This window comes from Herbaspirillum sp. (assembly GCF_035644555.1).
Lineage (GTDB): Bacteria > Pseudomonadota > Gammaproteobacteria > Burkholderiales > Burkholderiaceae_D > Herbaspirillum.
Genome location: NZ_DASQOH010000074.1, coordinates 1 through 47,833, shown reverse-complemented (window position 1 = coordinate 47,833; position 47,833 = coordinate 1). Strand labels below are relative to the sequence as shown.

40 protein-coding genes, 2 tRNA genes and 1 pseudogene are annotated in these 47,833 nt (G+C 65.6%); 29 read left to right on the top strand and 14 right to left on the bottom strand.

Annotated elements, in window-relative coordinates; genetic code table 11:
• Nucleotides 1–8 precede the first annotated feature (8 nt).
• Entirely contained in the window at nucleotides 9–953 is a 945-nt protein-coding gene (locus tag VE092_RS21055) for a LysR family transcriptional regulator (protein WP_324879895.1), read from the bottom strand.
• A 112-nt stretch (nucleotides 954–1,065) separates the two neighbouring features.
• Here VE092_RS21055 and VE092_RS21050 point away from each other — a divergent pair, with 112 nt between their 5' ends.
• Entirely contained in the window at nucleotides 1,066–1,860 is a 795-nt protein-coding gene (locus tag VE092_RS21050) for an alpha/beta hydrolase (protein ID WP_324879894.1), read from the top strand.
• Between the two features lie 320 nt (nucleotides 1,861–2,180).
• Here VE092_RS21050 and VE092_RS21045 read toward each other — a convergent pair.
• Nucleotides 2,181–2,348 (bottom strand): annotated as a pseudogene (locus VE092_RS21045) (NAD(P)H nitroreductase); the annotation flags it as partial.
• Nucleotides 2,349–2,477: 129 nt separating this feature from the next.
• Between VE092_RS21045 and VE092_RS21040 the strand changes: the two are divergent.
• The 4 genes from VE092_RS21040 to VE092_RS21025 all read left to right on the top strand — a co-directional run bounded on the left by VE092_RS21040 (nucleotide 2,478) and on the right by VE092_RS21025 (nucleotide 4,951).
• Nucleotides 2,478–2,714, top strand: coding sequence for a hypothetical protein (locus VE092_RS21040; protein ID WP_324879892.1), 237 nt, complete (start codon nucleotides 2,478–2,480; stop codon nucleotides 2,712–2,714).
• A gap of 215 nt (nucleotides 2,715–2,929) precedes the next feature.
• Entirely contained in the window at nucleotides 2,930–3,553 is a 624-nt protein-coding gene (locus VE092_RS21035) for a DUF5666 domain-containing protein (RefSeq protein ID WP_241811754.1), read from the top strand.
• A gap of 10 nt (nucleotides 3,554–3,563) precedes the next feature.
• Nucleotides 3,564–4,178 carry a cytochrome b/b6 domain-containing protein gene (locus VE092_RS21030; RefSeq protein ID WP_324879891.1) on the top strand — a complete coding sequence of 205 codons (615 nt, stop codon included), beginning with the start codon at nucleotides 3,564–3,566 and terminating at the stop codon, nucleotides 4,176–4,178.
• On the top strand, nucleotides 4,175–4,951 hold the full coding sequence (locus VE092_RS21025; RefSeq protein ID WP_324879890.1) for a molybdopterin-dependent oxidoreductase: 777 nt from the start codon (nucleotides 4,175–4,177) through the stop codon (nucleotides 4,949–4,951). Before VE092_RS21030 ends, VE092_RS21025 begins: the two co-directional genes overlap by 4 nt.
• Before the next feature lie 207 nt (nucleotides 4,952–5,158).
• Here VE092_RS21025 and VE092_RS21020 read toward each other — a convergent pair whose 3' ends face one another.
• The 5 genes from VE092_RS21020 to VE092_RS21000 form a co-directional block, all read right to left on the bottom strand.
• A complete protein-coding gene (locus VE092_RS21020; RefSeq protein WP_324879889.1) occupies nucleotides 5,159–6,652 on the bottom strand; it encodes a TolC family protein in 1,494 nt (497 codons plus the stop codon).
• Between the two features lie 58 nt (nucleotides 6,653–6,710).
• Nucleotides 6,711–8,054 carry an HlyD family type I secretion periplasmic adaptor subunit gene (locus VE092_RS21015; RefSeq protein WP_324879888.1) on the bottom strand — a complete coding sequence of 448 codons (1,344 nt, stop codon included), beginning with the start codon at nucleotides 8,052–8,054 and terminating at the stop codon, nucleotides 6,711–6,713.
• A complete protein-coding gene (locus VE092_RS21010; protein ID WP_324879887.1) occupies nucleotides 8,051–10,249 on the bottom strand; it encodes a type I secretion system permease/ATPase in 2,199 nt (732 codons plus the stop codon). Before VE092_RS21010 ends, VE092_RS21015 begins: the two co-directional genes overlap by 4 nt.
• A gap of 150 nt (nucleotides 10,250–10,399) precedes the next feature.
• The gene (locus tag VE092_RS21005) at nucleotides 10,400–13,774 is read right to left on the bottom strand and encodes a calcium-binding protein (RefSeq protein WP_324879886.1); all 3,375 of its coding nucleotides are present in this window, start codon (nucleotides 13,772–13,774) and stop codon (nucleotides 10,400–10,402) included.
• A 686-nt stretch (nucleotides 13,775–14,460) separates the two neighbouring features.
• The gene (locus VE092_RS21000; protein ID WP_324879885.1) at nucleotides 14,461–15,582 is read right to left on the bottom strand and encodes a porin; all 1,122 of its coding nucleotides are present in this window, start codon (nucleotides 15,580–15,582) and stop codon (nucleotides 14,461–14,463) included.
• 308 nt (nucleotides 15,583–15,890) lie between these two features.
• On the opposite strand from VE092_RS21000, the gene VE092_RS20995 reads away from it, so the two are divergent.
• The 5 genes from VE092_RS20995 (at nucleotide 15,891) to VE092_RS20975 (ending at nucleotide 20,412) form a co-directional block, all read left to right on the top strand.
• Nucleotides 15,891–17,024, top strand: a complete 1,134-nt coding sequence (locus tag VE092_RS20995) for an ABC transporter permease (protein WP_324879884.1) — start codon at nucleotides 15,891–15,893, stop codon at nucleotides 17,022–17,024.
• Entirely contained in the window at nucleotides 17,018–17,854 is an 837-nt protein-coding gene (locus tag VE092_RS20990; RefSeq protein ID WP_324879883.1) for an ABC transporter ATP-binding protein, read from the top strand. Before VE092_RS20995 ends, VE092_RS20990 begins: the two co-directional genes overlap by 7 nt.
• Entirely contained in the window at nucleotides 17,854–18,771 is a 918-nt protein-coding gene (locus VE092_RS20985; protein WP_324879882.1) for an MlaD family protein, read from the top strand. Before VE092_RS20990 ends, VE092_RS20985 begins: the two co-directional genes overlap by 1 nt.
• On the top strand, nucleotides 18,768–19,373 hold the full coding sequence (locus VE092_RS20980; protein ID WP_324879881.1) for an ABC-type transport auxiliary lipoprotein family protein: 606 nt from the start codon (nucleotides 18,768–18,770) through the stop codon (nucleotides 19,371–19,373). The genes VE092_RS20985 and VE092_RS20980 overlap by 4 nt, the downstream gene beginning before the upstream one ends.
• 121 nt (nucleotides 19,374–19,494) lie before the next feature.
• Entirely contained in the window at nucleotides 19,495–20,412 is a 918-nt protein-coding gene (locus tag VE092_RS20975; protein ID WP_234293870.1) for a LysR family transcriptional regulator, read from the top strand.
• Between the two features lie 25 nt (nucleotides 20,413–20,437).
• Here VE092_RS20975 and VE092_RS20970 read toward each other — a convergent pair whose 3' ends face one another.
• The 3 genes from VE092_RS20970 to VE092_RS20960 all read right to left on the bottom strand — a co-directional run bounded on the left by VE092_RS20970 (nucleotide 20,438) and on the right by VE092_RS20960 (nucleotide 22,488).
• Nucleotides 20,438–21,178 (bottom strand): LrgB family protein, encoded by a 741-nt coding sequence (locus VE092_RS20970; RefSeq protein ID WP_324879880.1) that lies wholly within the window; start codon nucleotides 21,176–21,178, stop codon nucleotides 20,438–20,440.
• On the bottom strand, nucleotides 21,178–21,564 hold the full coding sequence (locus tag VE092_RS20965; protein ID WP_324879879.1) for a CidA/LrgA family protein: 387 nt from the start codon (nucleotides 21,562–21,564) through the stop codon (nucleotides 21,178–21,180). Before VE092_RS20965 ends, VE092_RS20970 begins: the two co-directional genes overlap by 1 nt.
• A gap of 132 nt (nucleotides 21,565–21,696) precedes the next feature.
• Nucleotides 21,697–22,488 (bottom strand): sulfite exporter TauE/SafE family protein, encoded by a 792-nt coding sequence (locus tag VE092_RS20960; protein WP_324879878.1) that lies wholly within the window; start codon nucleotides 22,486–22,488, stop codon nucleotides 21,697–21,699.
• 429 nt (nucleotides 22,489–22,917) lie between these two features.
• Here VE092_RS20960 and tauA point away from each other — a divergent pair, with 429 nt between their 5' ends.
• From tauA to VE092_RS20940, 4 genes are all read left to right on the top strand, one after another.
• A complete protein-coding gene (gene tauA, locus VE092_RS20955) occupies nucleotides 22,918–23,946 on the top strand; it encodes a taurine ABC transporter substrate-binding protein (protein WP_324879877.1) in 1,029 nt (342 codons plus the stop codon).
• Nucleotides 23,947–23,994: 48 nt separating this feature from the next.
• Nucleotides 23,995–24,780, top strand: a complete 786-nt coding sequence (locus VE092_RS20950; RefSeq protein WP_324879876.1) for a taurine ABC transporter ATP-binding protein — start codon at nucleotides 23,995–23,997, stop codon at nucleotides 24,778–24,780.
• Entirely contained in the window at nucleotides 24,780–25,691 is a 912-nt protein-coding gene (locus VE092_RS20945) for an ABC transporter permease subunit (RefSeq protein WP_324879875.1), read from the top strand. Before VE092_RS20950 ends, VE092_RS20945 begins: the two co-directional genes overlap by 1 nt.
• A 68-nt stretch (nucleotides 25,692–25,759) precedes the next feature.
• Complete coding sequence (locus VE092_RS20940; protein WP_324879874.1) at nucleotides 25,760–27,271, top strand: PLP-dependent aminotransferase family protein; 1,512 nt, start codon at nucleotides 25,760–25,762, stop codon at nucleotides 27,269–27,271.
• A gap of 68 nt (nucleotides 27,272–27,339) precedes the next feature.
• Here VE092_RS20940 and VE092_RS20935 read toward each other — a convergent pair whose 3' ends face one another.
• Both VE092_RS20935 and VE092_RS20930 read right to left on the bottom strand, forming a co-directional pair.
• Nucleotides 27,340–28,710: an NAD(P)/FAD-dependent oxidoreductase gene (locus VE092_RS20935; RefSeq protein ID WP_414653516.1), complete on the bottom strand. Its 1,371-nt coding sequence runs from the start codon at nucleotides 28,708–28,710 to the stop codon at nucleotides 27,340–27,342.
• 109 nt (nucleotides 28,711–28,819) lie between these two features.
• The gene (locus VE092_RS20930; RefSeq protein ID WP_180669810.1) at nucleotides 28,820–29,233 is read right to left on the bottom strand and encodes a nuclear transport factor 2 family protein; all 414 of its coding nucleotides are present in this window, start codon (nucleotides 29,231–29,233) and stop codon (nucleotides 28,820–28,822) included.
• A gap of 235 nt (nucleotides 29,234–29,468) precedes the next feature.
• On the opposite strand from VE092_RS20930, the gene VE092_RS20925 reads away from it, so the two are divergent.
• The 13 genes from VE092_RS20925 (at nucleotide 29,469) to VE092_RS20865 (ending at nucleotide 42,173) form a co-directional block, all read left to right on the top strand.
• A complete protein-coding gene (locus VE092_RS20925) occupies nucleotides 29,469–30,035 on the top strand; it encodes a kinase inhibitor (protein ID WP_324879872.1) in 567 nt (188 codons plus the stop codon).
• Between the two features lie 30 nt (nucleotides 30,036–30,065).
• The gene (locus tag VE092_RS20920; protein WP_324879871.1) at nucleotides 30,066–30,887 is read left to right on the top strand and encodes a helix-turn-helix transcriptional regulator; all 822 of its coding nucleotides are present in this window, start codon (nucleotides 30,066–30,068) and stop codon (nucleotides 30,885–30,887) included.
• A gap of 136 nt (nucleotides 30,888–31,023) precedes the next feature.
• Nucleotides 31,024–31,356, top strand: a complete 333-nt coding sequence (locus VE092_RS20915) for a hypothetical protein (RefSeq protein WP_324879870.1) — start codon at nucleotides 31,024–31,026, stop codon at nucleotides 31,354–31,356.
• Between the two features lie 216 nt (nucleotides 31,357–31,572).
• Nucleotides 31,573–31,977, top strand: coding sequence for a hypothetical protein (locus VE092_RS20910; RefSeq protein WP_324879869.1), 405 nt, complete (start codon nucleotides 31,573–31,575; stop codon nucleotides 31,975–31,977).
• Nucleotides 31,978–32,215: 238 nt separating this feature from the next.
• On the top strand, nucleotides 32,216–32,707 hold the full coding sequence (locus VE092_RS20905) for an MgtC/SapB family protein (protein WP_324879868.1): 492 nt from the start codon (nucleotides 32,216–32,218) through the stop codon (nucleotides 32,705–32,707).
• A 12-nt stretch (nucleotides 32,708–32,719) separates the two neighbouring features.
• Nucleotides 32,720–33,037, top strand: a complete 318-nt coding sequence (locus VE092_RS20900; protein WP_102661970.1) for a YnfA family protein — start codon at nucleotides 32,720–32,722, stop codon at nucleotides 33,035–33,037.
• 375 nt (nucleotides 33,038–33,412) lie between these two features.
• The gene (locus tag VE092_RS20895; protein WP_324879867.1) at nucleotides 33,413–34,720 is read left to right on the top strand and encodes an MFS transporter; all 1,308 of its coding nucleotides are present in this window, start codon (nucleotides 33,413–33,415) and stop codon (nucleotides 34,718–34,720) included.
• Between the two features lie 11 nt (nucleotides 34,721–34,731).
• Complete coding sequence (nirB, locus tag VE092_RS20890) at nucleotides 34,732–37,305, top strand: nitrite reductase large subunit NirB (RefSeq protein ID WP_324879866.1); 2,574 nt, start codon at nucleotides 34,732–34,734, stop codon at nucleotides 37,303–37,305.
• Between the two features lie 158 nt (nucleotides 37,306–37,463).
• Nucleotides 37,464–37,826: a nitrite reductase small subunit NirD gene (nirD, locus tag VE092_RS20885; RefSeq protein WP_077235202.1), complete on the top strand. Its 363-nt coding sequence runs from the start codon at nucleotides 37,464–37,466 to the stop codon at nucleotides 37,824–37,826.
• A gap of 1 nt (nucleotide 37,827) precedes the next feature.
• Nucleotides 37,828–39,069 carry an NAD(P)/FAD-dependent oxidoreductase gene (locus VE092_RS20880; RefSeq protein WP_324879865.1) on the top strand — a complete coding sequence of 414 codons (1,242 nt, stop codon included), beginning with the start codon at nucleotides 37,828–37,830 and terminating at the stop codon, nucleotides 39,067–39,069.
• Between the two features lie 16 nt (nucleotides 39,070–39,085).
• Entirely contained in the window at nucleotides 39,086–41,881 is a 2,796-nt protein-coding gene (locus VE092_RS20875; RefSeq protein ID WP_324879864.1) for a molybdopterin-dependent oxidoreductase, read from the top strand.
• Nucleotides 41,882–41,932: 51 nt separating this feature from the next.
• A tRNA-Pro gene (locus tag VE092_RS20870) sits at nucleotides 41,933–42,009 on the top strand.
• Between the two features lie 87 nt (nucleotides 42,010–42,096).
• Nucleotides 42,097–42,173 (top strand) — tRNA-Arg (locus VE092_RS20865).
• A 127-nt stretch (nucleotides 42,174–42,300) separates the two neighbouring features.
• On the opposite strand, the gene VE092_RS20860 is transcribed toward VE092_RS20865, so the two are convergent.
• Together VE092_RS20860 and VE092_RS20855 are read right to left on the bottom strand one after the other, a co-directional pair.
• Nucleotides 42,301–44,466 carry a TonB-dependent siderophore receptor gene (locus VE092_RS20860; protein WP_324879863.1) on the bottom strand — a complete coding sequence of 722 codons (2,166 nt, stop codon included), beginning with the start codon at nucleotides 44,464–44,466 and terminating at the stop codon, nucleotides 42,301–42,303.
• 359 nt (nucleotides 44,467–44,825) lie between these two features.
• Nucleotides 44,826–45,284, bottom strand: a complete 459-nt coding sequence (locus tag VE092_RS20855) for a GNAT family N-acetyltransferase (RefSeq protein WP_324879862.1) — start codon at nucleotides 45,282–45,284, stop codon at nucleotides 44,826–44,828.
• Nucleotides 45,285–45,712: 428 nt separating this feature from the next.
• Here VE092_RS20855 and VE092_RS20850 point away from each other — a divergent pair, with 428 nt between their 5' ends.
• Together VE092_RS20850 and VE092_RS20845 are read left to right on the top strand one after the other, a co-directional pair.
• Nucleotides 45,713–47,278, top strand: a complete 1,566-nt coding sequence (locus VE092_RS20850) for a DUF3300 domain-containing protein (protein WP_324879861.1) — start codon at nucleotides 45,713–45,715, stop codon at nucleotides 47,276–47,278.
• A gap of 130 nt (nucleotides 47,279–47,408) precedes the next feature.
• Nucleotides 47,409–47,833, top strand: a 425-nt coding sequence (locus VE092_RS20845) for a GTP-binding protein (RefSeq protein ID WP_324879860.1), incomplete at its 3' end; no start/stop codon positions are given.

The window sequence follows — 47,833 nt, the reverse complement described above, 5'->3', positions numbered from 1 at the left end:
GGTTCACATTAATTCTGCGATGCGTTGCCGGGGGGCGTCGCGGTGTCCTGGATCTCCCACGGCGGATGATCACCGAACTCCTCGGCAAGATAATCGACAAAGCGGCGGACCTTGAGCGGAATTCCTCGCGCGCTCGGATAGACGGCCTGGATGGTCAATGCGGTGGTTCGGTAATCCGGCAGCAATGCAAGCAGGCGCCCCTGCCTGATGTGCTCACCGAAAACGAAGGCCGGCCCGTAGCCCACTCCCGCGCCCGCCAGCACGCAAGCCAGGAGCATCTGCATATTGTTAGCCGTCACGCGGCAGGGACCGTCGAGGCGATGTGCTTGTCCCGCTGCATCGATGAATGTCCAGTCGCCGGCGGAGACTGCGTCGCTGAAGGCCAGCCGCGGCAGGCGCGACAAGGCCTGAGGCGTGGCGGGCAGGCCATGCTGCGCGATGAAGCCGGGGGAGGCACAGGCGATCATGCGGCAGGGTGCCAGGCGGCGTGTGACCAGTGCGGGATCGTCGAGCTTTCCGATGCGGATCGCCACGTCTACACCTGCCTCGATCAGATCGACATAGCGGTCGCCGAGTACGACCTCGACGTTGACCTCCGAGTGATCCGCAAGATAGCGCGCCACGACCGGGCCCAGATGCATCGCGCCGAAGGTCAGCGGCACCGCCACGCGAAGCATGCCGCTTGCGCTCCCTTGCGCAACAGTCACTTCGCGGTTCGCCTCATCGAATGCCGCGAGGATCTGGCGGCAACGTTCGTAATACCTCCGACCCACATCGGTGAGGCTCAGGCGACGCGTCGTGCGTTGAAACAGACGGGCGCCAAGCTCCTTCTCGATCTGGCTGACGTGCTTGCCCGCCATCGCCGGCGACAGCGCGAAGCGCCGCGCCGCCCCGGCAAAACTGCCTTCCTCTACCGCTGCCACGAAGACATTCAGGCTCATCAGTTTATCCATGCCGCTCCCTTATTCGATCATGCTGGTATCGACTACCGCTAACAAATTGGCGATTATAACTTTTGGCAATCTAATCTATCGTGGAGTCTCCCCATCACCAAGGAGCAGAGAAATGCATATCGAAACCAACGGAACACGCATCCATGTGGCCCAGCAGGGCAGCGGCGAACTGGCGCTGGTGTTTCTGCACTACTACGGCGGCTCGTCGCGCACCTGGGATGCGGTGGCCGCGCAAATGGCGCACCGCTACCGCATCGTCGCCACTGACCATCGCGGCTGGGGCCGCTCTGATGCGCCTGCTGACGGCTACCGGATTGCCGACCTGGCCGCCGATGCCGAGGGCGTCATTGCCGCACTGGGACTGCAGCGCTATGTGCTGGTCGGCCACTCCATGGGCGGCAAGGTGGCACAGCTGGTGGCCTCACGCCGGCCGCACGGACTCGAGGGGCTGATTCTGGTGGCACCGTCCCCGCCCTCGCCCATGCTGCTTTCCGCTGAACAGCGCGCCATGTTGGTAGGTGCCTACCAGACGCGCGAATCGGTGGAGTTCGTGATCGATCATGTGCTGACGGCACAACCGCTGACGGCGGCCCGCCGCTCCCAGGTCATCGAGGACAGCCTGCGGGCTGCGCCTCAGGCCAAGCACGCCTGGCCCAACGTAGCGATGGCAGAGAACATCGCCACGGAGGTGGCTACCATCGAGGTGCCCACGCTCGTTATTTCTGGCGAGCACGATCAGGTCGACCGGGTCGCGACGCTGCAGGCAGAGCTTTTGCCGCGCATTCCCCAGGCCAAGCTGCACATCCTGCCCGGCGTAGGCCATCTGTCGCCGCTGGAAGATCCGGAGGCGGTGGCGCAGCAGATCGAGGGCTTCGTTGACGCGCTGGCGAAGACGAAGCGGCAGTAAGCGACGGGCGCAGACTAAACGTCGCAATCAACGCACCAACATGCAACCCGCCGCAGGTGTCGCGCTGATGCACCGAAGAGTCTTTTCAAATCAAAGCACTGTGGATTTTTCACCAGATGTTTTAGGGCGCGAGGGGAGACACATAACGGCTCCCGCCTTCGGGCGAGGCATGATGGCCGCGAAGCCGTTGCCGCTCCTGCTGTCCGCTTCGGGCCAATAATTCGCGAGATAGCCAGATGGCGCGGCCGATGAAAGGCATCGCGCATCACGTCCCCCTATCGGCGGTAGAGGGTCATCTTGTGAAAATAGCTCTACTACGCTCATAGGAAAGTAAAGACCTGCTCTCGCGGCAAGCGCGACTTCGGCAGCTTGGCGTTGAAGTCGCTATCGGTGTGATAGCCGAGACTGAGTAGCACCAGGCTGGACAGGCCCTTTTCATTCAAACTGAGTTCCGCGTCCAACGCGGCCGAGTCAAAACCTTCCATTGGGGCGACTCTACTGAAATCCTTTTATCGACTCCAGCGGCTCGTCGAGATTCGTTGTGCCCCCCTTATTGGCCGCCATCGACCAGAAGCAAATCCATTCTCAACTACTGCGCATTTTTAACCGGAGATCCCGTGGAAAAGGAAGAACCGATGAGCAACCAGGATACCACCACCGCCGCCATGCAATACATCATGACGATGCTGCTTCAACGATTGGACGCGACCGGCGCCGTCAAGCTCGACGAGCTGATCGCGGGAGTGCAGAGCGATCTTCAGGCGAGCAGCGATCCGACTCCCGCCGTGCAGGAGACCTTCAAGGAAACACTGAACATCCTTCGGTTTGCCAGGAACTGTGGCATCGGCCAGTGAAATGCCAAGCTGGGCATTGTCGATCCATCAGAAAGGGAAGTTTTCGATAAGGCCTCAGACCTGGCGCAATCCCAAGGGCGGTTGAGCGCGTCTCAGGATGAGACTATTCGGATCGCTCCAAAGCTGACATTTTTGTCATTCAAATGTCATGCAAATGACTCCTTTGCGTGACTAGCATGAGTCTTTTTCCAACCCACTCAACTGGTCAGGATCTCATGAGCGCATCCCTTCGCAACCTCGTCCATGGCATCGCTGTATCCGCCATCTTCGCCACCTCAGCCTCCTTTGCACAAGCGCCCGCACCCGCTGCCATGGCCGGTATCCGCGGCGCCATCGTTTCCGTTGCCGCCGACAAGCTGGTCGTCAAGAGCAACCGCGGCGGCGAGCAGACCATAGCCCTCGACAAGGACACCCGCGTCGCCGCCATCTCGCTGGCCAACATCAACGACATCAAGCCGGGCAGCTACATCGGCGCGGCCGGCATCCCGCAGCCGGACGGCTCGCAGAAGGCGCTGGAAGTGCACGTCTTCCCGCCGGCCATGGCCGGCACCGGCGACGGCCACCGTCCGTTCGACCTGGCGCCCAACAGCACCATGACCAACGGCACCGTGGGTGACGTGGTGGCCAGCAACGGCCGCACGCTGACCTTGAAATACAAGGGTGGAGAGAAGAAGATCGTGGTGCCGGACGACGTGCCCATCGTCAACATCGAAGCCGGTGAACGCTCCATGCTGGTGGCCGGTGCCAAGGTGGTGGTGCGCGCCCGCAAGAACCCTGATGGCAGCCTGACCGCCGCTTCGGTCAGCGTCGGCCGCAACGGCATCACGCCGCCGATGTAAGAGGCACACAATGTCCGCCAGGCTTGCTCTTCATCCAATGGCGGTGCGCATCGCCCACTGGCTCAACGCCTTCGCCATCGGCTGCATGCTGACCAGCGGCTGGGGCATCTACAACGCTTCGCCGATCTTCGGCTTCCGGTTTCCGGCCTGGATGACCCTGGGTGGATGGCTGGGCGGTTCGATCGCCTGGCATTTTGCCGCGATGTGGCTGCTGGTGCTCAATGGCCTGTTCTATCTGGGTTATGGCGCGGCCAGCGGTCATTTCCGTCGGCGCCTGCTGCCGCTGCGCGCGCGCGATGTGGTGGCCGATGCCACCAGTGCCTTGCGTTTTCGCCTGCCGCATCATCCGGGTGCCTATAACGCTGTACAGAAATTGCTGTACTGGGGAGTCATGCTGCTGGGCGTCGTCGTGGTCTTGTCCGGCCTCGCCATCTGGAAGCCGGTGCAGCTGGAGCCGCTGTGCAATTTCTTCGGCGGCTTCGACTTCGCACGCAAGGTCCACTTCATCGCGATGGCGGGTATTGCCGCGTTCGTGGTCGTGCATCTGGCATTGGTCGCCATCGTACCCAAGACCCTGTTGCCCATGCTGGTCGGGCGCGGGCATACGCAAGGAAACGTGCAATGAGCCGGCCGGACGAAAAACCTCCCCGCCCAATCGAGAAGATCCGACTGGCCGACCACCGCACGTCGCTGGTGAAGGTGGAGCGTCGGCTGTTGCTGCGCTCGGCGCTGTCGCTGGGCGCACTGTCAATGCTGGCCGGTTGCGACCTGCAGGACAACGATAGTGTCGACAAGGCGCTGTGGGCCATGTCGCGCTGGAACGACCGGGTCCAGGCGCTGCTGTTCCGTGGCGACAAGCTGGCGCCGACCTATGCGGCGAGCCAGATCACCAACCCTTTCCCTTTCAACGCCTTCTACGACCAGGCCAGTGCGCCCGACATCGATCCCGCTGACTGGCGCCTGGAAGTAAGCGGCATGGTCGCCGACAAACGGCCGTGGACGCTGGAGCGCCTGCGCGCCTTGCCGCAAGCCGCGCAGATCACGCGCCATATCTGCATCGAAGGCTGGAGCGCCATCGGCCAGTGGTCGGGCGCGCCGCTCAAGCTTTTCCTACAGGCCATCGGTGCCGACCTGTCGGCCAGATACGTGGGCTTCAAGTGCGCCGACCGTTACTACACCAGCCTTGACATGCCCACCGCCCTGCATCCGCAGACCATCCTCGCGCTGGACTTCGGCAAGGAGCCGCTGCCGACCGAGTATGGCTTCCCGCTCAAGGTGCGGGTGCCGACCAAGCTCGGTTTCAAGAACCCCAAGCACGTCGCCGCGATCTTCGTGACCAACCAGAACCCCGGCGGCTATTGGGAAGATCAGGGCTACAACTGGTTCAGCGGCATCTGATCCTGATCACACATAACCGGCGTTGTGTTTCAGACCCGCCTCGATGAGGGCAATTCTTTGATTGACCTGCGCCGTGGAGGATGCCGTCAAATGAGCGAGCTCGGGTCTTTGACGCGCTGTAGAGGCCATTGAAGATGGCAGGTTCAGGGCGGCGCGTGAGCTGCACTTGCCGCCCTGCCCATGCTCTTCTTGTTGACCTGGGTTGACTCAAGGCCGGGCGTCGGCCGCGGCCACACTGCGTGACATCCGCCCGGCATTGGCCAGCAGGCGCAGGCGCGCCGAGCGCCATTCGGACTGCGCGCGGATGCGTTCCTGGCCAGCCTCGGACAGGGCCGCCTGGGCGTTGAGCATTTCCACGATGTCGGCGATGCCGCTATCGTATTTGCGACTGATCGCGTCCACCGAGGATTGCGCGGCCTCCAGCAGGCGGCGCGAAGTGGCCAGATTGCGCAGCGCGGCGCCGGCTTCCACGTGAGCGCTGGCGACTTCCCCCAGTACCTGGGTCTGGATCTCCCGCAGTTCGGCCTCCCGCAACTCGACCTGGGCTTGCGCACCGCGAACCTTGTAGGTACGCGAAAAACCGTCGAACAGCGGGATGTTCAGGCTGATGCCGACCGTGGTGTCGCGCGCGCCACGGCCGGCGCCGGGCTGGTCGGGGCGTCCATTGAGAGCGCGGCCGGCATTGAGATCGACGGTGGGCAGGCCTTCGGCGCGGGTGGCCCGCACCTTTTCCAGCGAAGCCTCCAGCTGGGCCTGGGCCGCGAGGATGGCCGGATGCTGCTGGCGCACCTGTTGCAGCCAATCTTGCAGATCCTGTTCCAGCTCAGAGGGATCATCATCGTCAGGCGGCGCCAATGTCAGGCCTTGCGGGACGTCGTCGGCGGCGATGCCCATGGCCGCCTGTAGCGCCACCAGCGCCTTTTGATACAGGCCGCTGGCGCGCGCGTGTTCCAGTTCGGCCCTGGCCACGAAGGTACGCGCCTGCAGGGTTTCCGGGCGCGAACCGACGCCGCGCTGCTCGCGCTTGACGGCGGTGGCCAGCACCGTGCGCGCCAGCGCCTCGCTCTGCGCCCGGGCCTGCCGGCTGGCCAGGCTGCTCTGGGCATCGAAATACAGGCTGATGACATTGGCCATGGCTTTTTGCAGGGCGGCGTCGTGGCTGGCACCAGCGGCCTCCAGCAAGGCATCGGCGGCGCGGTGATTGGCCCCGCGCGCCCCGGCATCCAGCAGACGCCAGCTCAGGGTCGCATACTGTGTGCGGCTCAAGCGTCCACTCTCCAGCGTCGGGCTGCTCTTGCTGTGGACCTGGCCGATACCGGCATTGATGGCGGGCAGGTAGGCGGCGCGCGCTTCGCCCAGCTGGGCGGCCTGCAGCTTGATCGCGGCCCAGGCGGCCTGCACCTGCGGATGACGGCACAACGCCAGATCGATGGCATCGGCCAGCGACAACGCCTGGCGCGGCAAGCCGGAGCTGACGCTGCAGGTCAGGGGCGCCCGCTCGCCGGGTAGCAGCTTGCCGCGCTCCAGCACCGGTGGCCGCGCCAGCAGCGGATCAGCCAGCGGCGTGGCCAGTTCCTCCAGCGCGGCGGCGTGTGTGGATGGCACAGGCACACCGCCGGAGAGCGCCAGGCTGAACAGGAGGATGGCGCCTCCCGTAAGACGATGGGATCGGTTTTGCTGCATGGGATTCAACTGTTTCATGGGCTTGCTTTCACGGAATGGCGGGTGATCGGGGTGGCGGGTGCGGCACAGGCCTGCCTCAGCGCTCGTGCAGGGCCTCGCGCTGATGGCGTAGCAGCGGCGAGAGCAGGTATTCGATGACGCGCCGGCTGCCGGTCCTGATCTCCACGTTGCTGGCAAGACCGGGCGCCAGCGCCACGCGCTGGCCGTCGATGACGATGCTGCGTTGGTCCAGCACGATGCGCACCGAATAGACCAGCCCGCGCTTGTCGTCCTGGATGGCGTCGCGCGAGACCTGCCTGACCCTGGCGCGCAGGGTGCCGTACTTGGTGTAGTCGTAGGCATCCAGCTTGACTTCGGCGTCCTGGCCGATCTGGACGAAGCCCACATCCTTGTTTTCCAGGAAGGCTTCGATCTCGACCTCCTTGTCTTCGGGCACGATCTGCATCAATGGCTGCGCCGCCGGCACCACGCCACCCACGGTGTGCACGCTCAATTGCTGCACCGTCCCGGTCACCGGCGCGGTGAGCCTGAGCAGGCGGCTGTGTTCCTCGGCGCGGCGCTGGTCCTGCTGCGCGGCTTCGATGATCTTCTCAGCCTCGACCCGGCTGTCATGGGCTTCCTTCTGGGTCTGCGCGATCAGCGCGGCGCGCTGGTTGCGGGCATCCGCGAGCTGTCCCTGCAGGTCGATACGGGCTTGCTCGCGCTCCAGCCAGGCATGCTGAGAAACGGTGCGGTCGGTCATCAGCGCCTGGTAGTCGCGGGCGCGCTGGGTGGCCAGCCGCAGCGCCGAGCCGTAGCGCCAGATCTCGTCGTCCAGGCGCGCCAAGCGGGCGCGCACGTCCTGGTACTGCCCCTGCAACTGGCTGCGTACCGAAGCCCACTGCGCCGCCGAGACCCCTTCGACCTTCCCCAGTTCGGGGCTGCGCTGCTGTTGCACGGCCTCCATCAGCGCCGCCGCCCGCGCGGCCTGCAGCCTGGCCTGGGCCACCGCGTCGGCGGCCTTGTCGCGTTCGGCATCGCTGTTGCTGGAATCGAGTGCGATCAGCAGGTCACCCGCCTCCACCCGCTGTCCTTCGCTGACGAACAAGCCCTTCACGCTGGCCAGGTCGACCGAGGCGATGGTCTTGGTCCGCGCGGTCGGGATGAGTTTGCCGTTGGCGCTGACGATGATGTCGATCTTGCCCAGCACCGACCAGGCCACGGCGAACACCACGATGCCCACCAGCAGGCGCGCGGTCCACAGCAGGGTGCGCGAGACCGGTGCTTCCTGCAGGGCCAGGGCGGCCGGCAGGAATTCAGCTTCCTGGTGGGTGTAGAAATCGCTGCGCAGCGCATGGCGCAGGCGCCAGAAGTGCAGGAACACGCGCAGGTAACGTCGCCCCAGGTCGCCCCAGGCTTGATGACGATGATGCAGACTCATGCCGGATCCTCCTCGGCGTGCGCGGCGCTGGCGGCAACAGGGGCATGGTGCTGCAGCCGGTACAGATGGGCGTAGATGCCGTCGGGCAGGGCCAGCAGTTCGTCATGGCGACCGCTTTCGGCGATACGTCCCTGCTCCATCACCAGGATGCGGTCGGCATCGCGCACCGCCGAGAGCCGGTGCGCGATGATCAGCACGGTGCGGCCAGCGCAGATCTGGCGCATGTTGTCCTGGATGATCTTTTCCGATTCGTAGTCCAGGGCACTGGTGGCTTCGTCGAAGATCAGGATGCCGGGGTTGGTGATCAGGGCGCGGGCGATGGCGATGCGCTGCCGCTGTCCGCCGGACAGACCGCTGCCCTGCTCGCCGACCACGGTGTCGTAGCCTTCGGGCAGCGCGCAGATGAATTCGTGGGCGCCGGCCAGTTGGGCGGCGGCGATGATGTCTTCGATGGGCGAGGCCGGATCAGCCAGGGCGATGTTCTCCCGTATCGAGCGGGAAAACAGTGTGCTCTCCTGCAGCACCACGCCAATCTGCCGGCGCAGCGAAGCGGTATCGATGACGGCGATGTCCTGGCCATCCACGCTGATGCGCCCGCTGTCGCAGAGGTACAGGCGCTGCACCAACCGCGCCAGGGTGCTCTTGCCGGAACCGGAGCGCCCCACCACGCCGATGACTTCGCCCGGTTTTACCTCCAGCGAGAGGGTGTGGATCACCGGCGGCATTTCCGGGCGGTAGCGGAAGGACACCTGGTCGAAGCTGATGGCGCCGCTGACCTGCGGCAGGCCGGTGCGTACACCGCTCACTTCGGCACGTGTATCCAGCACGTCGGCCAACCGGCTCATGGATACCCCGACCTGCTGAAAATCGTTCCACAGCTGGGCCAGGCGCAGAATCGGCGCGGCCACCTGGCCGGCCAGCATGTTGAAGGCCACCAGCTCGCCCACCGTCATCTCGTTGCCGACCACCTGCAGCGCGCCCAGCCACATGATGCCCACGGTCACCAGCTTGCTCACCAGGGTGACGCCGCCGCTGGCCAGCAGGCCGATGTGGGTGCTGCCCAGGCTGGCAGCCACATAGGCGGCCAGTTGCCGGTCCCAGCGTTGCTGCCAGCGTGGTTCCAGCGCCATGGCCTTGACGGTGTCCATGCCGGTCAGGGTCTCGACCAGGAAGGACTGGTTCTCGGCATTCCGGTTGAACTTGTCGTTGAGGCGGGCGCGCAGGATGGGCGTAAAAACCAGCGATAGCGCCAGATACAGCGGGATCGAGCCCAGCACCACCAGGCTCAGGGTCAGGCTGTACCACAGCATCACGCCCAGGAAGATGAAAGAGAACAGCAGATCCAGCACCAGCGTCATGGCATTGCCGGTGAGGAAGCTGCGGATGTTTTCCAGCTCGCGGATGCGGGCGATGGAATCCCCGGCGCGACGCACCTGAAAGTAGCCGATGGGCAGACTCAGCAGATGGGCGAACAGACGCGATCCCAGCTCGACATCGATCTTGCTGCTGGTGTGAGCCATCAGCGCGGTGCGGATGCCGGTCAGCGCGGCCTCGAACAGGGTGGCTGCCACCAGGGCCACGGCGATCACATTGAGCGTCATCATGGCGTGGTTGACCAGGACCTTGTCCATCACCACCTGGAAGAACAAGGGGGTGACCAGGCCCAGCACCTGCAGCACCAGCGAAATCACCAGCACCTCGGCCAGGATCTTGCGGTACTTGATCACCGAGGGAATGAACCAGGAGAAATCGAAGCGCGCCGACTCCCCCGCATAGCTGGCCCTGCTGGTGACCAGGATCACCCGGCCCGACCACAAGGTATCGAAGTCGCGTCGCGTCATCACCTGCGGCGCCTGGCCGGGCTGCTGGATCAGCAGTCGCAGCGTGTCGCGCTCACGGGGCGGCGCCGGTTCCACCTTGGCCAGCAGGAAGAAACGCCCGTGGCGATCGATGCCGATGGCCGGCAGCGGCGTACGCTCCAGCCGCGCCGGCTCCTGGCGGATGCAACGCGCGCGCATGCCCAGGGCACGCGCGCCCAGCAACAGCGTCTCCACGGAAAAGGGCTCACGCCCGAACTGATGCTGCAACTGCAGGGCATCGGCCGCGATGCCATGCAAACGCGCCATCATCATCAAACACTGCAAACCACTATCACTACCAACTGCTCGATCGAGATCCTTGTCGGCCTGATTCATAAATTCCCGGATTCTTGAATGGATATTCCTGCGCATGCGCTTGGCAAGCGGCATGCACTGCCCTGCCCCGCCTGCTTTCGGAGGACGTGCCAGGTCGCCGCCGGACCCAGGCGGGACCGGCGGCGGGGCTTGCCTGCTGGGGTGCCGGACTCAGTGCGTGATGGTCAAGAGCACCTTGTCCTGACTGGTCTGCCCGTTGACCCATGAGGTCTGGGTGGCTGCGGGCGGGGCGAAGCTGGCCATGGCCTGCACCAGCCTGTCGACGTCGCTGTCGTAGAGGGTGTTGCCATCGGCGGTCCTGATACGCTCGATGCGGTTGTCGGTACCGCTGGCACCGCCCACGTACCAGTCCTTGACCGTCACGCGGTCGCTGCTGCCCATGACGTCGATGCGCAGGTCATTGCCGGTCTTGCTGAACCAGAGGTTGTTCTGGTTGATGTCGGTCAGCTGCAGCACGTCCAGATTGCCGCGACTACGGTCGCTGTCGACGATGACATCCTGGCCATCGCCGCGGCTGAACACATAGGTATCGTTGCCGGCCTCGCCGATCAGGGTATCGTTGCCCCTGCCGCCCCGAAGGAGATTGTTGCCGCGATTGCCGGTGATGACATTATCCAGTTCGTTGCCAATGCCCTGCATGTTGAGGTCGCCCAGCTTGATCGGGTCCAGGGTGTAGATGATGTTGGCACCGACCACATCGGCGGCTTTGCGCAACTCCGCCAGCGTCAGGAAGCGCGCCGTGTCGCTGGCCTGCCCACGGCCGGAATCGGCGATGTAGAACCCGGCCACCGCGCCGGTAGTGGCGTCGCAGGACACGCCGGTGACCGTGACCTTGTGGTTGACGTTGCCGCCTTCTATGTATTCCGGCACATCCCACAGCCTGCCGGCATTGACCGAGAGCATCACGCCCCGCCCGTCCTTGACCAGGTCGGCCAGTCGCTGGACGTCATAGCCATCGCCGATCTCGGCGCGCAGGCCGAAGCTGTTGAGCATGGCCAGTTGCGAGAACTGATTGCTGGACCCACGCGTACCTTCGTCGCTGGAGGTGGTGTTGCACCAGCCATTGGCGATGGCCCTCCTGACCACCTCGCCCTCGGTCACCGACAGCCCGGCCATGGCGCAGACATTGGCCACGCTGGTCTCGCTGCAGGTCCCCTTGTAGCCGGGCACTGCATCGCCCTGGGCATAGTCAAGCAGATAGTAGTGGGGCGAGCCGTAGGTCAGCATCGGGGTGCCGTTGATGGTCTCGCGCTCGGGCTTGCCGGGGTCCAGCAGCACCAGGTTTTCCAGGTTCGCGCCCAGCGTGGTGCTGATGCGCGAGATCACGGTATCGATGCCTTCGCCGGCCTGTTCGACGATCTTGTCGCCACTGTCATCGACCATGTAGGTATCGTTGCCGCGACCGCCGATCATGATGTCGACGCCCTTGCCGCCATCGAGCACGTTGTCGCCGCTGTTGCCGGTGAGCAGGTTATCGCCGGCATTGCCGATGGCATCGAAATTACCGCCTTCGGTCAGGCGCAGGTCTTCCACCCCGTCCATGATCCGGTAGGAGCAGGAGGCGATGACGGTGTCGTGCCCTTCGTCGATGCCTTCGACCACGGTGTCCCGGGCATTGTCGACGACATAGGTATCGTCGCCCTTGCCGCCTTCCATGCTGTCAACGCCGCTGCCGCCATCGAGCAGATCATTGCCGATGCCGCCGTAGAGGCTGTCGTTACCGGCGCCGCCGTACAGGAGGTCATCGCCGCCCCCGGCATCATCGTTGGCCGGACCGAAGCTGGGACGGAAGTCACCGTACAACACGTCATCGCCGTCCCCGCCCATGAGCAGGTCATTGCCGGCCTCGCCGAACAGGGTGTCGTTACCGTCTTCACCGTACAGCTTGTCGTCGCCACTTTCCCCGCGCAGGCGGTCGTTACCGGTGCCGCCCCACATCTGGTCGTTGCCGAAGCCGCCGTTCATGGTGTCGTTGCCGGCTCCGCCGTCCATCACGTCGTCGTCGGTCTGGCCCGGCGCCAGCGTCTGCTGCTTGCCGAAGAGCTGGTAGCCATACATCAGGTCATCACCATCTCCCCCGGACAGCACGTCGTTGCCCAGGCCGCCATAGAGATCGTCCTTGCCGCTGCCGCCCACCAGCACGTCGTTGCCGGCACCGCCGTCGAGGTGGTCGTCGCCCTCTTCTCCGTAGAGCTTGTCGTTGCCCTCCTTGCCGATCAGGGTATCGTTGCCGGTGCCGCCCCACATGGTGTCATCACTCGCGCCACCCTGGATGATGTCGTCGCCACCTCCGCCGACGAAGCGGGTGAAGCGCGGCCGCATGCGGCGGATGGCATCGTCCATCAGCGACCCCCAGTCGTCGAGACGGTCGTTGCCGTCGGTGCCGATGAGCAGGTCCGGCTGGCTGGACGTCATCTTGAGTTCATCCGGCTTGAAGCTGAGGGAACGGTTGCCATCCAGCCTGAAAACATTGTCTTGATCGCGCAGGCTGCGGAAGTCGGGCGCAGCCACCTCAGGCAAGGACGGTGGCGCCGCCGCCACCGCTCCCCCCTTGGGCAAGCCACTCACATCGCCCAGCGCCGGCATGCCGGACGTCAGCTCGATACGGCTGGCCGGCGGCGTGGGGGTTGCCGCGAGCGCGGGCAGCGGTGTACCGACTTCTACCGGCCTGGGTGCCTCAACCTGCAGCGTCGGCGCAACGGCCGGGGAAGCGATGACCGTGGGGGTGACAACCGGCGGCACCACGACGGTCGGCGCCACCATCGCGGGTGCGCTCACCGCCGGTACAGGCTTGACGACCGGTGCCGCCACGGGACCGGAAGACGGTGTCGCCTTGTGCAGCGGCGACGGCACCAGGCTGGACACCGGGACCGGTACGCAATCGGAGAACTCGATGATCACGCCCGGCGGAAAGGCCTGGGACAGCGGCACCACGTCGCGCGTGACGATCCATGGCTTGCCGGGGACGCTGCCCGGCGTCGGCACCACGCCTTGCGTCAGCGGGCAGGGGCTGGCCGGCGTCGACGCGCGCACCACCGGCGGCATCGGAGAACAGGCAATGGCCGGCAGCGGCGGGCAGGCGATGGCGGCATGCGCGGGGGCGGCCAATGGTAACGCCGGCGCAGCGAAAGACCAGGTCGCCACGGCCGGCACACTCGACGCAATGGCGCCGTTCTCGCTGCGGGGGAGCGCCGCGCTCCACCGCCCGGGATGGAGCGGCTCGGCCCCAGCGGCAGGCCCGGTGTGGGCGTCGCCCGGTTCGAACCCGTTATTGGGTGCGACTGCGACGTCGCGCCGCATTCCAGGCTGGCTGCGGGCGGCGGCAGCGTTGCTGCCATCGGCGGCGGCCGCGCGCAGGCCGAGGAAGGCGCCAGTGGGCATGACGCTGTCCCAGGACGAAGCGGCCGCGCCGCGGAAGGTCGAGGTGCTGGTGACGGCGCCGATGGCGGGCTTGCGGGTGCGGGGCAAGGCCGGTGGGGCCGAGGCCAGCGTACTCATGCGATTGCTGGTGATGGTGATGGGCATGTTGTTTTCCCTGAGCTGTCTGACATGATGTGGAGAAGGGACGAACGAGCTTCTCCGCGGCCCTGACGCGGCGAAGTCATGAACCCCGTGGCACCGTGCGGCGAGCATGGGCTCGGCCGCCTGGCGCCATGGTTCATGCTGTGATCGTGCAGATCTGTTGGCTGCCTGCTGGTATCGATCGCACTCGTCCAGAATTTTTTTCAAAATTCTTCATATTCTGTCCCGCGCTCATTCAATCGAAGCTTGCTAAAGTCGACAATCGCACCAAGGTGAAGCCGGGGCAGCCGGGCGTCGATGACGGCAAAGGATCGATTACGATCTAAATGAAGATTCGTTCACTCAAGGGGATGCAATGGCTTGTGTATAGTGGCTCGCAGCATGCCAATTTATTTTGCAGACGCTGCAAAATGAATCTTTGCGCAAATTCAGGAAGAGAAAAAAACTTCACTTACCTACACCAAAGACCGACGTTCCACGTTCGCCTAACAGCGCCCGGACGCAGACATTCTTGGCATGGCAGAGGCTATTCGGGGCAAGGAGAGGATAGCGATGGGAGTACGCGCCGGCGTCAGCCAAGGCAGCGCGACGGCCTGCCCTGAACGGCAGGCGCAATACAGGGAACAGCCCCCGGCACGCAGGGGCTGTCTTGAAGGAAGGAGGGAGGGTTGAGGCGCGAGGCGGCGACCTCAGAACTTGTGCCGCACGCCCACCCGCAGCACGTTCTGGCTGCTGTCGTCGGACGGCGCCGAGGAATAGGCGGCGCTGATCACGCCGGGGTTGATCACATCGCTGGCGGACTGGCGGCTGGCCATGGCATAGACATCGGTGCGCTTGGAGAGGAAGTAATCCACGCCCAGGTTGAGCTGGGTGGTGTGGCCCCGGGTGGCGCCGGCACCGGCGCGTGCCAGGTCGGCACGATCGTGGATGACGCTGGCCAGCAGATGCAGCCTGGCGTCCAGCGCATAGTTCACGCCGACATCGAACACATTGGCGCGGGTGGCGCTGGTGATGGCGACCAGCCCGGTGGCGCTCAGCGCCTGTTGGGTCGGACGGCGCACCTGCGACCAGGCCGCGAACAGCTTGGCCGGGCCGGCCTGATAACTGGCGCCCAGGGTAAAGGTCTTGAGATCGGTGTCCCCCGCACTGGCCGGCACGGCATCGGCCGCCAGCCGGCTCTGATAGTAGGCCGCGCCGATGCCGGCATTGCCATGGCGATAGTTGGCACCGACCCCGAAGGCCTGGCCGGCCGAGGTCTTGCCGGCGACTTCGCCGAAACCATACAAGAGGCTGCCGCTGAAGCCCGCGAACTCGGCGCTATCGAAGCGCACGGCATTGCTGGTCCGGGCGCCGGTCAGGCGATCGAGACTGTTGAAATGCCCGGCCCGTACGCCGCCGCCGCCGAAGATCTGGAAGGAGCTGTATTGCTGGCCGATCTCTTCCAGGTAATCGGTCTGGCGGCCCACGGTCAGGGTGCCGTAGCGACCGGAGAGGCCAACCACCGACTTGCGGTCGAACAGGGTGCCGGGCGTAGCCATGGCGCCGTCGTCGGCGCTGAAGCCGTTCTCCAGCTGGAAGATGGCCGACAGGCCGCCGCCCAGGTCTTCCTTGCCGCGAAAGCCGATGCGCGAAGCCATGGCGTCACCCGAATCGAGACTGACGCGGCTGGCGTTGGTCGGGCCGACCTTGCTGGTATAGACCATGCTCATGTCGATGACACCGTAGACGGTGACGCTGGAGGTGTCTGCGTGGGCCGCCAGGGTGGTCTGGGCCAGAGCGCAGGCGGTCAAGGTGAGTGCGAGTTTTTTCATGATGTGGAGGCGGCTCGGGCCGCATGGTGCAGAAAACGTCATCGGAGGCATGACGCTTCTCCGGGTGAACCGGCGCGCATTGCTGCGCCGTGGCAGGAAGTGCGCATGGTAGAAGCGCCACCGGCAGGCGACAATTACCTCTTGGGATAGTCCCTCACCACGTGCGCCACCGGTTCTTCACGCCGCCGGTGCGCTGGCAAAAAGCCCCACGCTCATGCAATACTGGGCGCCGTGTCATGAGCGATTTGGCACCACCTGGACAAATGTAGGTAAACTGCCGCATCCCCATTCATCCCTCAGCGCCCGACTTGAATACCGCTGCCACCTTCCGCCTGGAACCGACCAGCCCGCCCGTACTGCATGTGGAAGGCGACTGGACGCTACCCAACTACCGGCCGCTGCTGCGCCAGATCACGCAGCAGCGGCCGCCCATGGGCGAGGACGTGGTCCTGAAGTTTTCGGCACTGACCGCCTTCGATACCGTGGGCGCCAAGCTGCTGGTCGATCTGCTGGGCGTACCGGCGGCCCTGCGCCAGACGGTTGAGGGCAGCGAGCTGTCACCGGCCTGGCGCGGCCTGCTGGCCGCCGTGGCCGACGCCAAGGCAATCGCCATTCCCAAGCCGGCGCCGCCACCCCAGGCCTGGATCACCGACGTCCTGGAACGTGCCGGCGTGGCCACCCTCAGCCTGCGTGCCTGCTCGCTAGGCCTGCTGGGCTTTGCCGGGCTGTGCCTGCAGACGCTGGTGGCGTCCTTCTGGCGCCCTTCGCGCTGGCGCTTCACCGCCGTAGTGGCACAGGTCGAACAGACCGGACTGGATGCCGTGCCCATCGTCTCGCTGCTGACCTTCATGGTGGGCGCGGTGGTGGCCTTCCTGGGCGCCACGGTGCTGGCCGACTTCGGCGCCAGCATCTACACCGTGGACCTGGTGGCGTTTTCCTTCCTGCGCGAATTCGCGGTGCTGTTGACGGCCATCCTGATGGCCGGGCGTACCGCCAGCTCCTTTACCGCGCAGATCGGTTCCATGAAGGCCAACGAGGAAATCGATGCCATCCGCGCCCTCGGCCTGGACCCGGTCAACCTGCTGGTCCTGCCGCGCATCATCGCGCTGCTGGTATCGATGCCCATCCTGACCTTCATCGCCATGATGTCGGGCCTCCTGGGGGGCGCCATGGTGTGCGCCCTGTCGCTGGACATCAGTCCCACCATGTTCCTGTCGCTGCTGCAGCAGGACGTGGGCATCCGCCATTTCGTGCTGGGCATGGTCAAGGCGCCGCTGTTTGCCTTCGTCATCGCCATCATCGGCTGCAATGAAGGCTTCAAGGTCAGCGGCAGCGCGCAGTCGGTGGGGCAGCACACCACCTCCAGCGTGGTGCAGTCGATCTTCGTGGTGATCCTGCTGGATGCGCTGGCGGCCCTGTTCTTCATGGAGATGGGATGGTGAGCGCGCCCCATGATCCCGGTCACGCCGGCACGGAAGACATCATCGACGTGCGCGGCCTGCGCAACCAGTTCGGTCCCCAGGTGGTGCACGAGCAACTGGACCTGCAGGTACGGCGCGGCGAAATCCTCGGCGTAGTGGGCGGCTCGGGCACCGGCAAGTCGGTGCTCCTGCGCAGCATCGTGGGCCTGCAACGGCCGGCCGCCGGGCAGGTGAAGGTGTTCGGACAGGACCTGTCGGCGCTCTCCACCCAGGCGCGCTCGCGCTACGAGCGGCGCTTTGGCGTGCTGTTCCAGCAGGGTGCGCTGTTCTCCTCGCTGACGGTGCTGGAAAACATCGCCCTGCCCCTGACCGAATACGGCGGCCTGGATGCCGACGAGGCCCGCGGCGTGTCAGCCATGAAGCTGGCCCTGGCCGGCCTGCCCATTGCCGCCGGCGACAAGTTCCCGGCCGAGCTCTCGGGCGGCATGATCAAGCGCGCCGCGCTGGCGCGGGCCCTGGCGCTGGACCCGGACATCCTGTTCCTGGACGAACCCACCGCCGGCCTCGACCCGATCAGCGCCGCCGCCTTCGACCGCCTGATCCTGACCCTGCGCGACGCCCTCGGGCTGACCGTATTCCTGGTCACGCACGATCTCGACACCCTCTATGCCATCTGCGACCGCGTGGCCGTGCTGTCAGCACGACGGGTACTGGTGGCCGACCGCATCGAAGCGGTGGCAGCCTTCGACGATCCGTGGATACGCCAATATTTCCAGGGCCCGCGTGGACGGGCCGCCAGTGTGGCTGCGCTGCGATCGGCCGCCACCGCAACCCAGCAAGGACAAGCCTGATGGAAACCCGCGCACATCACGTCCTCATCGGACTCTTCACCATTCTGGTCGCGCTGGCGGCGCTGCTGTTCTGCCTGTGGCTGACCAAGGTCGGCCAGGACCGCGACGTGGATTACTACACGGTGATCTTCAACGAAGCCGTCAGCGGTCTGTCCCGGGGCAGCCCGGTGCAGTACAGTGGCATCAAGGTGGGCGATGTGGTCGGCCTGAGTCTGGACCCGGCCGATCCGCGCAAGGTGCGCGCGCGCATCCGCGTGACCGGCAAGGCGCCGATCAAGGAAGACACCGGCGCCAAGCTGGCCCTGGCCGGCATCACCGGCACCGCCCTGATCCAGCTGACCAACGGCTCGCCGCAAAGCCCGCGTCTGGAGTCCAAGGATGGCAGCGATCCGGTCATCATCGCCTCCCCTTCGCCGCTGACGGCGCTGCTGTCCAATGGCGAAGACCTGCTCTCCAACGTCAATGAAGTGCTGATCAATGCCAAGCAGTTCCTGGCCCCGGAAAACGCACAGCGCCTGAACCAGACCCTGGCCCACCTGGAACAGCTGACCGGCACCCTGGCCGCGCAGCGCGGCAATGTCGGCCAGGCCATGCAGGACCTGGCCGCAGCGGCGCGCCAGGCCAATCTCGCCATGCAGTCGGCCAACCAGTTGCTGTCCACCCGCGGCAACGACGCCATGGGCAAGCTGCAGCAGGCCATGACGTCACTGGCGGCCAGCAGCCAGCAGATCGAACGCCTGATCCAGCAGAACCAGGCGGCGCTGAACAATGGCGCCCAGGGCGTGGCCGAGATCGGCCCGGCCATCACCGAACTGCGCGGCACCCTGGCCTCGGTCCGGGCCATCAGCCGCAAGCTGGAAAACAATCCCGGCGCCTATCTGCTGGGTCAAGACAATCTCCAGGAATTCCAACCATGACGACCCTGCTCCTGCGTACCGCCCTGGTGGCCGCCAGCCTGGCATTGACGGCCTGCTCCATCCTGCCCAAGGCCGACCCGCTGGCGGTGTACCGCCTGCCGACGCCGGCCGTGGCCACGCCTGCAAGTACCGGCGGCAGCCCCTACCGGGCGCTGCGCGTGACCACGCCGACAGCCAATCGCAGTCTCGACAGCGAACGCATCCTGGTGCTACCCGAAGGCGACATGATCAAGTCCTACGCCGGCGTACGCTGGAGCGATCCAGCGCCGCAACTGCTGCGTGACCGCCTGCTGGATGCCTTCCAGGCCGATGGCCGCTTCCCGCGCGTCTCCGGCGACAATGCCAACATCGCCGCCGAGGTCGAACTCGATGGGGTACTGGGCGCCTTCCAGACCGAATATCGCAACGGTGCGCCGCAGGTAGTGATCGTCTACGACGCCCGCCTGGTCGATACCGCCACCCGCCAGCAACTGGCTGCGCGCCGCTTCAGTGTTGTGCAGCCGGTGGCCGGCAGCAAGGTGCCGGAAGTGGTCACGGCCTTCGGCACGGCCAGCGAGCGGCTGGCGACCGAGGTGGTGGGCTGGGTGGCCGGGGTGCGCTAGCGCGCCAGCGCCAGATGCCGAGCATGGTCGGGGCCATGCTGACCATTATCCAAACGTAGCATGTTCATGCCAGCGCGCCTGTGGCACGCTGGATAGTATTTTTTTGCAGATCGGAGAGCGCTTGGACAAGTTGCAAGCCATGGAAACCTTCGTCGCCGTGGTCGAGAGCGGCAGCTTCGTTAGCGCCGTGGATGTCACCGGCCTGTCCAAGCCGGCAGTCTCGCGCCAGGTGTCGGAGCTGGAGCAGTTCCTGGGTATCCGCCTGCTCCACCGCACCACGCGGCGGCTGTCGCTGACCGATGAAGGGCGCGTCTATTTCGCCCGCTGCAAGGAATTGCTGGAATCGATCCAGGACGTGGAAAGCGAGGTCGGGCTCAATTCCGACCAGGCCTGCGGCCGCCTGCGCATCGGCGCGCCCCAGGATTTCGGGGTGGAGCAGCTGGCGCCGCTATGGGGCCGCTTCGCCGAAGACAATCCGCTGATCACGCTCAACATCACCCTCTCGGACCGCACCATCGACCTGATCGAGGAAGGTTTCGACATGGTCATCCGCATCAGCACCCTGGGCGACAGCCGCATGGTGGCGCGCCCACTGGCACCGGTGCGCATGATTGCCTGCGCCTCGCCGGAATTCCTGCGCCGCCACGGCACGCCGGAGACCCCGGCAGAGCTGCGCGAATACCCCTTCATTTCCTACAGCTACCGCGCCAATGGCGACGAATGGAGCTTCAAGCATGTGCATGGCGACACCTGCCATGTGCGCGTGCGTTCCACTGTCTATGTCAACAATGGCGTGACCTGCCGCGAGATGGCCATCGCCGGCCAGGGCATCGCGATCCAGCCGGACTTCATCGTCAATGCCGCCATCGCCTCGGGGCAACTGGTGGAACTGTTCGAGGGCTGGAGCACCGGCGAGCAGCTGGTGGTGCATACGCTCTACCCGACCCGCACCCACCTGCCACCCAAGGTCCAGCGCATGCGCGACTTTCTGGTGGAACAGTTCAAGGTACCGCCCTGGTGCCCCAAGCCGGCCAAGTAAGCCGGCAGGGCAATCGGCGCCGGCCTCAAGCGCCGATCCAGCGCAGGAATACCGGCATCGCCAGCGGCACCACGATCGCCGTGAAGACCCCATTGAGCCCCATGCCCAGGCCAGCGAAAGCGCCCATCTCGGCGCTCACCTGCAGCGCCCGCGCCGTACCGATGCCGTGCGAGGCCACGCCCAGCGCGAAGCCGCGTACCGGATGGCTGTCGATGCGGAGGAAGTTCAGCACATAGCGCGCCAGCACCGCCCCCAGGATGCCGGTGCAGATCACCAGCACGGCAGTCAGCGAAGGCAGGCCGCCGAAGCGTTCCGAAATCGCCATGGCAATCGGCGTGGTGGCTGACTTGGGCGCCAGCGACGCCATGATCTGCGGCGAAGCGCCCATGGCATAGGCAATGCCCACCGCCGACACCACCGCCGTGATGGACCCCGCCGCCAGGCCCAGCAGCAGTGGCACGGCGGCATGACGCAGCTTGTTCCATTGCTTGTACAGCGGCATAGCCAGCGCCACCGTGGCCGGGCCGAGCATGAAGTGCACGAACTGCGCGCCTTCGAAGTAGGTCTTGTAGGGGGTGCCGGTCACGGTCAGGATGCTCACCACGATGGCGATGGCGATCAGCACCGGATTGGCCAGCGGATTGAAACCAAGCCGGCGATACACCCACAGCGCCACGAGATAGGCCACCAGCGTGGTGGTCAGCCCCAGCAGCGGCGAGGCGGCGAGATAGACCCAGATCTCGGTCAGGCGTGCCAGGCCGTGCATCAGTGCGACTCCCGGCTGGCGTCGGAGGCTGGCGGCGCGGACTTGCCCAGCCACTTCATCGCCGCCTGCGTCACCAGCGCGCCCACCGCAATGGCCAGCACCGTGCTGGCCACCAGCGCCACCACGATGGCCGGCAGTTCGCCCCTGAGCTGACCGGCGGCAGCGATCACGCCGACCCCGGCCGGCACGAACAGCAGCGACAGATGCTGCAGGATGCCCCAGGAAGTCGGCTCCATCAGCTCGGCCAGACGTGGCGAGGACAGGAAGGCGATCAGCAACAGCAGCATGCCGATCACGGGACCGGGAATGGGCAGGCCCAGCAATTGGGCGGCGCCTTCTCCCAGGCACTGGAAGACCAGGAGGAGTGCGAGCGAGGTCAGGTTCATGGCGGGCTCTTTGGCAGGGACAGGCTTGCGTGATCGGGGAAGGACGACATCATCGGCAAGCCGTGATTGTGCCATCACCCGGGCTACCTGAGGCAAGCCCCCTGCTGCCCTGCTCCCTGCCTTGCACCCGGCTCAGCCCGCCAGCGCCACCAGCCCCGCACAGAACAGCAGCGCCGACACGATGCGCTGGAACCATGACGGTGACAGCAGGCCATAGAGCCGTTCCCCCACCAGCACACCGGCCGCGAAGGCCGGCACCAGCCAGGCCGTCAGCGCCAGTTGCGGCAGACCCACCTGCCCGTCCCAGGCCAGGATCATGGCCGCGCCGAAGAACAGCACCATGAAGTAGGCCAGCAGGTTGGCGCGCAGGTGTGCGGCCTGCTCATGTGCCTGCTCGTGTGCCTGCCCGTGATCGGTCGCTTGCGGTATCGCTCCTGCCTCAGCGCGCCGGATGCCATTGAAGTAGTACACCGCCGCCACCCCGCCGATCCCGCACAGCGCCGTCATCAGTCCCGACACCGCACCGGCCGCCAGCGTCGGCGTGGCGCCGCCCCCATGGCGCCAGCGCCAGCCCAGCACGTGCAAGGCGGTCACCGCCAGCACGCACAGGCCGATGAGGCGATGCATGTCGGGCAGGCTGCCGCTGGCGATCAGGCGCACCCCCGCCGCCGTACAGGCCAGTGCAATGGCCGCCAGCGGCAACACCGTAGGCCAGTGGGCCTGACGGACCCAGCCGCGCCAGCCCTGCAGCGACGCCGCGCAGTTGACCAGCACGATCAGGGCCGCCGCCTCTGATGACGGCAGCGCCAGGCCGAACAGCGGCGCCATGACCAGCGCGCCGCCAAAACCGGTCACACCCTTGGTGAGACCGGCCAGCAGGCTGACCGCCATGAGGCCGGCGACCAGCGACAGGGAGGCGCTCATGCGGCCACCTCGGGATGGCACACGCAGCAAGAAAAAGGGATAAGTCGGGACATGGCGCAATCATTGCATCGGCACCGGCTGGACCATAAGACCAGCGAGACCTTTCCATGGAGCCAGCCACGACAGCACCGCAGGTGGGCAAGGCGCACAAAAATGGCGCGAAAACGATGCCGCTTTCTGCCCGCCGCACCACGCCCAAGCCGCGCAACCGGCGGTGGCGCGGCTGTGCGCCGGATCGCCACTGCCATAACGCACCCGGACCAGGCGCGGTTGCGCTGGTCCAATCGAAAGGCCGCTGTGGCTCCATCGGCTGGCGCACTTTCTGCGTCAGAGTAGATGCGTTGCCAACACCGAAGCGTGCAACCGCGAGCCAGTACCGGGCCGCGTTCCTTGCTCACATCGCCACATCACGATACCGAGGGGTTTTTCATGAAAGCATTCGCACTGCGTCGTACGCTGACCGGCCTGCTGGCCGGAGCCTGCCTGTTTCCTGCCGCCCTGGCCCTGGCCGCCGACAAGGAAGTCACCATCGCCTACCAGGACATGATGGTCCCCTGGCGCTACGCCCAGCAGCTTGACGAAGCCGCCAAGGAAACCGGCTACAAGGTCAACTACCGCAAGTTCGGCGGTGGCGGCGACGTCATCCGCGCCATGGCCTCGGGCAATGTGCAGATCGGTGAAGCCGGTTCCAGCCCGGTGGCGGCCGGCCTGTCGCAGGGCCTGCCGATCCAGCTGTTCTGGATCCTGGACAACATCAACGACGCCGAGGCCATGGTGGCCCGCAACGGGGCCGGCATCAGCTCGGTGGCGCAGCTCAAGGGCAAGCGCCTGGGCGTGCCCTTCGTCTCCACCAGCCACTTCCATGCGCTCATGGCGATCAAGCAGGCCGGCCTGTCGGCGGCCGACGTGAAGGTGCTCAACATGCGCCCGCCCGAGATCGCAGCGGCCTGGGAGCGCGGCGACATCGATGCCGCCTTCGTCTGGAACCCGGTGCTGGCCAAGATCAGCGCCAGTGGCACGGTGGTGACCAGCTCCGGCAAGATCGCCGCCCAGACCGGCATCGCCACCTTCGACGGCTTCGTGGTCAACCGCGACTGGGCCAAGGAGCATGAGAAGTTCATGCTCAGCTTCACCCGCATGCTGGCCAAGTATGACGCCATGTATCGCGCCAACCCGGGTCAATGGACCGGTGACACCGCGCAGGGCAAGGCGGTGGCGGCCATCTCCGGCGGCGAGCCGGGCGAGGTGGCGGCAGCACTGAAGCTCTACCAGTTCCCGACGCCGGCCGAACAGGCTTCCACCAAGTGGCTCTCGGGCGGCAAGGATGCCGGTGCCGTCAAGTCGCTGCAGGCCACGGCCGAGTTCCTGAAGGAACAGAAGACCCTGCAGGCCATCCTGCCGGATTACTCGGTAGGCGTGACCGACCAGTACGTCAAGGCCATCGCGGCCGGCAAGTAAGGTCGTCGTCCCTTCCCTTTTTCACCCATTCATCCTTGGAGCGCGAGCATGCTTGAAATCGACCAGGTCTCGATCGAATACCCGGCCCGCAAGGGGCCGCCCAGCCTGGCGCTGGACCAGGTCTCGCTGTCCATCCCGGCTGGCGAGTTCGTGGTGGCGCTGGGGGCCTCCGGCTGCGGCAAGACCACCCTGCTCAATACCATTGCCGGTTTCATCCCGCCCACGCGGGGCGAGATCCGGCTGGCCGGCGAGGCGGTGGACGGTCCCGGTTCGGATCGCGGCGTGGTGTTCCAGAAGCACGCGCTGATGCCCTGGATGAATGTGGTGGAAAACGTCGAATTCGGCCTCAAGCTGCGCAAGATGCCGTTGCACGAGCGGCGCCGCATCGCCCTCGAATGCCTCAACAAGGTGGGCCTGCTGTCCTCGACCCACAAGCAGGTCTATGAACTGTCGGGCGGCATGCAGCAGCGCGTGGGGGTGGCGCGCGCCATCGCCTCCTCGCCCTCGGTGATGTTGCTGGACGAACCGTTGGGCGCGCTCGACGCCTTCACCCGCGAAGCCATCCAGGAACTGCTGCTGGACCTCTGGAACGAGTCGCAGGGGGTGTTCTTCTTCATCACTCACGATGTGGAAGAAGCCCTGTTCCTGGCCACCCGGCTGATCGTGATGGCGCCCAGCCCGGGCCGCGTGGTGCATGACCTGAGCATGCCCTTCGCCCGCCGCTACCTGGAAACCCGCGACGCCCGCGGCACCAAGGCCGATCCTGAATTCATCGCCGCCCGCGAACGCGTGCTGGCGCTGGTCCACCAAACCTCGTCGACCGGGATGCACTGATGAACAGCACCACCGCCACCGCCGTCACCAAGCCGGCGCAGGAGACCACCATGCCCCCCACTACCCGCCCTGCGGCCACCGCATCCGCACAGGCCACTGCCCCGCGCCGTCGCAGACGCCCGCGCAACTATGGCGCCCCGGGCCAGGGCAGCACCTGGCTGATCAGCACCATCACCCTGGTGGCCTTGCTGCTGCTGTGGTGGATCGCCACTGGTCTGCACTGGATCAAGCCGCTGTTCCTGCCCACCCCGCAGGCCACCCTGGATGCGCTGATTGGCGCCCTGCACGGCCAGACCCAGGGCGACACGCCGCTGGTGCAACACGTGCTCATCAGCCTGAGCCGGGTGATGGCGGCCTTCCTGCTGGCAGTGGTCACCGCCGTACCGGTGGGGCTGGCCATGGGTACCTCGCGCCTGGTGCGCGGCATCGCCGACCCGATCATCGAGTTCTATCGGCCGCTGCCGCCGCTGGCCTACCTGCCGCTGATCGTGATCTGGCTGGGCATCGACGAAAGCGCCAAGGTCACGCTGATCTACCTGGCCTGCTTCGCCCCGCTGGCGATGGCCTCCAAGGCCGGCGTGCGCTCGGTGGCGATCGAACAGATCAATGCGGCGCGCTCGCTGGGTGCTAGCAACTGGCAGGTGATCCGCATGGTGGTGTTTCCGGCGGCACTGCCGGAAATCCTGACCGGCATGCGCATCGCCGTGGGCTTTGGCTGGACCACCCTGGTGGCGGCCGAGATGGTGGCGGCCACCGCCGGCATCGGGCAGATGGTGCTCAATGCCTCCAACTTCCTGCGCACCGACATCGTGATCATGGGCATCATCGTCATCGGCGTGCTGGCCTACCTGATCGACCTGCTCATGCGCAAGATGGAACAAAAGCTGATTCCGTGGAAGGGCAAGATGTGAAACCCGCACAGCCGGCTGCTGGCACGCTTCCTGCGACAACGCAGGCTTTGGGACAGCGGAGCAAAGGCGTGCGTGACCACCAGGCCCATCAGGTGATGTGGCGACAGATCTTTCCCGAGCCGGAGCGCCAGGGCAGTACCCTGCAGAGCCAGTTGCGGGTGTGCTTCGTCGATGCCGTGCTGGACGGGCGACTGGCGCCCGGCATGCGCCTGCCCTCCAGCCGCGAGCTGGCCGACATGCTGGCCATTTCGCGCAATACCGTGGTGCTGGTCTATGAAAAGCTGGCCGAGGACGGCTACCTGGAAAACCGTCCGCGCAACGGCTACTACGTCAGTGAGCGCTACCTGCACCACCACCGGCCGGCGCAGACCGCGCCCGACCATCCCCGTCGCGAGGCACCGCAGGGGGTGGACTGGCAGGCGCGCATGCAGGCTGAGCCGGCCGGCATCAAATGGCTGGACAAGCCGGAAGACTGGCAGCGCCATCGCTATCCCTTCCTGTATGGCCAGTTCGATCCCAGCCTGTTCCCCATCGCCGACTGGCGCGAGTGCAGCCGCCAGGCGCTGGACGTGAGCTCCATCCGGGGCTGGGCGCCGGATGCCATCGACCACGACAATGCCTCCCTGGTGGACCAGTTGATCAAGCGCGTGCTGCCCCGGCGCGGCATCGCGGCGCGCCGGGACGAGGTACTGCTGACAGTGGGGGCGCAACAGGCCCTGTACCTGGTGAGCGAACTGCTGACGCCGCCCGGCTCCACTGTGGCGGTGGAAGACCCGGGCTACATGGATGCCCGCAACATCTTCCTGCGCCGGGGCGCGCAACTGGTGGGGCTGGAGGTGGACCGCGACGGCGTGCTGCCCGATCCGGCGGTGCTGGCCCGGGCCAGCATGCTGTATTGCACGCCCAGCCACCAGTGCCCGACCGGTATCACGCTCTCCACCGAGCGGCGGCTGGCCTTGCTGGAATGGGCGCGCACCCATGATGGTGTGATCATCGAAGACGACTACGACGCCGAGATGCAATACGTCGGCAAGCCCTCCCCGGCCCTGAAGGCCATCGACCACGAGCGCCGGGTGATCTACATCGGTAGCCTGTCCAAGACGCTTTCGCCGGGCCTGCGCATTGGCTATATCGTGGCGCCGGCAGAAGTGGTGGTGCGGCTGCGCGCCTTGCGACGGCTGATGATCCGCCACCCGGCCACCAACAACCAGCTGGCGGCGGCGCTGTTCATCTCACACGGCCATTACGACCGCTTCCTGCACCTGATGCGCGATGAACTGGCGCGCCGGGCGGGTCTCCTGATCGACGCCGTGCGCACGCATCTGCCGATGATGGATTTCACGCCACCGGATGGCGGCTCCGCCCTGTGGGGTCGCTTTGCGCCGGAGATCGATACCCGGCTGTTGCGGCAGGCGGCCTTCGAGCAAGGCATCCTGGTGGAATCGGGCGAGGCCTTCTGGCTGGCCGAGCCGGGCAAGGTCAATGGACTGCGGCTGGGGTTTTCATCGATCCAGGCCGAACGCATCGAACCCGGGATTGCGGCGCTGGCGGCCCTGGTGCCGCGCTGTCGCCTGCGCTGAGGGCCACTCTCCTGCTGTGTCGTTCAGCCATGCAGAGCGCCTAGCGCCCTGCATGGCCCCGCCTTTGTCTACAGGATTTCGTCACGCAGCCAGTACCAGCGATAGAGCATGCTCTGCCCCAGGCGGCGGAAGGGTGCGGCCCACTCGCCCTGGCGCGGGAAGGGCAAGGCACTGTCGTAGATGGGCAGGTCTAGTTCCGGTCCGCGCAGGCCGGCCACGCGCTCGGCCATACGGCGCCCGGCATGGGCCGAGAAGGAGACGCCGTTGCCGCCATAGCCCAGGGCGTAGTAGATGCTCTGCGCCGGATCAGGCTGCACCACGCGCGGCATCATGTCGTGGCTGACATCGACCCAGCCCCACCAGGAATGATCGATGCGGATGCCCTTGAGGGCGGGAAACTTGCGGGCCAGCCCGTCGACCAGCAGGCGGTAATGATGCTCCTGATGGGCGGCGGCGCCACTGATGGCGCTGCGGCTGCCGATCTGCACCCGGCGGTCCGGCAGCAGGCGGTAGTAGAAGCGTAGCGTGCGGGTATCGGTGATGGCCTGATGGGTCAGGAAGTTGGTGGCCTGCAGTTCTTCGTCGGTGAGCGGGCGCGTGACGATGGAATTGGACAACACCGGGAACACGCGATTCTTCAGCAGCGGCGTCAAACCCTGCAGGCCGTAGGCCCCGGTGGCCACTGCCACCGCGCGCGCGCGCACCACCCCGCCGGGGGTGCGCAGGTGATGCACGCCATTGCGCGTTTCCCAGCCCGTCACCGGGCTGGAGGGATGCACGCGGGCGCCCAGTGCGCGGGCCATCTTCATGTAGCCGAAGGCCAGTTTCAGCGGATGTACGCAGATGCCCACCGGTTCGTGCATGGCGCCGGCGGCCTCCTGGTCGCCGCACCAGTCACGCCGCACTTCCTCGCCGGTGAGGATACGGGTGTCGTAGCCGAAGCGGCTGCGCATGACCTCGGCTTCGTTGCGCAGGAAGTCCATCTTCTTGGGCCGATGGGCGATGTAGAGATGGCCGCCAGGCTGGGGATCGCAATCGATTTCCTCGGTGAGCTGGCGGAAGGTCTCGAAGCCGTTGCGGATTTCCTGGTCCAGCTTCAGCGCGGTCGGCAAGCCCCAGCGGGCAATCCACTGCGAGCGGTACAGACGGCCACTGGCGTTCTGCCCCTGGCCGCCATTGCGGCTGGTGCAGCCCCAGGCGACCTGGTTGGCTTCCAGCACGGTGGCGCGGATACCGTGCTCGCGTGCCAGGAACAAGGCCGTGGCCAGGCCGGTGAAGCCGGAGCCGATGATGACCACGTCGGCATCGGTGTCACCCGTGATGGGGCCATCGTCCGGCGGCGGATCACCGGCGCTGGCGACCCAGTAGGTCGGGGCGTACTGCATGTTATGACCGGGCGAGCGCGAGACCAGCGGATCGAAGGCCGGATCGTAGGGCATGGCAGGAGCGCGGGAATCGGTGAAGGCAGCGCCGACTTCGGCGCGGGACAGGCTGTTCATGGCAGTGGCCTTGGTAGCAGTGAGCGGGCGGCGCGGTGTTTGCTGCGGATCAGGCCGGCCTGACCGTGCGGTTCTTGCGGAAGACGTTCTTCTGCAGGATCTTGCCATCGCGGAAGATGAACAGATCGACACCGTCGGCCTCGATGGGCGAGCCATCGGCGGCGGTGCCGGTAAAGGTCCATTCGGACACGCCACGTTCGCCGGACACCCAATGGCGACCATTGCGCCACTGCGCATCGGGCACGGCGATCCAGGCCGAGGCAAACGCCTTGGCGACCGCCTCATGGCCGGCATGGCGGGTGCCGTGGGCATCGTGCCCGGCGGCAGTGAGGAATTCACAGTCGGGGTGCATGTAGCTCATGAGGGCAGCGATATCGTGGCGGTTCCAGGCATCGGAGAAGGCCTGCAGGGTTTCCACCGTCACGGCCGGTGCGGTGCTGAGCGAATGGGATGGCGAGGACATGCGAACTCCATGGGATACCTGATACAGGCGAATACGGCACAGCCTACTGGAGCCTGGCCTGAAGGCCATAGAGCCAGCGGAGGCTTTTGATCAGGCCAGGGCGGCCGGCGATGGAGCCAGTCGATGTGCGGCGGACAGGATGACGCCTTCTGCACCGCGCCTGACGTTTTCTGCACCATCGGCGACGGGTGCGGGCTCTACGATGAGCGCTCTTGAACCCCTGTGGAGCACCTGCATGAACCATCCCAAACACCTGGCCGCTACCCTGGCCACCAGCGCAGCCCTGACGCTTTCCGCACTGTCGGCCCAGGCGGCCGACTTCAGCGTGACCAGCAAGGACATCCAGGAAGGCCAGACCCTGAGCAAGGCCCAGGTCTTCCAGGGCTTCGGCTGCAGCGGCCTGAACCGTTCGCCGCAATTGTCCTGGTCGGGCGCGCCAGCCGGCACCAGGAGCTTTGCCGTCACGGTCTACGATCCCGATGCACCCACGGGCAGTGGCTGGTGGCACTGGACGGTATTCAACATCCCTGCCTCGGTGACCAGCCTGCCGGGCGGGATCACGGCCGAGGGCCGAGGCTTGCCGGCCGGCGCCATCCAGGGCCGCACCGACTTCGGCAGCAGCAGCTTTGGCGGTGCCTGCCCGCCGGAAGGCGACAAGCCGCACCGTTATCAATTCGTGGTCTGGGCCTTGAAAACCGACAAGTTGCCACTGGACGCACAAGCCAGCGGTGCTATGCTCGGCTTCATGCTCAATGCCTCGGTGCTCGGCCAGGCCCGACTGACCGCACACTACGGACGCTGACTCCGACGCTGATTTCACCCCCATCCCCGCATGCAAAACGATCTCACCATCCTGCCCTTCGCACATGGTCCCGCACCGACCCTGACCCGCATCCGCGCCCGCCAGGAGCAGAAGCTGCGTCAGGTCTTCATCGGACTGGCCAGCATCTGCCACGTGCGGCAGGGGCGCAAGCGGGTGCAATGGGGCAGCCGCCATCTGCAATGCGGTCAGGATGTATTGCTGCTGATCGCCCCCGGCATGCAGATGAACGTGGCCAACCTGCCCCGGGCCGGCGAATACGCGGCCGACATGGTCTCGCTGCCGTCATCCCTGCTCGAGCGCTTCCGCCTGCATTATCCCGGCCAGGGCGTACGCAGCAGCGAAGCCACGGCCTTGGTCAGCGTGCAGCAGGATGCGGACATCCTGCGCGCCTGGCGCTACCTGCTCGACTGCATCCGCGATGACGCGGCCGCTGACCTGCAGTGCCAGGCCGCCGAAGGCCTGTTGCTGGCGCTCAGTCTGCGCGGGGTGGTGGGTGGTCTCTTGCGTGAACGGGGCGACGCGATCAGCCAGCGCATCGAACAGCATCTGCTGATGCTGGCCCCGGAGCAGCGCAGCCTGGAGCGGGTGGCCGATGCCTTCCACTGCAGCGTGTCGACGCTGCGGCGCCGCCTGGCACGCGAGCAGACCGGTTTTCGCGAACTGCTGGACAAGGTGCAGCTGGGCCAGGCGCTGGAACAACTGCAGGCCTCATCCCTGCCGATTGCCGACATCGCCGCCTCCTGCGGCTACGATTCGGCCTCGCGCTTTGCGATCCGCTTTCGTCAGCATTACGGGCTGAGCCCCAGTGAACTGCGGCAGACCCTGCCCTGACGATGTGGGGCAGCGCGCTGCGGGATTACGCTGACGCCCGAATCGCCGCTGCGCCGACTGCCGACGCTTCCCGGCGCTCATATGATCGAAGAGCCTAGCTACTCCCTCTCGATCCACTTCATCAGGAGCACATGCCATGATCACTCTCCCCTTCCGTCGTACCGTAGCCTGCGTCGGCGCAGCCGCGCTGGCCCTGGCCCTGCAGGCCGCGCCGGCCCTGGCGCAGGTCCAGGCTTCGCGCCCTTTCGACCAGCCCGGCCCGACCGGCGACAACCGCGCCGCCACCGGCAATCCTGCCACCCAGGTGCCGCCCAGCGGTCACGCCCGGGACGAGGCGCGGAAGCGGCCGCAGCGCGCCGTCCCGCGTGCCGACGGCCAGCGCCGTGCCGGCCAGGATCAGCGCCACGCGCCGCAATACCTGACGCCGGGCGCACCGGCCGAAGACGATGTCGGCCAGCGCAAGAACTGACTGCTGCCCGAACGACACAGCGCGGCAGTAGAGAAACGACATGATGCGCACAGGTTGCGCAGACCTGACCAACTCAACAACAGTCACCGTCATCCCGGTACGAAAGCACCGACAAACGTATGAAGTGACGTCCGACTGTGGGAAACGGGAGCGAAGCCTAGTATGGCTTCAACGGCTCGCGACAGCAGGCCGCCCCCAAAACTCAAGGAGATACGCATGTCATCCAAACCGACTCTTAAATTCCTCGGCACTGCCCTGATCGTTGCCGCCTTCAGCACCGGCGCCATGGCGCAGACCTCGGGCGGCGCTGCCGGCTCGGGTTCCGGTTCGGCCGGCTCCGGCGCCACCGGTGCCACCGGCGCGCAGACCACCCCGGGTAGCGGCAGCAGCGGTGCCTCCGATGCGGGCAGTTCCTCCAGCAAGAGCAAGACCATGCGCAACCACAACAAGTCCGACAAGAGCAGCACCAAGTCCCGTTCGGGTAACAACCCGAATGCGACCCAGATGAAGGATGGTCCCCTGGGCACTTCCCCTGGTGGTAATGGCGGCCCGGGTGGCGGCGCTGGCGGCACAGGTGGCGCTGGCGGGTCGGGTGCGGGCGCTGGCGGCTCCGGTTCCTGATCGGTTCCGACAATCATTGCCGGTCGGCCAGCCGAGCTGGGCCAACTTACACGTTTGAGCGCGGCATGGCGTAGCCTCCGTTCCTTCCCGCCATGCCTGATTTGCCCCGTCGATCCTGACGGGGCTTTTTTATGCACGTCCGCCCGACGCTGACCGCGGGAATCAGCAAGGGGCGAGGGTACAATGGCGGACTGATTCCATACGTCCTGCAAGCTTCCCTAGCCGCCCCGACCGTGCCATGACCGACCACTACGAAGTCTTCTACCGTCTCTGCTTTGCCATGCTGATCGGCTGCATCATCGGCATCGACCGCAACCTGCGCGGCAAGCCCACCGGCATGAAGACGCTGGGTCTGGTGGCCCTGGGCTCGGCGCTGGTGACGATGGCGGCGATGGATTTCTCCTTCAGTGCCGACGACCATTATCGTGACGCCGTCAGCCGCGCCATCCAGGGCGTGATCACCGGCATCGGCTTCCTGGGCGCCGGCGTCATCATCCATGAACAGCGGACCGAGAAAGTCCGGGGACTGACCACGGCGGCCTCGATCTGGGTGACGGCGGCGGTGGGCATCGTCTGCGGCGCTGGCTGGTGGCGCGTGGCCCTGATGGCCACCGGGCTGATCCTGCTGCTGTTCGTGGTGGGCCGGCCGCTGGAGCAGTTCCTGCACCGTCAGTGGCTGCGCAAGAGCGACGATGAACGGGCCGACATCACCGCCCGTGAAGAAGACTGAATCCAGCCGGCCATGAAGACCCTGCTGCTCTACCTCTGCACCGCCGTGGCCGAAATCGTCGGCTGCTACCTGCCCTATCTGTGGCTCAAGCAGGACCGCTCGGCCTGGCTGCTGCTGCCGGCCGCGCTCAGCCTGGCGCTGTTCGCCTGGCTGCTGACCTTGCACGACGCCGCTTCCGGGCGCGTGTATGCGGCCTATGGCGGGGTGTACATCGCCGTGGCCATGGTCTGGCTGTGGGCGGTAGACGGTATCCGGCCCTCGGCCTGGGATTGCGCGGGCGTGGCGGTAGCGCTGGCCGGCATGGGCATCATCGCCTTCCAGCCGCGCTGAACACCGGCCATGTCCGGGCGGCAAGCTCCCGGTGCACCGCCTTGATGCCCTGCACCCTCCCGATGCACTGCACCACGAACGCGCAGCCTGCACTGCAATACATCACGCAATGATATAAATCAGGGCCGGCTGCCAGCTCAACGGTGGCGCGCTGCTACTCTTCTTCCCGCCGCAAACCCGCACCGTATGGGCGCCCCGCCCGATTCCCATAGTCTGGCACGACCTTTGCTCATAAGGAGCCAGGATCAAGGACGATCCCCCAATTCGATGCCGATCTAACGATGGATCTGCAAGACACACGGACAATGGCGTCCGCTAGAACCGAGCCCTGCGCTTGGTTCCAGCGGGCGCCTTTTTGTTTTTACAGGACCCGAGATGAGCAAATCCAATCGTATCGAGCTGTTCTCCCTGCGCACGCCGCAGATGCGCGCCTTCCACCTGACCTGGATGGCTTTCTTCGTCTGCTTCTTCGCCTGGTTCGCCTGCGCGCCGCTGATGCCGGTGATCAAGGGTGAATTCCACCTCACGCCCGGCCAGATCGCCAACATCAATATCGCCGCCGTGGCCGTGACCATCCTGGTGCGCCTGGTCATCGGCCCCATGTGCGATCGCTTCGGCCCGCGCAAGACCTATACCGGCCTGCTGCTGGCCGGTGCCGTGCCGGTGATCGGCGTGGCCTTTGCGCAGAGCTACGAGAGCTTCCTGTTCTTCCGCCTGCTGATCGGTGCGGTCGGTGCCAGCTTCGTGATCACCCAGTACCACACCTCGGTGATGTTCGCCCCCAATGTGGTCGGTACCGCCAACGCGGCCACGGCCGGCTGGGGCAATGCCGGCGGTGGCGTGGCACAGGGTGTGATGCCGTTGCTGATGGCGGCCGTGCTGATGCTGGGCGTGTCCCAGGCCTGGGGCTGGCGTGTGGCGCTGCTGGTGCCGGGCGTGCTGATGCTGATCATGGCGGCGCTCTACTGGCGCTTCACGCAAGACTGCCCGGAAGGCAACTATGACGAGCTGCGCGCGGCCGGCGTGACCATCGAAAGCGGCAAGCGCGGTGGCTGGGCGAGCTTCCGCGCTGCCGCCGCCAACTACCGCGTGTGGATGCTCTTCATCACCTACGGCGCCTGCTTCGGCGTGGAAATCTTCATCCACAACATCGCCGCCATCTACTATGTGGAGCACTTCCAGCTGTCGCTGGAGTCGGCCGGCATCGCCGCCGCCAGCTTCGGCCTGCTGGCGCTGTTCGCCCGCGCCCTGGGTGGCTTCATCTCGGACAAGGTCGCCCTCGCGGGCGGCCTGAACCGCCGCGCCACCCTGCTGTTCGTGATGATGCTGGGCGAAGGCCTGGGCCTGCTGTGGTTCGCCCATGCCGGTAGCGTCGCGGCGGCCATCTTCGCCATGCTGTGCTTCGGCCTGTTCACCCACATGGCCTGCGGCGCCACCTACGCGCTGGTGCCCTTCATCGACCGCAAGGCCCTGGGCGGCGTGGCCGGCATCATCGGCGCCGGCGGCAACGTGGGCGCGGTGCTGGCGGGCTTCCTGATGAAGGGCCTGGGCAATACCCAGCAGACCCTGTCGGCGCTGGGCGTGCTGGTGACCGTCTCGGCACTGTGCGCCGTGGCCATCCGTTTCACTGCCTCGGACAAGAACGGCGAAGCCGTCCTGGCCGACAGCAAAGTTGCAGCCTGAGGAGACAACCCATGAAGATCATCGTCATCGGCCACGGCATGGTCGGCCACAAGTTCCTGGAAAGCCTGGCCGAGAGCGGCGCGGGCGAACTGCAGGTCACCATCCTGTGTGAAGAACCGCGCCCGGCCTACGACCGCGTGCACCTCTCCGAATTCTTCGCCGGCAAGAGCGCAGAGGACCTGTCGCTGGTGGCGCCGGGCTTCTTCGATGCCGGCCGCAGCGCCGTGCAGTTCGACCTCAAGCTCAACGCCAAGGCCCAGCAGATCGACCTGGAGCGCAAGCAGGTGCTGGTCAACGTGGCCGGCGTGGAAGAAACCCTGTCCTATGACAAGCTGGTGCTGGCCACCGGCTCCTATCCCTTCGTGCCGACGGTGGCGGGCAACCAGCGCAAGGACTGCTTCGTCTACCGCACCATTGAAGATCTGGAAGCGATGCTGGAATGCGGCAGCCGTTCCAGGTCGGGCGTGGTCATCGGCGGCGGCCTGCTGGGCCTGGAATGTGCCAAGGCCCTGCGCGACCTCAAGCTGGAAACCCATGTGGTCGAGTTCGCCCCGCGCCTGATGGCGGTGCAGGTGGACGAAAGCGGCGGCCGCGTGCTGCGCCAGAAGATCGAGGAACTGGGCGTGACCGCCCATACGCAAAAGAACACGGTGGAAATCGTCGACGGCAAGCAGCACACCCATCGCATGAACTTCGAGGATGGCTCGCACCTGGAAACCGACATGATCGTCTTCTCCGCCGGCATCCGCCCGCGTGATGAACTGGCGCGCAGTGCCGGCCTGAAGGTGGGCGACCGTGGAGGCATCGTGATCGACAACTGCTGCCTGACCTCCGACCCGGCGGTCTACGCCATCGGCGAATGCGCGCTGTGGAACGGCAAGATCTTCGGCCTGGTCGCGCCGGGCTACGACATGGCCCGCACCGCCGCCAAGCACCTGCTGTCGCACCGCGATGACGCCATCGAAGTGCCGCAATTCAACGGCGCCGACATGAGCACCAAGCTCAAGCTCATGGGCGTGGACGTGGCCAGCATTGGCGACGCCCACGGCAAGGAAGCCGGCAGCCGCTCCTACCAGTTCACCGATGAGCGCCGCCAGATCTACAAGAAGATCGTGGTCTCCGAATCCGGCAAGCACTTGCTGGGTGCGGTGATGGTGGGCGACGCCGCCGAATACGGCACGCTGTTGCAGATGATGCTGAACAAGATCGAACTGCCGGAGGCGCCGGAATTCCTGATCCTGCCGCAGTCCGACGGCAAGGCCAAGCCCGGCCTGGGCGTGGATGCGCTGCCGGATTCGGCGCAGATCTGCTCCTGCAACAATGTCTCCAAGGGCCAGCTGTGCGCCGCTGTCGCTTCTGGCGTGACCAATATCGGTGATCTGAAGGCTTGCACCAAGGCAGGGACGGCCTGCGGCGGTTGCGTGCCATTGGTGACCCAGGTCATGAAGGCGGAAATGAAGAAACAGGGGATGGCGGTCAATAACCATGTCTGCGAGCACTTCCCCTATTCGCGCCAGGAAATCCACCATCTGGTGCGCGTGGGCCAGATCAGGAGCTTCGACGAGCTGCTGGCCAAGCACGGTCGCGGCCTCGGTTGCGACGTCTGCAAGCCCATGGTGGCCAATGTGCTGGCCTCGCTGTGGAACGACTTCGTGCTCAAGAAGGAGCATGCCAGCCTGCAGGATTCCAACGACTACTTCCTGGGCAACATCCAGAAGGATGGCACCTACTCGGTGGTGCCGCGCATGGCCGGTGGCGAAGTCACTCCCGACGGCCTGATCGCGGTCGGCCAGATCGCCAAGAAATACGGTCTGTACACCAAGATCACCGGCGGCCAGCGGGTGGACCTGTTCGGCGCCCGCGTGGACCAGTTGCCCGATATCTGGGAAGAGCTGATCGCCGCCGGCTTCGAGACCGGCCACGCCTACGGCAAGTCGCTGCGCACCGTCAAATCCTGCGTGGGCTCGACCTGGTGCCGCTATGGCGTGGGCGACAGTGTGGGCTTCGCGGTGCGCCTGGAAAACCGCTACAAGGGCTTGCGCTCGCCGCACAAGATCAAGTTCGGCGTCTCCGGCTGCACCCGCGAATGTGCCGAGGCGCAGGGCAAGGACGTGGGCATCATCGCCACCGACAAGGGCTGGAACCTCTACGTCTGCGGCAATGGCGGCATGAAGCCGCGCCATGCCGAACTGATCGCCTCCGATCTGGACGAAGCGACCCTGGTCCGTTATGTGGATCGCTTCCTGATGTTCTACGTGCGCACCGCCGACCGCCTGCAACGCACCAGCACCTGGCGCGAAAACCTGGAAGGTGGCCTGGACTACCTCAAGAGTGTGGTCATCGACGACAAGCTGGGCATCGCCGCCGAACTGGAAAGCGAGATGCAGCACGTGGTCGACACCTACGAATGCGAATGGAAGAAGGCCGTCACCGATCCGGAAACGCGCAAGCGTTTCCGCCACTTCGTCAACAGCAAGGCTGCCGACGGCAATATCAGGTTTGTGGAGGAACGCGGCCAGATCCGCCCCGCCACCGTAGCGGAAAAGAAGTTGCTCGACATCCCCGTCGTCGTCGAGACCGTGTGATATCCGGCCTTAGTCGCGCCTTCGATACGTCGCTGCGCGACTACTCAGTCCGAACGGGCGTCACCGGACAAAGAACCGTTCGTTCTGAGTAGCGGCAACGCCGCATATCGAAGACGCACCCGAAGACGCACCCGCCGTACAACCATCAGGAGCACCGTATGCACAGCGACCAACAAATCCAGCACTGGACCCCAATCTGCGACCTGGCCGAGATCGTCCCCAACACCGGCGTGGCCGCCCTGATCGGCGACCAGCAGGTGGCGATCTTCCACGTCATCGACCATAGCGCAGGCCAGGCGCAGGCACGCGTCTTCGCCATCGGCAACTACGACCCCAACGCCGACGCCGCCGTGCTCTCGCGCGGCCTGGTGGGCAACCTGGGCGAACGCATCGTGGTGGCCTCGCCGATCTACAAGCATCACTTCGACCTGACCACCGGCGAATGCCTGGAAGAACCCGCCCACTCGGTACCCGCCTGGCCGGCGCGCATCGAGCAGGGCAAGGTCTGGATCGGGGCCTGAGATGGAGACCGGGGCCGACAAACGCGAAGCCAAACCATCGCTGGTGGTCATCGGCAATGGCATGGCCGGCATGCGCACCGTGGAAGAACTGCTCAAGCTGGCGCCGGACCTGTACGACATCACCGTCTTCGGCGCCGAGCCGCACGGCAACTACAACCGCATCATGCTCTCGCCGGTGCTGGCCGGGGACAAGAGCATCGATGACATCATGCTCAACCCCCGCGCCTGGTACGACGAGCATGGCATCACCCTGCACGCGGGCGACCCGGTGATCCACATCGACCGCCGCCAGCGCACCGTGCATGCACGCTCCGGCCGGGCAGTGAAGTACGACCGCCTGCTGCTGGCCACCGGCTCCACGCCCTTCATCATCCCGGTGCCGGGCCATCAATTGCCGGGCGTGATCGCCTTCCGCGACATCCAGGACGTCGATACCATGCTGGAAGCGGCCCGCACCCACCGGCATGCGGTGGTCATCGGCGGTGGCCTGCTGGGGCTGGAAGCGGCCAATGGCCTGATGCGCCAGGGCATGGAGGTGACCGTGGTGCACGTCACCGACGCCCTGATGAACCAGCAACTGGACAAGCCCGCCGCCGCCCTGCTCAAGAAGGCGCTGGAAGACCGTGGCCTGCGCTTCCTGCTCAATGCCCATACCGAGGAAATCGTCGGCCCGGATCGCGTGACCGCGCTGCGCTTCAAGGATGGCAGCAGCATCCCGGCCGACCTGGTGGTGATGACCGCCGGCGTGCGCCCCAATATCGCCCTGGCCAAGGCTGCCGGCCTGCACTGCGAACGTGCCATCATCGTCGACGACACCCTGCAGACCTACGACCCGCGCGTCTATGCCGTGGGCGAATGCGTGCAGCACCGCAAGGCCACCTTCGGCCTGGTGGCGCCGATCTGGGACCAGGCCCGCGTCTGCGGTGCGCACCTGGCCGGCGCCGGCCATCGCCGCTACGTGCAGCAGGCCACCGCCACCAAGCTCAAGGTGACGGGGGTGGACCTGTATTCGGCCGGTGACTTCATCGGCGGCGAGGATACCGAAGACCTGGTGGTGCGCGACCCGCGTCGCGGCATCTACAAGCGGCTGGTGTTGCGCGGTACGCGCCTGGTGGGCGCGGTGCTGTATGGCGACGTCAAGGACGGACCGTGGTACTTCGACCTGATCCAGAGTGGCCGCGACATCAGCGCCTTCCGCCGCGTACTGCCCTTCGGCCAGGCCATGTGCCAGCAAGCCGCCTAGCTCCAAAGGAAACTTCATGAATCTCTCCCAGACCCCGCTCGCCCTGGCCGTGACGACCACCCGCACCACCTGCCCCTATTGCGGCGTGGGCTGCGGCGTGACGGCATCGCTGAAAGAGGACGGCAGCCTGGGCATCAAGGGCGACGAACAGCACCCCGCCAACCTGGGCCGTCTGTGCGTGAAGGGCTCGGCCCTGGGCGAGACCGTCGATCTCGATGGCCGCCTGTTGCACCCGCAGCGCCGCAACGCCCGGGGCGAACTGGAGCAGGTGTCCTGGGACGATGCCCTGGACGAAGTCGCCGGCAAGTTCGCCGCCATCGTCGCCGAACACGGGCCGGATGCGGTGGCCCTGTATGTCTCCGGGCAGTTGCTGACCGAGGACTACTACATCGCAAACAAGCTCATGAAGGGCTACATCGGCAGCGCCAACATCGACACCAATTCGCGCCTGTGCATGTCGTCGGCCGTGGCCGGCCACAAGCGCGCCTTCGGCGAAGACCTGGTGCCGATCTGCTACGAAGACCTGGAACTGGCGGACCTGGTGGTGCTGGTGGGATCGAACGCCGCCTGGTGCCACCCCATCCTGTTCCAGCGCATCGCCCGCCTGAAGGAAACCCGCCCCGCGATGCGCCTGATCGTCATCGATCCGCGCCGCACCGCCACCTGCGAGCTGGCCGACCTGCACCTGCCGATCAAGGCCGGCACCGATGTCTGGCTGTTCAACGGCCTGATGAGCTACCTGGCCCATCGCGGCCTGCGCGACAACGCCTTCATCAGCGCCCACACCAACGGCTTCGACGACGCCCTGGCGGTGGCCGACGCCGACTGCGCCGATCCCGCCACGGTGGCGCGCATCTGCAAGGTGGACCTGCAGGACCTGCTGGCCTTCTACCAGGCCTTTGCCGACACTGAAAAAGTCGTCACCGGTTTCTCGATGGGCGTGAACCAGTCCTCCGCCGGCACCGACAAGGTCAACAGCATCATCAACTGCCACCTCGCCACCGGCCGCATCGGCAAGCCCGGCATGGGACCGTTTTCCATCACCGGCCAGCCCAACGCCATGGGCGGCCGCGAAGTCGGCGGCCTGGCCAACATGCTGGCGGCCCACATGGACCTGGAGCAGCCGCTGCACCGCGAGATCGTGCAAGACTTCTGGCAATCCCCGCGCATCGCCGACAAACCCGGTCTGAAGGCGGTGGACATGTTCCGCGCCATCGAGGACGGCCGCATCAAGGCGGTGTGGATCATGGCCACCAACCCCATGGTCAGCCTGCCCGACGCCGACCTGGTGCAACGCGCCCTGCAGAAATGCGAACTGGTGGTGGCCTCGGACGTGGTCACCCAGACCGATACCAATGCCTACGCCCATCTGCTGCTGCCGGCCCTGGCCTGGGGCGAGAAGGATGGCACGGTCACCAATTCCGAACGCCGCATCTCGCGCCAGCGCGCCTTCCTGAGCGCCCCCGGCGAAGCCCGTGGTGACTGGCGCACCCTGTGCGAGGTGGCGCAGCGCATGGGCTTTGACGGTTTCGACTTTGACGGCCCGCATGCCATCTTCGACGAACACGCCCGCCTGTCGGCTTATCGCAATGGCGAGGCCCATGCTGAGACCGAACCGGGCAAAGTGCGCCGCGTCTTCAACCTGGCCGGCCTGACCGGCCTGGACCGCAGCAGTTACGACACCCTGGCACCGATCCAGTGGCCGGTGCAGCGCCTGTCCGATGGCAGCGTGGCCGGCACGGCACGGGTGCTGCAGGACTACCGTTTCAGCACCGCCGACGGCCGTGCGCGTTTTGTACCGACCGCGCCGCGCAGCCCGCTGCATGCCGCCTGCGAAGACTACCCGCTGATCCTCAACACCGGCCGCGTGCGCGACCACTGGCACACCATGACGCGCACCGGCAAATCGGCCACCCTGGCCAGCCACATCGCCGAATCCTTCATCGACATCCATCCGCAGGATGCGCTGCTGTACGGCGTGCGCGAAGGCGGCCTGGCGCGTATCAGCAGCCGCTGGGGCGCCATGGTGGCACGGGTGCAGCATGGCGGCGGCATCCCGCGTGGCGCGGTCTTCGTGCCTATCCACTGGAACAGCCAGTCAGCCTCGGACGCCCGCGTGGGCGCGGTGGTCAACCCGGTAGTCGATCCGGTCTCGGGCGAGCCCGAGTTCAAGCACACGCCGGTAGCCATCGAAGAATTCCGCGTCGGCTGGCACGGCTTCATCCTTACCCGCCATGCGCTGGCACTGGACGACATCACCCACTGGACCCGCGTGCAGGGCCGCGACTTCCTGCGCTATGAGCTGGCGGGCCGCAACCAGATCAGCGACCACACCGCCTGGGCGCGCAGCCTGCTGGGCGTGCGCGACGACGACGCCGACTGGCTGGAATATGAAGACCTGAGCGACGGCAGCTATCGTGCCGTGCATGTGGTGGATGACCGCATCGACATGTGCCTGTTCATGTCCGCCCGCCCCGACCTGCCCTCGCGCTCCTGGCTGGCCGGCCTGTTCGCCAAGGACAAGCTGGAAGAAGCCGACCGTGTCGGCCTGCTGGTGGGCCAGCCCATCGAAAAAGGCGCCGACACCGGCCCCACCGTCTGCTCCTGCTTTGGCGTGGGCCGCAACACTCTCTGCAACGCCATCCGCACGCAGGGTCTGAGCGAGGTGGCGCAGGTCACCGCCTGCCTGAAGGCCGGCGGCAACTGTGGCTCGTGCGTCCCGGAAATCAAGAAGCTGCTGGTGGAAATCAGGCTGCAGAATGCGGCCGAGGCCAAGGATGGAGTGGCGGTGTCATGCCCTTCTGCCGCATGAATCGCATCCTGGTTGACCATTTGCAATGAATGCTGCTATTATCTCGCTTCTCGGAGTGTAGCGCAGCCCGGTAGCGCACCTGGTTTGGGACCAGGGGGTCCAAGGTTCGAATCCTTGTACTCCGACCACACTTGAAAAACGGGCTGTTTTTACAGCCCGTTTTCTTTTTCCGGATCGCTGGTGAAATGCGAAGCCATTCTCCCAGCCACGCCGATCTGCCCTTAGCTCAACTGGATAGAGCAATGGCCTTCTAAGCCATAGGTCGGGGGTTCGAGTCCCTCAGGGCAGGCCATACCCCCCTCCGCATTCCCCCTCTTCTGCTTCCGCAATGCAATGCCGGCAGTCAGAGGCTACGGCCGCCATCGGGGACGGCATGTCGGCTGGCCTGACGCCAGGCCGACCGCGCCCCGCCCTGCACCTTAATACTTCCAGCGCAAACTCACCGACCCGTTGATCGGCGCGGCATAGTACGACTGGCTCCAGTACACCGTGGTCAGGTACTTCTTGTTGAGCACATTGTTCAGGCTGGCCGACAGGTTCAGCTGCTTGCTGATGTCATAGCTGGCCATCAGGTTGAGCACCGAATAACCGCCCTGATAGGCGGCATTGCTGCTGTCGTAGCTGCTCTTGCTCTGGTAGTTCAGGCTGGCGCCGACCTTGGCCTTTTCCAGCTGCGGCAGGCGGTAGGTGGTGGACAGGCGCAGCTGGCGGCGCGGGACGTACTGGCGCACCTGCTTGCCTTCGTCGCCGGTGATACGCTGCCAGACCACGCCGGCGCCGACCTGCCAGTCGCGGCTCAGTTCGCCGGCCACTTCGTATTCGATGCCCTCGGAACGCGCATTGATGCCACGGTAGTAGGCCCGGGCGCCAATCGTCCCGGCTTGCTCAGCCACGTTGCTCTGGTCGACCTGGAACACGGCCAGCGAGGTGTTGAGCTTGCCGTCGGCGAATTCCCCCTTCACACCCAGTTCATGTGAACGCCCGCGGGCGGCGGCGAGCACGGCACCGCTGGCGTCGGTCTTGGTCTGGGGATTGAAGATCTTGGTGTAGTTGCCATACACCGAAAAATGTTCATTCAGATCCACCGTCAAGCCGACGTAAGGCGATAGCGCCGATTGCGCCAGCGCATGCGGTTCGCCATAGGCGTAGCCGGAGGCATCGGCCTGGGTGTAGTTGGCGCCCAGCATCAGTTTGACGCGCTCGCCCAGGTTCAGGCGGGTGGCACCGTAGACGCTTTTGCGGCGGTCGGTGTAGCGGCTGCCGTCGGTGCCGGCGTCGAACACCGGGAGCGCGAAGCTGCCGTCGAAGGCTTGTTGCCCGAACAGTTCGGTGCCGATGCCGCGACCGTAGTGGCTGACGTCGAATACGCGGGAGTTGGAGACATTGACGCCCACGTTGAATTCGTGCTCGCGTCCCAGCAAGCTGTATTTGCCGCTGAGATTGCTGTCCAGGTAGGACTGCCAGTTGACGCCTGCATACAGGCTGGGATACGCATACAGTCCGCCCCCGGTGCTCTTGTCGGGCGTGCCATAGACGTAGAACAGCGCCGAATCGGTGCGCATCTCGTTGTAGCCCACCGTGCTCTTCCACTGCCAGCCGCCGGACAGATCCTGGTGCAATTCGGCGAAGACCCGTTGCTGTTCGGTGTTCATGCGCGACCAGTCCGCCGAGGTGCTGGCGTGGGTGCCGTAATCGGTGGCACTGCCATCGGTATAGGTCAGCGGCAAGGCGCCCCACATGGCGCCCCTGCCTTGTACCTTCTGGTAGCTGTAGCCCAGGGTCAGCAGGGTGCTGCTGCTCAGATTGGCTTCCACCACGCCATAGAACAGGTCGCGGATGGGGCGATAGCGGTCGAGGTAGGAATTGCCCTCCTGGTGGCTGGCGACCACCCGCGCGGCCACCGTCCCGGCCTGATTGATGGCACCGGAGACGTCTGCCTCCAGCCGGCGCGTGTCCCAGGAACCATAGCTCACTGCGGCCGAGGCCTGAAAGTCGGTAGTGGGACGCTTGCGGATGAAGTTGATGGTGGCCGAGGGGTCGCCGGTGGAAGTGGTCAGGCCGTTGGCGCCACGCACGATCTCGACCCGGTCGAACATGGCCATCTCGGTATCGCCATACATCAGGCCATAGGTCATGGGGATGCCGATGCCATCGAACATGAAGTTGGTGATGTCGAAGCCGCGCGAGGTGTAGTAGGTGCGATCGGTTTCCACCCGGTCGACCGTCACCCCGGGCGTCATGGCGAAGACATCATTGATGCTGGTGAGATGGAAGTCTTCCATTTTGGCGCGGGTGACCACCGAGACCGACTGCGGGGTCTGGCGTGGCGATAGCGAGAACCTGGTGGAGGAACGACTGCGCTTGACGGTGTAGCTGTCGCTGCCTTCGGTGGGCGGCTGCTCGGCCTGCGGGGCCGAGATCGTCACCTGGGGCAGCGCGCTGCCCGCATCGGCGCTTGTCTGCTGGGCCTGCGCACAGCTGGCAAAGCCGGCCATGCCGGCCATCAGCATGGCACGGCACAAGGGGCGCAAACAGGGATGGAAGTCCGGCGAAGGGCCGGTGGAGGCAAAGCGGGAGGGTGACATCAAAGTTATCCTGATCGAAGAAAAATTTGTCAGTTTCATTTATATAAATACGAATGATAATGGTTCGTATTTGAGACAAATTTTATGCTGTCTGGCAAATTCCGTCAGGAAATTTCGTTCATTTAGGCGCGTCTTTACATTTGCCAGGGGCAGCAAACAGGGCTGTCAGGCACTCAGGACGACGGATCGAATGATCAAAAGACGGCAGGCACAAGCGCAGCGCAAGGCAGACGGACACCGGCGGCGGCCACATGACCAGCGGCAGCCCGGTGCTGAAGAATAAGGAAGAAGGAGCTGGAGAGAAAGCAGTGGAGAAGACGCCATCACCGACGGAGCGCGGCGCTCCGTCGGCGATGCCTCTATTGCGTGTTGGCCTGGCGGTAAATGTCCGGCCGCGAGATGTGCCAGACGAAGTCGCCGCGGTTGATGGCCTCGAAGCCGCAGCTGGCATACAGCCAGGGTGCAGTGGAGGTGGTCAGCATGACCCGCCGCAGCCTCTGCAGGGTCGGGTGCTGGTTCACCGATTCGATCATCCAGCGGCCCAGGCCCTGGCGGCGCAGGTCGCTGATGACGAAGACGTCGCACAGGTAACCGAAGGTGGCGTGGTCGGTCACCACGCGGGCGAAGCCGATCTGCTGCTTGCCGCGATACAGGCCGAAGCACAGGCTGTTGGCGATGGCGGTGCGCACGGTGTTCAGGTCGATGCCGGGAGACCAGCTCGATTGCGTCAATACGTCGTGGATGAGGGGGATGTCCAGCCGGTCGGGATCGGTGTCGATGAGGAAATCATCGCGCCGCCAGATCAGGTGATGGCTCATGGTCGGTCCTTGCTTGATGGCTTGTTGTCGTAAAAAATTGCCTGGTGTCCTGCCGCGAAAAACAGTTTAGAACGTTTCCCCTCCTGCGGTGCGATGACAGCGCTGCGCGCGCTGCCACTGCGCCGGAATCGACGGCGTGGCGGTGCCGGCGATTGATCTGCACGAGGCAGGAAAAGCGCCCGACTGATCGATTCCATTGATGAGATTCGTTCCGTGGCCGTTCATGATGCCACAGCCGCCCCGCCCTTGCGCAAGGCTTTCCGGACGGCAACCGGGGTAAGGCAGAGCGCGTCCACTGAAACATCGCTTGCACTTCGGTTACACCTGGCGGCACCCGGCTGGCAGAACATAGATTCACCTTAATGCGTCGGAAGCCGAATAATTTTTCTTTCCTCTTCCTTCGCGCGCAATTCGGCAAGGAGAACGACGTGAACAAGACTACCCTGGCCTGGGCCGCCTGCCTGGTGTTTTCGCTGGTATCGGGAATGCCGGTGCAGGCGCAGAGCGCCTACCCCGCCGTCCCGCCTACCCCGCCCCTGTATACCCAGCAGCAGCTGGATCAGATGCTGGCGCCGGTGGCGCTGTATCCCGATTCGCTGCTGGCCCAGGTGCTGATGGCGGCGACCTATCCGTTGGAAGTGGTGCAGGCGCAGCGCTTCGTGGAAGCACGCCCGGGCCTGCAGGGCGAGGGACTGGCCCGCGCCGTGGCGCCGATGCCGTGGGACCCGAGCGTGAAGGCGCTGGTGCAGTTTCCCTCGGTGCTGGTGATGCTCAATGACCGGCTGGACTGGACCCAGCAATTGGGCCAGGCCTTCCTCGGTCAGCAGGCCTCGGTGATGGACACGGTACAGAACCTGCGCGAACGTGCACGCATCGCCGGCACGCTGGAATCCAGCCCACAGCAGCGCGTCGTGGTGCAGGAAGACGTGATCGAGATCGTCCCGGTCAATCCGCAGGTGGTCTATGTGCCTTATTACAACCCGGTGGTGGTCTATGGCGACTGGTGGTGGCCGTCGGCGCCGCCGGTAATGTGGGCGCCACCGCCACGCTACCGTCCGCCCAGCTACGCGTCGGGCTTTTCGGCCAGCATCAGCTTTGGCGCCGGCATTGGCGTGATGAACGCAGTGTTCGGTGATGCCCGTCCGGACTGGCGACAACGGCAGGTGATGGTGAGCCAGACCCGCATCAATAACGTCACCAATGTCACCAACGTCAACAACACCAGGGTGGTCAACAACGTGACGATCAACCAGCGGCCGGTAGTGTGGCATCACGATGCGCGCTATGGCGGTGGTGGCCGTTACGCCCGCCAACCGGCACCCGCCCTGACTCCGCCGCCCGGTCCGGGACAAGCTCAGGCCCAGGCCGCACCATCATGGCGCGATCACCCGATGCCGGGCGCCCAGCCGCGCCCGCTGCCGGTGGCCGACAATGTCCCGCAGCGGCTGGCGCAGCAGGACCAACTGCGCCAGCGCCAGGCGGTGGAGCAGCAGCATCAGCGCGAGCAGCAGGCCAATGAACAGCAACGCCAGCGTGAGCAGATGATCCGCCAGCAGCAGTACCAGCGGGAACAGCAAGCCCAGGAGCAACGCCAGCAGCAGCAGGCACAGGAACGGCAGTGGCAGCAGCGGCAACAGGAAACGCAGCAGCAACTGCAGCACCAGCAACAGATGCAGCAACGTCAATTACAGCAGCAACAGCGCGAGCAGCAGATGCGCCAGCAGGAGACGCAACAGCAGCTGCAGCGCCAGCAACAGATGCAGCAACACCAATTGCAGCAGCAACAGCGTGAGCAGCAGATGCGCCAGCAGCAGATGCTGAACCAGCAGCACGGTCAACAACGCCAGATGGAACAGGCGCGGGAACAGGCCCGCCAGCACCAGGAACAGGGGCAACGCCAGCAGGTTCAGCAGCAGGCGCGCCAGCAACAGCAGCGGGAGCAGCAACGCGACCAACATCCTCGGCGCGAAGAGCGCCGTGACGAACGCTCCTGAAGACCGTTACCACACCCTCCTCGCGACGGCCCGCCCCGGCAGAGCTTGCCATCCGGCAAACATGCGGGCGCGCGGGCCGCTTCAGTTATAATCTCGGGTTCTCCAGAGCTTTCCAAACAGGCGACCCGCCATGCAAGAACCCAGCAACGCACTCCCCGACGTCACCAGCAGCGCTGCCGACGACGCCTCCGACGCTTCGGACGTCTCCAGCGGTGGCCGCAAGGTCTCGTCCGACCTGATCGCGCGCGAAGTGAAGCGCCGCCGTACCTTCGGCATCATTTCCCACCCTGACGCCGGCAAGACCACGCTGACCGAAAAGCTGCTGCTGTTCGGCGGTGCGATCCAGATGGCCGGCTCGGTGAAGGGGCGCAAGGCGGCGCGGCATGCGACGTCCGACTGGATGGCGCTGGAGAAGGAGCGCGGCATCTCGGTGACCTCGTCGGTGATGCAGTTCCCGTACGAGGGCAAGATCGTCAACCTGCTCGACACCCCGGGACACGCGGACTTCTCGGAAGATACCTATCGCGTGCTCACCGCGGTGGATTCGGCGCTGAT

Coding starts and splice junctions, on each gene's coding strand:
- VE092_RS21055 (WP_324879895.1), bottom strand. CDS start 953: ATGGATAAACTGATGAGCCTGAATGTCTTCGTGGCAGCGGTAGAGGAA.
- VE092_RS21050 (WP_324879894.1), top strand. CDS start 1,066: ATGCATATCGAAACCAACGGAACACGCATCCATGTGGCCCAGCAGGGC.
- VE092_RS21035 (WP_241811754.1), top strand. CDS start 2,930: ATGAGCGCATCCCTTCGCAACCTCGTCCATGGCATCGCTGTATCCGCC.
- VE092_RS21030 (WP_324879891.1), top strand. CDS start 3,564: ATGTCCGCCAGGCTTGCTCTTCATCCAATGGCGGTGCGCATCGCCCAC.
- VE092_RS21025 (WP_324879890.1), top strand. CDS start 4,175: ATGAGCCGGCCGGACGAAAAACCTCCCCGCCCAATCGAGAAGATCCGA.
- VE092_RS21020 (WP_324879889.1), bottom strand. CDS start 6,652: ATGAAACAGTTGAATCCCATGCAGCAAAACCGATCCCATCGTCTTACG.
- VE092_RS21015 (WP_324879888.1), bottom strand. CDS start 8,054: ATGAGTCTGCATCATCGTCATCAAGCCTGGGGCGACCTGGGGCGACGT.
- VE092_RS21010 (WP_324879887.1), bottom strand. CDS start 10,249: ATGAATCAGGCCGACAAGGATCTCGATCGAGCAGTTGGTAGTGATAGT.
- VE092_RS21005 (WP_324879886.1), bottom strand. CDS start 13,774: ATGCCCATCACCATCACCAGCAATCGCATGAGTACGCTGGCCTCGGCC.
- VE092_RS21000 (WP_324879885.1), bottom strand. CDS start 15,582: ATGAAAAAACTCGCACTCACCTTGACCGCCTGCGCTCTGGCCCAGACC.
- VE092_RS20990 (WP_324879883.1), top strand. CDS start 17,018: ATGGTGAGCGCGCCCCATGATCCCGGTCACGCCGGCACGGAAGACATC.
- VE092_RS20985 (WP_324879882.1), top strand. CDS start 17,854: ATGGAAACCCGCGCACATCACGTCCTCATCGGACTCTTCACCATTCTG.
- VE092_RS20980 (WP_324879881.1), top strand. CDS start 18,768: ATGACGACCCTGCTCCTGCGTACCGCCCTGGTGGCCGCCAGCCTGGCA.
- VE092_RS20970 (WP_324879880.1), bottom strand. CDS start 21,178: ATGCACGGCCTGGCACGCCTGACCGAGATCTGGGTCTATCTCGCCGCC.
- VE092_RS20965 (WP_324879879.1), bottom strand. CDS start 21,564: ATGAACCTGACCTCGCTCGCACTCCTCCTGGTCTTCCAGTGCCTGGGA.
- VE092_RS20960 (WP_324879878.1), bottom strand. CDS start 22,488: ATGAGCGCCTCCCTGTCGCTGGTCGCCGGCCTCATGGCGGTCAGCCTG.
- tauA (WP_324879877.1), top strand. CDS start 22,918: ATGAAAGCATTCGCACTGCGTCGTACGCTGACCGGCCTGCTGGCCGGA.
- VE092_RS20950 (WP_324879876.1), top strand. CDS start 23,995: ATGCTTGAAATCGACCAGGTCTCGATCGAATACCCGGCCCGCAAGGGG.
- VE092_RS20945 (WP_324879875.1), top strand. CDS start 24,780: ATGAACAGCACCACCGCCACCGCCGTCACCAAGCCGGCGCAGGAGACC.
- VE092_RS20935 (WP_414653516.1), bottom strand. CDS start 28,710: ATGCCCTACGATCCGGCCTTCGATCCGCTGGTCTCGCGCTCGCCCGGT.
- VE092_RS20930 (WP_180669810.1), bottom strand. CDS start 29,233: ATGTCCTCGCCATCCCATTCGCTCAGCACCGCACCGGCCGTGACGGTG.
- VE092_RS20925 (WP_324879872.1), top strand. CDS start 29,469: ATGAACCATCCCAAACACCTGGCCGCTACCCTGGCCACCAGCGCAGCC.
- VE092_RS20920 (WP_324879871.1), top strand. CDS start 30,066: ATGCAAAACGATCTCACCATCCTGCCCTTCGCACATGGTCCCGCACCG.
- VE092_RS20915 (WP_324879870.1), top strand. CDS start 31,024: ATGATCACTCTCCCCTTCCGTCGTACCGTAGCCTGCGTCGGCGCAGCC.
- VE092_RS20910 (WP_324879869.1), top strand. CDS start 31,573: ATGTCATCCAAACCGACTCTTAAATTCCTCGGCACTGCCCTGATCGTT.
- VE092_RS20905 (WP_324879868.1), top strand. CDS start 32,216: ATGACCGACCACTACGAAGTCTTCTACCGTCTCTGCTTTGCCATGCTG.
- VE092_RS20900 (WP_102661970.1), top strand. CDS start 32,720: ATGAAGACCCTGCTGCTCTACCTCTGCACCGCCGTGGCCGAAATCGTC.
- VE092_RS20895 (WP_324879867.1), top strand. CDS start 33,413: ATGAGCAAATCCAATCGTATCGAGCTGTTCTCCCTGCGCACGCCGCAG.
- nirB (WP_324879866.1), top strand. CDS start 34,732: ATGAAGATCATCGTCATCGGCCACGGCATGGTCGGCCACAAGTTCCTG.
- nirD (WP_077235202.1), top strand. CDS start 37,464: ATGCACAGCGACCAACAAATCCAGCACTGGACCCCAATCTGCGACCTG.
- VE092_RS20880 (WP_324879865.1), top strand. CDS start 37,828: ATGGAGACCGGGGCCGACAAACGCGAAGCCAAACCATCGCTGGTGGTC.
- VE092_RS20875 (WP_324879864.1), top strand. CDS start 39,086: ATGAATCTCTCCCAGACCCCGCTCGCCCTGGCCGTGACGACCACCCGC.
- VE092_RS20860 (WP_324879863.1), bottom strand. CDS start 44,466: ATGTCACCCTCCCGCTTTGCCTCCACCGGCCCTTCGCCGGACTTCCAT.
- VE092_RS20855 (WP_324879862.1), bottom strand. CDS start 45,284: ATGAGCCATCACCTGATCTGGCGGCGCGATGATTTCCTCATCGACACC.